Origin of the sequence: Specibacter cremeus, assembly GCF_003946885.1 — a bacterium.
GTDB classification, from domain to species: Bacteria; Actinomycetota; Actinomycetes; order Actinomycetales; family Micrococcaceae; genus Specibacter; species Specibacter cremeus.
The window spans coordinates 57672-113402 of sequence record NZ_RWKQ01000001.1 but is presented as its reverse complement, the minus strand read 5'-3'; the positions used below and the strand labels follow the sequence as shown (position 1 = coordinate 113402).

The following is a 55731-nucleotide window of genomic DNA, read 5'->3' as shown; positions in this document are numbered from 1 at the left end:
TGCCGGATGCCCGATTTCCTGCCGCGCAATTGGCTGCGGGAATACACGGCAATGCCGCGCACATTCAGCACCCCCACGCGATGCCCCGCCAGGAGGAACGCCTCGGCCTGTTCGCGAAAGAAGGTGCCGGCCAGGTCGGACTCATTCGCGGGATACCAGGATGGAAGGAAGAGGATGTGCATGCAGGGGTCCTTATGGTTCGGTTTCAGACATGACCGGTCCGTGGTTGGGGACGCTGTCGTAGCGGCGGGCGACCCTGAATGCCAGGGCCACGAAAATGAGCAGCATGGCCGCCATGGCAAGGCCCATCGTGAAGACGGCCTGGAGCATGTTCGCATTCATCGTAACAATGATCGCCAACGGCACCACCATGAAGACGGCCGAGAAAAGAAGCAGCACATGTTGCTTCTCGGTGATGACGAAGATGGTGGAAATAGGTGACGTCACCAGGTTCATGAACAGCCACGGCACTAGCGCCTGCGCGTAGGGTCCGGCCAAGTCCCAGTTGCTGCCGAAGAAGACCGGGAAGACCCACGGAGCAAGAACGTAGACCAGGACGAAGGGGACCGCGCCGAACGCGGCGGACCGGACGACGCTCTTCTTCGCCGCGTCGTACATGTGGCCGGGGCTCACCACCGAGAGTTTCTGGAAGAACACTTGGGCCAGTGCGCTGGAGATCAGGGCCGCCGGAACCTCCACCATCCGCCAGGCCATGGAGAACTGGCCCAGGCTGGCGATCGAGTAGAAGCCGATCAGGAGGTTGATGCCGTTGATGCGCACGGCGTCGATCAGCGCCGTCGGGGCATTCAACAAGGGCATGCGCCGGTACCTGTTCATGACGGACAGGCGTTCGTGCACGGTGGGCGCCGTCGAGGGTGCCAGGTCCGGTGTCTTGCGACGCAAGCCCACGATGGAAACGATCTGCCCCACGATGGTGCCGAGGATTAAGCCGCCGACCCCCAACGCCCGGGTGAGGCCAAGGAGGATCTGCACGACCGCCGTCGCACCACTCTGCAACACGCGGTTGGTGCTGATCTGCTTGTAACGGCTGTGCCGGTTGAGCCAGTAGACCAGCGCAGAGATTTCCCCCAACGTGAACGTGCTCAGGCCCACCAGGACAAGCCAAGGCCCCACCGCGGGTGCGTTCATCAGTGATGCCAGCTGCGGGGCCGCGACCAGACAGACCAGCGAGGCGAGCACCCCGGTGAGGAAGGCGATCCACGTGACGGTGCTCTTGAGCGTCCGTGCGGTGTCATCGTCCTTTGGCAGCATGATGGCCATATCGTAGCGCAGCGTTGCCACGGCACTGACCAGGGCCACGATGGATGAATACACGGCGAACAGGCCGTAGTCCGCCGGCGTGTAGATGCGGCTGAGGATCGGGGTGAGTGCCAGGACCACCAGCTGGGCCGTGGCCGTGCCCGTCATGAGGTGGAGCACGTGAACGAGCATCTCGTTCCGCCCGATGGCCTTGCGCGCGCGTGAGAACCACTGCGGCGAAGAAGCCATGGAAACCTCATGTCGTATCGGTGGGGGTGTGTCTGTGACATTCTACGCGTACGACACGTTGGCTTTTCGCGTCCGAGGCGGCGAGCGCGTGCGAGAGAATGGGCACATGTCTTTTGCCGCTCCCGTCCTCACCCGCAGCCAGTGGCGGGTCCACACGATCACCGAAACGCGGAGCCTGTGGGTGTTCGGTGATCCACGCTGCGACGAGGAGCTGCGGCGTGCGCTGGACGACGGCGGAATCACCGGGGACGTGTTGCGCGGCATCCCCGGCCACTATGCCGCCGTCGTCCACGGCCCGCAGGAACTTGTCCTGGTGGCGGACCCGTTGCGCAGTTTCCCGTTGTTCTACACGGTGGGTGACGGTGGTGTGCGCGTATCCGATGACGCCCTTGAATTGGCCGGAACCGGCGCGGACTATGTAGGCGACGCGGATTCGCGCCTGGAGTTCCTGCACGCCGGGTACGTCGCGGGGCGCAACACCCTCTATGCGGGGGTGCGCCAGGTCCAGGCCGGCGAGTTCGTCACGGTGGGTGCCGGTAATGCCGTCGCAGCCCACGTGTACCGCCGGCTGGAGTACACGGACTCGGCGATCAGGGACCAAGACGGGGTCGACGCAGTCTTTTCTGCGGCCCTCGAGACGACTATGTCCCGCTTCCTTGAGTATGCCGACGGCCGGCAGCTGGTGGTGCCCCTCAGCGGCGGCCTCGACTCGCGGCTGCTCAGCGTGTACCTGCGCGAGGTGGGCTACGAGAATGTGGTGAACTTCACGTACGGCACCGGCCGGACCAGGGAGGTGCTCATCAGCGAGGCCGTGGCGGCCGCGCTAGGCCAGCGCTGGCACTTCTGCGAGTACCGGGAAGATTCCATTCGTCGCGCCTGGGATTCCCCGGAGACCGCGGAATTCATTCGCTATGCGCACGCCGGCGCGTCGCTTCCCCATGTCCAGGACTGGTACGCCGTCCGCTGGCTCCGCCAAGAGGGCCTGGTCGACGACGACGCCATCTTCCTGCCAGGACACACGATCGTGGGCAACATGCACGACGAACCGGTTCTGGACGAGGACTCCACATCACGCGAGCGCATCCGCGACCTCATCTTGGGCTATCACTATGCACTCCAGCCCAACAATAGGGAAGTCACCTCAATTGTGCGGCTGCGCGCCGCCATTGATTCGTTCCTGGACGAGGTGGGCTATGACGGGTCCGTCACCGCACGCCTGGCGGCGCTCGAATACTGGAACGTGCGCGAACGCCAGACGAAATACATCAACAATTCCATGCGCAACTACGAGTTCTTCGGGTACGAGTGGGCGCTGCCTATGCTGGACCGGGAGGTATACCTGGCCTGGGGGGAGTTGCACCCCGATATCACCCGCAATCGGGACTGGTACCGCGGCTACGTCAATCGACGCTACGCCGCGGTGACGGGTGAGGAGCTGGGTACGTTCGCCGCCAGCACCGTCTCCGCCGGCAAGCGCCAGGCCGTGAAATCAGTCCTCCGACGCATCGGCCTCCTTGGCGCGGCCGAACGCACCATTACGGCGCGAACAGTCCAGAATCATCCCATGGGCTTCAATTGGTTTGTCACGGGCAAGTCTCCGGCCGAACTGTACCGATACGTCCTGCGCGGCGGAACGCCGCTGGGCGAATACGCCGACGAATTCCTGATGGACACCTGGAACAGTCATTGCCGGCTCTTTACCCCTGTCCGGTAGTCTGGGTGGACGTGGGGCCGTCACGCCCTTTCGCCCTGACCGCAATGTGTGCAGCGCCCCGCGAGGGCGTATGACATGCGACACCTTCTTCGACGTCACCAGGTAAACAAGTGCAGATATTCGTTCAAGTCGCCCTAGTCCTCGCCGTCATCGGGGTGTCCTTCGCCCTTATGCGCGGTGGTTCCAACGCCAGGCATCTGGCCATTCGACGCATGATGCTGATGCTGTTCGCTCTCTTGGCCGCGTTCTCCATCTTCTTCCCCACCATCTTGACGTTGATCGCCCGTTTCTTCGGTGTTGGTAGAGGCACCGATCTGGTGCTCTACGCTTTGATCGTCAGCGTCTTGGTGTTCATGGCCACCACCTACCAGCGGTTCCGCCAGATGGAGGAGACCGCGACCAAGCTGGCCCGGCGGCTGGCGCTCGACGAGTCAGACAAGAGTCCATTCCAAGCACCGCCGGCCACCAGTGATCAGATCACCGTCAGCGGACCGGAGGATGACGGGAATCCGCAGGCTTCTGGTGACCGCACCGGAAAGACTTCCTAGCACAAGACTCGGCTGGGAGCTGCGGCGCCACCAGAGCCCCGCCAAGGGCTAGGTGGTGGTGCTCGGCATCCCCCAGGTGCCTGCGGAAACCAGGGGGTAGTAGCGCAGCTCGCCGGTGTTCATCAGGGCTGTGACGCCCGAGCCGGAGGTGAACGACGTGGTCCCGCGGAATTGCCGGACCGCGCCCCACCCGTGGCCCACAACCGGCCGGTCTTCGGGGACGAAGCCTCCTCGCCCGGTTCCACGGTACAGCCTCATGTAGCCCGCCCGGTCGACGGCCAGCACGTCCTGGGTGCCATTGCGGTCGAAGTCGATCATGGCAAGCCGTAGTCCACCCCAGCCGTTGCCGATCTGTTGCGGACTGCCGATGCTGGCCCCGTCGGTGTTCGGCCAGTAGAAGAGGTTCCCGACGGCGTTGGTCCCCACGAGTCCTGGGAACCGTTGCCCCGACCACGGCCCGGTAACGAAGTCGACGCCGGACCACCCGCCAGCCGCCAAGGGGTGTTTGTCGGCGAAGCCGCCCGTAGCCCGCCCGTAGAAAACGGCCACGGCCCCGTTGTTCCACTGGGCCAAGACATCGGCCACGCCGTCGGCGTTGTAGTCAACGGCGTGGATTGACTTGATGCCCGTGAACCCGAAGCCGATCTGGTAGGGCGCACCGTACCGGCCGTTGCCTGTCGCCGGTCGGTCCCACAGCCCTCCGGACGCGTCGATGGTGAGGACGTCGGAGGTGGACGCGAGCGGCGCCGACCGGGTGAGCACCTTGCTGCCGGCGATCGTGAAGGCTGACCAGCCGGTCCCCACTTGGGTGGCCCGGCCCAGTCCGGCCGACGTCAAGGAGTAGTGGACCAGTTGGCCGCCCGCCGTCCTGGCCAGCAGGCCGGCCATCCCGACCGACGCGAACCCCGTGGCGGGGAGCAACTGCCCGGGTGAGACCGGGCCGCCGTCGAGCCTGCGGGGGGTCTCCGCGATGAAGGCACCGGCACCGTTCGAGCGGAACAGCGTGAGTCGGTTGACATAGTCCAGTGTGACGATGTCAACCCGGCCATCGCCGTCGGCGTCCACCATGATCGGGTGCATGCCGCCGAAACCGACACCGATTTGCGTGGCCGGACCCAGCCCAGTGCCCGTCGATGCGTACGAGCGCAACGTTCCGTCCGGTTCCCGGGACACGATGGACGGCAACCGGGTTGCCGTCGTCCATCGTCCGGCGGTGATGTCTCTGCCGGCCCACCCGGAGGCGTCCATCGTGATGGGCAGCTCGAAGCCGCCCCGTGCGGCTCCGCGGTAGACGCTCAGGCGCCCCGACGACCACTGGACGAGCAGATCGAGGGTCCCGTCCGCGTCCCAGTCAACCACATGGACCGAGATTGTACCGACAAACCCGGCACCGATCTGGACCGGCATGCCGATGTGACCAGTTGTCACCGGGTACCGCCAGAGGATGCCTCGGGAATCGACGGCGACGACGTCTGCCGCGGCCGGTATCGATGGTGCCGGCGTGGGCTTGGGCGCCGGCTTGGAAGGCGCCGGTGTAGGCGACGGTGACGGCGCCGGTTGTGCTGGGCCGGCATTGATCGTCTCGCCGCCGGCGATGAGGAACGAACCCCAACCGTTGCCGATCTGGCGCGCAGAACCGATGGTGGAGTTGCCCGGCACGGGGTAGTAGAGCAGGGCCCCCGCCTTGGTGCGTGCCACGATTCCGACGCTGCCCGCGCCGGCGAACCCGGTGCCGATGCTCAGGCTTGTCATGGTGTTCCAGCCGTTGCCGACCACCCGAGGCGTTTCCTGGGTGAAGTTGCCACGACCGTCCGACCGGTACAGCCACAGCGCGCCGGCGGAGTCCTGGGCCAGGACGTCCTGGTTCCCGTCGCCGTCGTAGTCGACCATGACCAGGTTCAGTCCGCCCCACCCGTTGCCAATGGTGCGCGGGGCGCCGAGCCCGGCACCGGACGGGTTGGGCCAGAGTGTCAGGGCACCGGTGGCCGAGCGGGCCAGGATTTGCGGGTAGTTGCTGCTGGAGAGCCAGTAGCCGATGGTCAATTGGCTGCCCGCCCAGCCCGATGTGGCCAGGGTGGGGCCGACATCGAACCCGCCCGACGGCGAGCCCAGGTAGACGTTGACCTTGCCATTGGTCCACTGGGCCACGAGGTCGAAAGTGCCGTCGGCGTTCCAGTCGATCACGTTGATCGAGCGCAGCCCGAGCCAGCCGTTGCCGATCTTCCGCCGATCGCCGAACCCGCCCGCCCCGTCGGATGGGTAGTCCCACAGCGTCCCGGACGTGTCGGCTGCCACCACGTCGCCCGGACTGGCGATCGACGGAGCGGGAAGGGAGGCCGACCCTGCGGTGGCGAATTTCTGCAACCCGGCCAGGGTTCCGTTCCAGACATTGGAGTCGCCGGCGAAGGGCCCGTTGTCGCTGTACTGCCACACGCTGTATGTGCTCCAGCCGCCCGGCATCAATGGATTCGTCGTCCCATAGGCGGCGATGTGCAGTGGCTGGTTGGTGAACGCCGTCGAGTTGCCCGTGCAGTCCTGCCACCAGTAGTAGTTCGTGTAGATCATCGGCAGCCGGCCGGTCCGGGCCAGGACCTGGTTGGAGAAGGACTTGATCCACGCGACCATCTGCGCCGCGCTGTACCCATAGCAATGCGGCAGGCCTGAGTAGTCTTCCATGTCAAGGAGGGGTGGCATCGTCTTGCCATCGGCGCTCCAGCCACCGCCGTTGTCGACGAAGAAGTTGGCCTGCGTGACTCCGCCGGATTGGTCGGGGCGGGCGAAATGGTAGGCACCCCGCAGCATGCCGACCTTTGAAGCTCCGGTGTAGTGGGATGAGAATGAGGCGTCTTTGAACGACGTGCCTTCGGTCGCCTTGATGTAGACGAATCGGGCGCCCAGGGCCCACTGACGGCTCCAGTCGACCTGGCTGACGGTGTGGGTCGTAGCGTCGGCCTGCCAGCCGCTCACATCCATTCCCAGGACACCGGCCGGAGTGCCGGAGGCGGACATGGGCTCGGCGGCGGATGACACCGATTTCAGCCGCTTTTCGTTGACGGTTCCGCGCAGGTGGCGTTCCCGGCTGGATATGCCCTTGGACAGGCTCATGCCCATGTAGGCCCCGTACTTCGCCACGTCAGCCGCGTCGGGGGACGCCTGCGGTGCCGCCGGAGCGGTGGCGGCAGGCGTGGACGACGGCGGGGTAGTCGCCAGGGTGCGTGGAGTCGGGCTCGGCGTGACGATGGAATCCGCGGCCGCCGTCGTCCCTGCCGACGCGCTTGGTTGCCCCGGCGGGGGCGGTGTCGTCGTTGCGAACACGGGGGAGATGCCCAAGGTCAAAGCCAGCGACGCCGCAATCAGGCCGGCTGAGGTCCGCGCGACGACGCGCCGTGGCGTATTGTCGCGAAGGGGCGTGGCCCGGTGGGGATGGTGTTGGCTCATGGCAGTGGCTCCGGGTCAGGGCGGCGAAGATGATCTTGCGTGGCGCCACTCCCGTGACATCACGAAATGTGGCCGCCATCGCCCTGCCAGACTACTAGTGTTGTGGCCCGTGCGCCTGATGTGACACGTGTGACTATTGATGTCTGCGGTGATGTTGGCCGCGGTCTGCCAGACCGGCGTAGATGGCTTCGAGTTTTTCCTCGAGAACCACGGCCGAGTGGTGTTCCAATGCCCACTGTCGGCCACGTTCGGCGATCCGTTCGGCCTCCACCGGATCGTCGAGGATGCGCTCCACGAGCGTGGCCGGATCGGCATCCACGGTGTTGAACAACGGCGCCTGGCTGCCATATTCGTGCTTAAGCGTGAAACGGGCCACGAGGGGGCGGGCCTGCGCCATGGCCTCGAGATCGGCCAGACCGAGCGCACCGAACGCGATCTGCCCCACCACGACGTCGGCGCCTGCGAGCTGGGCGCGGAACCGATCCTCGGGCATGTGCGGCAGCAAGGTCACGCCCGCGGCCCGTGCCTGGTCCTTGTGGATTCCCCAATCGAGACCCAGGAGTTCGAGCCCGGGCCGGTCGCGGCGCAGCGACTCCGCGGCGCGGACAAGCTCCACGGCGCCCTTGGAGTCATCCCAGCGGCTGGCGAAGAACACGCGTCGGCCGGTTCGCGGCTGCGTCGGCGCCACGATTGTTCCGGCCGCCGGCGGCAGCGGTGCCGGAAACCAGGTCGCGTCTGGCCGCAGTGCGTGGACGGCGTCCGCCATGTCGGGGGTCGAATACAGCACGGCGTCGGCCGTTGCGATTGAACGACGGACCACGGGACCCAGCACACGGGAGTTCAGGTCCTGTCTCACGTCCGTGCCGTGCAGGTGAAGCACAACGTGATTTCGACCCCAGCCGTAGTAACCGGACACACCGTAGTTGATGTGGAGGATGTCCGGGCGCGGCCGCAGCATGCGGACGGTCACCAAGTCGCACATCCGCCGACCGGCAATCAGAGCTGCGTTGGCCCCTCGCCCGGCGGGCACGCCGCGCAACGACCAGTCGAGTCCCTTGCCACGGGCGATTTCAATGACATTCCGCGAGGTACCAGATATGTCGCCCAGGTGTAGGACGCGCAGTTGCTTTTGATGTCCAGTCATGAGGTTTTCCCAATCTGCTCAGGTAGCACGCACGGTAAGGGACGGGCGCCTTGAAGTAATTGCGGCTAAGGTGTAAGTCGTCCACATCAACGAACCATTCGGCAAGCCGCCGGAGCCATCCGCGACACAACGTCAGAGTCTACTGTGCCGTTCCCTATAGGCTTGAGCCCATGAAGGTTTTGGTTACCGGCGGTGCCGGATACATCGGCTCGCACACCGTGCTTTGCCTGTTGGAGGCCGGGCACGACGTCGTCGTCCTTGACAACCTGGCCAATTCGTCGGCCGAATCGCTGCGCCGCATCGAGGAATTGACCGGCCGGGCCGCGGCGTTCATCGAGGCGGACCTGCTGGACGCCGCCGCCGTCGACCGAGCCTTTGCCGGTGCCGGCATCGACGCCGTCATCCATTTCGCCGGGCTGAAGGCCGTCGGCGAGTCCGTGGCAAAGCCGCTCATGTACTACCAGAACAATGTGGTCGGCACCCTGAACCTGCTGGCAGCCATGGACGCGCACGGCGTCAAGACGCTCGTCTTCAGCTCCTCCGCGACCGTGTACGGTGCCAGCGAGGAGGTGCCGCTGGTCGAGAAGATGCCGCTGGACGCCACGAACCCGTACGGCCGCACGAAGGAGCAGATCGAGGACATCCTCACGGATCTCGGTGCCGCGGACCCCACCTGGCGCATCGCGTTGCTGCGCTACTTCAACCCGGTCGGCGCGCACGAATCCGGCCGCATCGGGGAGGATCCGCGCGGCATCCCGAACAACCTGCTGCCGTTCGTCGCCCAGGTGGCCGTGGGCCGACGCGAGAAGGTCATGGTGTTCGGCAACGACTACCCGACCCCCGACGGCACCGGCGTGCGCGACTACATCCACGTGATGGATCTCGCCGCCGGCCACCTGGCCGCCCTGGACTACCTGCCCGGGCACGACGGCGTCTTCCGCTGGAACCTGGGCACCGGGCGCGGATCCTCCGTGCTGGAGGTCATCCACGCCTTCGGCGAGGCGGCCGGGGCGCCCGTGCCGTTCGAGTTCGCCGCCCGCCGGCCCGGCGACACCGCGGTCAGCTTCGCCGACCCGTCGGCCGCCCTGGCGGACCTGGGCTGGTCGGCACACCGGAACCTGGCCCAGATGTGCCAGGACCACTGGCGCTGGCAGCATGACAACCCGCAGGGGTACGAGGTCTAGCGGGACCGTCGGCCACAGGCGATTTCGACAGGTGATTTCGACAGGCTCAATCACCGGTGGTCGAGCCTGTCAGATCGGACTTGTCGCGGCCGGGGGTTACCCGCAGGCCGTGATGCGGTACAGCTTGGCCGCGCCCTCGTGGTCCACGAGCTCCAGTCCAGGGGTGGTCGCCAACTGTTCGGACGTGGGGAACGTGTGGTGCATGCCGTTGATTTCCCGGGGCCCGAAGTCCAGCACGTAGAACGATCCAAGCGCCTTCACGGCCGCGCACACGGCCGGGTCATGGTTCACGCTTGGCAGGTGCTGGATGAGGGTCTGGTCGTCCGGCCCCGGCGACGAGCTGACCGCCGGCAGGACCACCCGCCGGTTGGCCAGCGCATAGGCCAGCGCGCCCCCGGTCCCAGGGTTGTCGACGATGATCCCGTTGGTCGGTACGTGCTCGGGGACCCGCAACAGCAGCGTGTTCTCATCCGTCGTCAGGAGCGCCGAATCGGAAGTCAGCGCATACTGGGCGCGGGCCTTGCCCTGCGCCGACGCGACGGCATACCCCTGCGCCAGCACGATGACGGCAACCCATCCGACGGCGCCGACGGCCAGGGCCACCCTGCGCCGGCCCACCGGCTGCAGCGCCGTAATGGGCTTGGTCGCCATGGCCAGGCCGAACAGCCACTGGGCCCCGACAGCGGCCACAGGCAGCGCGAAAACGGGCAGCATGGCGGCCAGCCGGTAGCTGTCGTTGTACCAGACACCCGTGAAGAAATTGCGCAGGTCGTCCTTGGCGAAGGCGGAGACGACGATGAACAGGAAGCAGCTGATGGCGAACGCGCCCAGCAGCCAGTACCCGCGGCGCCGGCGGAACACTGCGTAGATGCCGACCAGGGTCAGGGCGGCCACCAGCCAGGGCGTCGGGCGCCCCAACGGGCCGTTGGTCAGGGCCTCGCCAAAGGCCTGTGAAATGGTCTGCACGGGCGGCCAGAAGGAGGCTGCCTTGCTGGGCCGCACCACCCCCCACATGTAGTTGAGCGTCACTACATACGCGGCCACCACCACCACGGCCCCCGCGGCCCAGGGCCACGCCAGCTGCCCGCGCACGGCGTCCCGCACCCGCAGCACCAGCCACGCCACCAGCGGCGCCAGCGCGAACACGCCGAAGGCCATCAGGACGCTGGGGTGTGCCAACGCCAGGCCGGGCAGGCCCGCGGCAATCAGCACGGCGGCGAGCACGGGCCCCGGGCGCGGCTCCACGGACACCTTCACCAGGTCCGCGGCGAGGGCCACGAAGACCGGAAGGACGGTGAGGGCCAGGAAATTCGGGTACAGCACGCCGAATTCCATCAGCAGGTACGGGAACGCGCCGAAGGCGGCCGCCAGGGCTCCGGTGGCCAGGAAGGTCGCCGGCCGCGTGCCGAGGACCCGGCTGGCCAGGTAGATGGACGACGTGGTCCACACCAGGGCCCCGAGCACCATGTTGACCGCATTGACCCCAACCGGGATGGGCACCGTGGTGGCGCCCACCACCAGTGCCACCAGGTCATGCCAGGCGGCCGGGTAGAACATGGACGGTGACACCGGGTCCAGGGTGCCGATGTTCAGCGAGGACCCATTGCCGGTGTTCAGGATGAACCTGATCGCGTTGAGATGGAAGACGTTGTCGTACGTCTGGGAGATGTTCGCCGGGTTGATGAAGATCTTCGCAAACCGGATGCCGAGGATGAGCACGGGCACGGCGAATCCGGCCGCAACGCTGAGCGCCAGGGGGAGTGGTGGCCACGTCCACGGGGCGCCGCCGCGCCCTTCGCGGCGCCGCCGCAGGATGAGCGGCAGCCGGGCGGCCACGGCGATGGCGCAGGCGACGATCGTGACGACCGCCAGGACGCCCAGGGACCAGCGGACGTGGACCTTCTGCGCGAGGATGGCCCCCACCGAGACGAGGGACACGGTCAGCGGTGCGGCGGTGGCCGCCCAGGCCAGCCCGCGCGTGCCCAGGCACCGGGCCAGCAGGGCGCCGGGCACAAAGATGATGAGCACCGCGACCAGGATCGTCGGAACAGTCTGCAACCAAGTCATGAAATTCTGTAATTCTCCTACGGCTCGCTCGCCGATCCCTCGAAGCGAGTTCCCCCGCAGGTCTTTGCCGATTCTAGCAATCGGCCGTCGAGGGTCTCGCTCCCCAGCCGCTCCCCGCCCTCGCAAGCTCGGTCGGGGCCCCTCGCGCCCGTGGGCCCAGGCTCGACCACCGACAACCCGGCCTACCTCACCAATTCCGTGAACGCCACGTCCATCAGCTCGGCGGCGCGCAGGTTCAGCCGGCGCGATTCGTCCAGGTCCCGGTTGAGCACGTCCACGGTGGCGCGCAGCTCGGCCAAGCCCCGCTCGGCCGCCTCCAGGCGCCCACGCAGTTCGGCGACCTCCTCCGGCAGCGTGGCGCCGGCCCGCAGGGCCGCCGCGGTGCCCGGACTGACCCGGTCGACGGCCTTGACGATGAAGCGCTTCGGCGCGCTGTGGTTGCTCATGGGGTTGCCTTTCGGATGATGTACGACAGGGCCGCACCGGCGGGCCCGGGCTCGTCGAGGAAGTTGGCGCGTTCCACGGTCAGGCCGTAGAACGCCAGCCGGCCGGTGAGGTCCCACGTGTCGAAGATCGTCTCCCCGACCGGCTCGAACGGGTCGCGCCGAAAACCGGACTTGGGGTTGCGCATCTGCAGGTAGGCCCGGCCGCCGCGGCCCAGCAGGTGCTTGAGGGCGTACAAGGTCACGTCCCGGCCCAGGTAGTACAGCCCGTCGACCACGTTGCGGGCCACGACCGTGATGGGCGCGTCCGGGCCGGCCAGTTCGGCGGCGCCGCGCACCACGGCGGCCATGTCGCGCACCGAATTCTGGTTGGCCACCGCGAACCGGACCGGCCCGCCGCCCCCGCGGGCGGCGTCGTGCTCCTCCGCCAGCTCCCGGGCGCGGGCGATCGCCGGACGGCTGAAGTCGGTGGCCAGCACCCGGTGCCCGTGCGCGGCCAGGTGGCGGGCGTCGGCACCGAGGCCGCAGCCGAACTCCAGCACCGTAGACCCGGCCGGCAGCTCGACCGCCAACCAGGTGGCCAGCACCGACGGTTCCCCGGTCACGGAGGCGCCAATCCGGGACCGGTGGAAGTCCTCCCAGTCCTCCCGGAACGCGTCGAAGTGGTTCAGCCACCAGAAGTAGCGCCGCCCGGCCGATTCCGGCGTCTCGAAGCGGAACGCCGGATCGGGCGTGCGCCACGTGGGGCCGTAGATGGCGGCCAGCATGGCGTCGGGGTCGGCCGGCGCCGGCAGCGCCCTGTCCCCGGCGGCCACGGTGCCCAGGGGCAGGATCGGCACGTCGGCGGCCCGTTCGCGGGCGTGGAACGTGCCGTGGAACCAGCCGTCGCACACGAAGTAGCTGAAGATGTCCACGTAGTAGCGGTCCGTGTAGGGGCCGGCTGGGGTGCCGCTGCCCGGGAACAGGTCGAACCAGCCTACCTGCGTGAAAGCTGGGAATTGGACAAAATTTTGGGGTGAACCAGCGTGTTGTCCACAATCCCGGCCGAGCTCTGGTGTTATGGCGCATCCCCGGCTAGGCTCGTGCACCACTCGCACTATTGCTTGACACTCAAGTTGCTCGACACTCAATTTGTTGCTTGGCACGCATTTGGCGGCCGCCGGATCACGGGCGGAGGGGAAACGTGGATGCAGTCTCGATGGTCGAGGATGAGGTACGCGAACTCATCCGGCGCCGCGGCCTTGATCCGTTGCGCGAAACGGACGCCGTCCGCGAGCTCGTGGCGGCCGCCGTCAACGACTATGACGAGCGGGCGCTGCTGGGTGCCGTGCCGCCGCTGGTGCACGCCGACGCGGTCCGGCGCAGCGTGTTCGACGCCGTCGCCGGGTTCGGCCCGCTGCAGCCACTGCTCGACGACCCGGCCGTGGAGGAGATCTGGCTCAACGCCCCGGACCGCGTGTTCGTGGCCCGCAACGGCGAATCGGAGCTGACCGACCTGGCCCTGACCGACGGGCAGGTGCGCGACCTCGTCGAGCGGATGCTCAAGAGCTCGGGCCGCCGGCTGGACCTGAGCTCCCCGTTCGTGGACGCCGCGCTGCCGGACGGCTCCCGGCTGCATGTGGCCATCCCCGACATCACGGCCCGGCACTGGTCGGTGAACATCCGCAAGTTCACGGTCCGGGCCAGCCGGTTGGAGCACCTGGTCGAGCTGGGCTCGCTCACCCCGCAGGCGGCCCGGTTCCTGGGCGCGGCCGTCAGCGCCGGGCTGAACATCCTGGTCTCCGGCGCCACCCAGGCCGGCAAGACGACGCTGCTGAACTGCCTGGCCGCCAGCATCGGCTCCCGCGAACGGGTCGTCACGGTCGAGGAGATCTTCGAGCTGCAATTACCGTTGCGTGACGTGGTCGGCATGCAGTGCCGCCAGCCGAACCTCGAGGGGAACGGCGCCATCCCGCTGCGCCGGCTGGTCAAGGAGGCGCTGCGCATGCGCCCGGACCGGTTGATCGTTGGCGAGGTGCGCGAGGCCGAGAGCCTGGACATGCTCATCGCCCTGAACGCGGGCCTGCCGGGGATGGCCAGCGTGCACGCGAACTCGGCGCACGACGCCGTCGTGAAGATCTGCACGCTGCCGCTGCTGGCCGGCGAGAACATCAACTCGGCGTTCGTGCTGCCCACCGTCGCGTCCTGCGTCGACCTGGTGGTGCACTGCGCCCGGCAGCCCACGGGCCGGCGCCGCGTCGAAGAGGTGCTGTCCCTGGGCCGGCGCGTGGAGAACGGCGTCATCGAGTCGTCCATGGTGTTCAACCTCCGCGACGGCCGCCTGGAGGTGGCCGGGTCGACGCTGCCGGCACAGGACAAGTTCGCCGCCGCCGGCTACGACGTGGCCGCGTTGCTGGGGCACCGCTGATGTCCGCCGTCCTGGGGTTGCTCGGCGGCGTCGGCCTGTTCCTCATCTGGGCGGCGTGCTGGCCGGCGCCGCCCGCCCGCCAGCCACCCCACCGTCCCGACCGGCTCACCGAGTTGCTGCTGCGCGCCGGCGTGGAGAAGGTGCGCGGCACGTCGCTGCTGGCCAGCTGCGCCGGGTTGGCGTTGTTCGCGGCACTGCTCGTGCTCGTGCTCACACGCTCGGCCCCCATCGCCGCCTGCTTCGGGCTGTTCGCCGGGTACGTGCCGATCGCGGCGTTGCGCTGGCGGGCACGACGCCGCTCGGCGCTGCTGCGCGAACTGTGGCCCGACGTCGTCGATCACCTGCGCTCGGCCATCCGAGCCGGCCTGTCCCTGCCGGAGGGGCTGATCCAGCTGGGCGAAAAGGGGCCGCCGGAACTGCGCGATGTGTTCACCGACTTCGGCGCCGACTACCGCGCCAGCGGCCGGTTCGACACCGCGCTGGAGCGGCTGAAGGCCCGGCTCGCCGATCCCGTGGCGGACAGGATCGTTGAGGCGCTGCGGCTCACCCGGGACGTCGGCGGGTCCGACCTGGGCCGCCTGCTGGGCACGCTGGCCGACTTCCTGCGCGAGGACGCCCGGACCCGCAGCGAACTGGAGGCGCGCCAGTCGTGGACGGTCAACGCGGCCCGGCTGGCCATTGCGGCGCCGTGGATCGTGCTCATGCTGCTAGCCACGCGGCCGGAGGCGATCGGCGCGTACAACTCCGTGGCCGGCTGGATCGTGCTGGGCGGGGGACTGGCCGTCTCGGTGCTCTGCTACCGGGTCATGCTGCGCATCGGGGCGCTGCCGGTCGAGGAACGGGTGCTGCGATGAGCGCGGCGCAGGCGCTGGCGTTGGGCACCGGGCTGGTGCTCGGACTGGGCCTGTGGCTGGTGTTCGTCCGGCTGCCGGTCATGCGCCGCACCACGTTCGCCCAGCGCGTGGAACCGCAGCTGCGCAGCGTGGCGTCGCAGTCGCGGCTGCTTGAGGCGGAGGCCGCGCGGGGCGCATTGTTCGGACCGTTGGAGCGGATCAGCAGGGTGGTGATGGGCGACGCCGTTCGCCGGCTTGCGCGGTTCAATGTGAGCACCGCCGGGCTCGCCGCCCGGCTGCAGCAGGCCGGGCGGGCGCAGTCGGCGCTGGAATTCCGGGCCGTGCAGCTGGTGTGGGCGGCCGGCGGCTTCGTGCTGGGCCTGTTGCTGGTGCTGTTCTCCGCCGCGGCCGGCCGGTTGAACGTGTTCGGCGCCATCGCCCTGGCCCTCGGGTTGACGCTGTGCGGGTTCCTGCTCCGCGACCACCTGCTCGGCGTCGAGATCAGGCGCCGGCAGGCCGCCATGCTGGCCGAGTTCCCGGCCCTGGCCGAACTGATGGCGCTCGCCGTCGCCGCGGGCGAATCCGCCACCGGCGCGCTGGAACGGGTCTGCCGCCAGTCGCACGGCGAATTGTCCCGCGAATTCACGATGGTCCTCGCGCAGACCCGCAGCGGCACGCCGCTGGTCGAGGCACTGACCGACTTCGCCCGGCGCGTGCGGGTCCCCGCGCTCGTGCGCTTCGTCGACGGGCTGGGCGTGGCCGTCAACCGGGGCACGCCGCTGGCCGACGTGCTCCGCGCCCAGGCGCAGGACGTGCGCGACGTCGGCAAGCGCGAACTCATGGAATCCGCGGGACGCAAGGAAATCGCCATGATGGTTCCGCTCGTGTTCGGCATCCTGCCGCTCACGGTGATCTTTGCCGTGTTCCCCGGCATCGCCGTCCTGGAGCTGGGGTTCTGAATGGCCGCCACCACCGATTTGTACACCGACACCGCAACCCATCCCAAAGGACCGGACAATGAAGTCTTCACCGAGAACACGTTTCACCGCGGCGACCCTGCTGTCGCTGGCCTGGCTGGCGAGCCTGCCCACCCCACCGTCGGCTCGGCGGGCAGGCTCGACAGCCAGACCGCCGGCGGGCAGGCACCGGGGCCGGGCAGGGGAGCGCGGCGACGTGCCCGGCTGGGTCATGATCACGTTGATGAGCGCCGTCCTGGTCGCCGGGCTGCTGGCCGTCGCGCTGCCGGCCCTGAAGGACCTGTTCAACCAGGCCATCTCACAGGTCAGCGTCGGCAAGTAGCCGGGCGCCCGGCCGGTCGCTTGGTTGGCCGCGCGTCCGGCACCTGTGAGCGCGGCGCGGCGGTCGTCGACTTCGTGCTGGTCGCCGGGCTGGTCACGGTCCTGTTCCTGGCCCTCGTCCAACTCGCCCTGCTCCTCCACGTGCGGAACACGGTGGCGGACGCGGCCTCCTCGGCCGCCCGTTACGGGGCGCTGGCGGACCGGACCGCCGCCGAGGCCCGGGAGCGGGCCGACTACCTGGTGCGCGGCGGGCTCGGCCCCGGCTACGCGCACGAGGTGAGCGCCGTCGTCGAACCCGGCGCCGGCGGCAATGTGCTGACCGTGACCATCACGGCGCCCATGCCGCTGATCGGCCTGCTCGGGCCCGCCCGGGCGCTGGAGGTGAGCGGACATGCCGTCATGGCCAAGTGACCGGCGCCGCGACGGGTCACCGGACGCCCAGGAGGGCAGCGCCGTCGTGGAATTCGTGTTCCTGGCCGTGCTGCTCATGGTCCCGGTGGCGTACCTGGTGCTCACGCTCGGCCAGCTGCAGGGCGGGGCCTTCGCCGTGGTGGGTGCCGCCGACCAGGCCGCGAAGGTGTATGTGCGGATGCCGTCCGCGGCGGCCGGGCAGGCGGCGGCCGAACAGGCCGTGGCGCTGGCCGTGGGCGACCTGGGATTCCGGCCGGGCGACGCGCGACTGGCCATCAGCTGCGACCGCGACTGCCAGGAACCCGGGGCGATCGTCACCGCGCACGTGAGCCTGCGCGTGCCGCTGCCGGTTGTGGCGGCGCTGCCCGGCATCGACCTGGCCGCCACGACCGTCGCGGCCGACGCCTCCCAGAAGGTGGGCCGGTTCCGGTGACGGGTTCCGCGAGGGCGACACCGCGTGCATCGGGCCCGGGGGAACCCGACCCGGGGGAACCCGACCCAGGTGAATACGGCCAGGTCATGGTGCTGCTGATCGGCTTCGTGCTGCTGGCGCTGCTGCTCGTGACCGTGGTCGCCGCCGCGTCCAGCCTGTACATCGGGCAGAAGCGGCTGCTGTCCCTGGCGGACGGCGCCGCGCTCGCCGCCGCGGACACGTTCAGGGTCGCCGGCTCCGCGGCCCGCGACCCCACCGCAGCCCTCACCCAGGCCGGCGTCGCCGCGGCCGCCGCCGGCTACCTGGCCACGAACACCGCCGGCCAGGGGCTGGACGGGGTGGCCCTTGCGCCGGGCACGGGCACGCCGGACGGCAGGACCGCCCGGGTGAGCCTGACCGCCGTCGTCCATCCCCTGTTCATCAACTTCCTGGTGCCCGCCGGCGTGACCATTGAAGTGACCGGCTCCGCCCGCTCGCAACTGGTCCAGTAGCCGGCCCGTCCAACGCATGCCGTAGGCTTGAACATCATGGCTGAGATCGACTTTTCCGCAGAGATCAAGGCGCTGCGCGCCACCTACGTGTCCATTGAGCAGGTGTCGGAGGTTGACAAGCTCCTGGAGGACATCGAGGACCTGTCCGACCAGGCCGGCGCCCCCGACCTGTGGGACGACCCCGCGCTGGCGCAGAAGGTGACCTCGCGGCTCAGCCACGCCCAGTCCAAGCTGGAGAAGCTGCGCGGGCTGGCCGCCCGCATCGACGACCTCGAGGTCCTCGTGGAGCTCGCCCAGGAGGAGGGGGACGCCGACACGCTGGCCGAGGCCGCCAAGGAACTGCCGACCCTGCAGAAGGCGCTGAAGGAGCTGGAGGTCGTGACGCTGCTGGCCGGCGAATACGACGAGCGCGAGGCCGTCGTCACCATCCGCTCCGGCGCCGGCGGCGTGGACGCGGCCGACTTCGCCGAGATGCTGCTGCGCATGTACCTGCGCTGGGCCGAACGGCACGGCTACCCGACCGCCGTGCTCGACACGTCCTACGCGGAGGAGGCCGGGCTGAAATCGGCCACGTTCGAGGTCAAGGCCCCCTTCGCCTACGGCACGCTCAGCGTCGAGGCCGGCACGCACCGGCTGGTGCGCATCAGCCCGTTCGACAACCAGGGCCGGCGCCAGACGTCGTTCGCGGCCGTGGAGGTCATCCCGCTGATCGAGCAGACCGACTCCATCGAGATCCCCGACAACGAGATCCGGGTGGACGTGTTCCGCTCCTCCGGCCCCGGCGGGCAGTCCGTGAACACCACCGACTCGGCCGTGCGCCTGACCCACCTCCCCACCGGCACGGTCGTGTCGATGCAGAACGAGAAGTCGCAGATCCAGAACCGGGCCGCCGCCATGCGCGTGCTGCAGTCCCGGCTGCTGCTGCTGAAGAAGCAGGAGGAGGACGCGGCGAAGAAGGCGCTGGCCGGGGACGTGAAGGCGTCCTGGGGCGACCAGATGCGCTCGTACGTGCTCAACCCGTACCAGATGGTCAAGGACCTGCGCACCGAGCACGAGGTCGGCAACACCTCGGCCGTGCTCGACGGGGACATCGACGACTTCATCGACGCCGGCATCCGCTGGCGCGCCGACAACCGCAACGCCGACTCCTGACCCCAGTGTGGGGGTGGGCAGGCCCTAGCCAGTTCGCTCCCGCCGCGACACACCCCGTTCGTCCCCTCGCGCTCAAGCCCCAGCCAATTCGGGAATTGGGTGGGGCTGCGTGGGTAGGGCCTCGGCGCCAGTGGCACGAGCTGGGTGGGGGTTCAGTGCCACGGCAGCGAATCGGGTAAGCGGCGTGCCGTTCTGCGCAGTGTTCGGGGTCGTAAGTCGCGCATGATGCCCCGCTGCGCAAGATAGGGGAGTCAACGCTGCGCAGAACGGTCTTTGCCCCACCTATTTCGCCCGGCACGAGGAACGGACGAAGGGGCGACACACCCCGCGAGTGCCCGGGAAAAGACGGCCCGGATGCCTATAGTCGATAAGCCGGTGGTTTCTTCCCCCAAACCAGCGCCCATGCACCGGCGTGCCGGGCTCCAACCCGTGTGGGCAGTCGAAGAGTCATGATCCGATTTGAAAATGTGACCAAGGCCTATGATCGCAAGAGCAGGCCGGCGCTCGAGCGCGTCACGCTGGAAGTAGACCGTGGCGAGTTCGCCTTCCTGGTCGGCTCGTCCGGTTCCGGAAAGTCCACGTTCCTGAAGCTGGTGCTCAAGGAGACCCGTGCCGATGCGGGCGCCGTGTACGTGGCCGGCCAGAACGTGGCCAATGTGCCCAGCTGGCGGGTGCCGAAGTTCCGCCGCGGCATCGGTGTCGTGTTCCAGGACTTCCGCCTGCTCAACAACAAGACCGTGTTCGCGAACGTCGCCTACGCCATGCAGGTGCTCGGCAAGAGCCGCAGCGCCATCCGCCGCGAGGTCCCGGACGTCCTCAAGCTCGTGGGTCTCGAGGACAAGGAGGGCCGCAAGCCGACCGAGCTCTCCGGCGGCGAGCAGCAGCGCGTGGCCATTGCCCGCGCCATCGTCAACAAGCCCGGCATCCTGCTGGCCGACGAGCCCACGGGAAACCTGGACCCGACCACCTCGGTCGGCATCATGAACATCCTGGACAGGATCAACCAGAACGGCACCACGGTCGTCATGGCCACGCACGACGACGACATCGTCAACACCATGCGCAAGCGCGTCATCGAGCTCGAAGGGGGGCACATCGTCCGTGACGAGGCCCGCGCCCAGTACACGTCGATGATCCCGATCGTGCCCGCCGCGGCGGCCGCCACGGACGACGACGGCGCTCCCCGCTCGCGGCGGGCCCGGCTGAGCCAGGGCGAACCCGACCCGGATGTCCTGCCGCCGCGGATCGAGCGGAAGACCGGGAACGAGGTGGCCCGATGAGGCTCGCGTTCATCCTGAGCGAGATCGGCGGCGGCCTGCGCCGCAACCTGTCCATGGTCATCTCGGTCGTCCTCGTCACGTGCGTGTCGTTGACGTTCGTGGGCACGGCCGCGCTGCTGCAGATGCAGATCACGCAGATGAAGGGCTTCTGGTACGACAAGGTCCAGGTGGCCATCTTCCTGTGCTCGGACACCTCGAACGCGCCGAATTGCGCGTCGGGCCCCGCCACCGCCGAGCAGAAGGCCGGCATCCAGACGCTGTTGAACTCGGCGGCCGTCAAGCCGTACATCAAGTCGTCGGTCTTCGAATCGCAGGCGGACGCGCTCAAGCACTTCAGGGAGCAGTTCGCCAACTCCCCGATCAAGGACACGGTCACGGCCGACCAGCTGCCGTCGTCGTTCCGGATCAGCCTGGTGGACCCGCAGAAATACCAGATCATCAACGAGACGTTCTCGGCGACGCCCGGCGTCGACTCCGTCATCGACCAGCGCAAGCTGCTCGAATCGCTGTTCACGTTCATGAACGCCGCCTCGGTGGTGGCCATCGGCATCGCCGCGCTCATGATCGTCTGCGCGGTGCTGCTCATCGCCACGACCATCAGGCTCTCGGCCCAATCGCGGCAACGCGAGATCGGCATCATGCGACTCGTGGGGGCGTCGAAGACGGTGATCCAGTTGCCCTTTGTGCTCGAGGGGGTCATCGCGGCCGCCGTCGGCGCCCTGCTGGCCTCGGCAGCGGTCTGGGCCATTGCCACGTTCTTCGTCCAGGGCTTCCTGGCCGGACAGTTCAAGGACACGCCGTTCATTGCGGCCAACCAGGCGCTGTACATTGGCCCGTTGCTCCTGATCCTGGGCGTGGCGTTGGCCGCCATCTCCTCGTCCGTGTCGCTGCGCCGCCACTTGAAGGTCTGACCCATCGCCACTCTCGAAGGAGCCTTCCACCCCATGAAGTCGTCATCCCGCTGGGCATCCGCCGCCTTGGCGGCCGTCCTGGCCGTCGGGTTGCTGGGCCTGGCCCCCGCCCACGCCGACAACCTCGACGACCAGGCCGCGGCCCTGCAGGACCAGGCCCACGACGTGGAGGCTTCGCTCGAGTTCGTCGACGCCGGCCTGGCCAAGGCGGCCCACGACCTGGTCATCTACCAGGGCCAGCTGCCGGCCGCGCAGCAGGCCCTGACGGCCGCGCAAGAGCGGGTGGGGGAGGCGACCGCGAAGGTCGACGCGCTGGCCGCCCGCACGGAGCTGGCCCAGCAGAACAAGGACAAGATCACCGCCCAGATCGCCGCCGACGCCAAGGTCGAGGCCAAGACCAAGGAACTGATCGGGCAGATTGCCGCCCAGTCGTACAAGGCCGGCGGCGTCCCCGGAAACCTGTCGCTGTTCCTGGGCATGGGCTCCACCAATGACCTGGCCGGGTCCATCAACCTGGCCGATGCGGCCATGCGCAGCCAGAACGCCGTGTTGGAGAAGCTGGCGACGCAAAAGGCGGGCAACAAGAACGCCCAGGCCCGGCTGGCCGCCGTCGAGGCGGAGATTAGGGCGTTGAAGGCCGAGGCCGACGCGGCGCTCGTCGCCGAGCAGGCCGCCCGCGATGCGGCGGCCGCGAAGAAGGCGTCCGTGGACAAGCTGGTTGCCGACACGAAATCGCTCAACGACCGGCTCGAGGCCCAGCGCCCCCAGATCCAGTCGAAGCTGGCCGCCGTGAAGAAGCAGCAGGACGCCGTGGCCGCCCAGATCGCCGAGCGCCAGCGCAAGGAACGCGAGGCCGCCGAGGCCGCCGCACGGGCCGCCGCGGCGGCCGCCGGCAACAACAACTATGTGCCGCCGCCGCCGGGCAACCCGTCCGCGTTCGGGCTCAGCCACCCGTTCGCGGCCGATATTCCCATCACCTCTGGCTTCGGCTGGCGGCAGACCCCGCCGGGAACCATGGATTTCAACGGCACTGGGTCCTACCTTCACAGCGGAATCGACTTCGGCGCCACCTGCGGGACGCCGGTCTACGCCCCGGCCGACGGCACAGTCGAATTGGCAGGCCAGACCACTCGCGTGATCGGGGGCGGCAACGTGCTGTGGATTTCCCACGGCGTGATCCAGGGCAATGCGCTGATGACCGTCTACTATCACAACAGCTCGGTGTTGGTCTCCGTGGGCCAGCACGTCACGCGCGGCCAGCTGCTGGCCTACACGGGCAGCACCGGGAACTCCACCGGCTGCCACGCCCACTTTGAGACGTGGCTCAACGGCACGCCCGTGGACCCGATGACCCTGCTGTGACCGGTGCCAGCCGCGCTTGCTAGACTGGATCGTCCGTCGATCGAATCATGAAGGAGCGCCGCCGTGCCCAAGGAAAGTGGCCTGAAGGTTGTGGCCACCAATCGCAAGGCCCGGCATGACTACCACATCATGGACACCTACGAGGCCGGGCTGGTCCTCATGGGCACCGAGGTCAAGTCGCTGCGCGAGGGCCGGGCGTCCCTGGTGGACGGGTTCGCCACGTTCTACAGCGACGAGTTGTGGCTTGAGGCCGTCTACATTCCCGAATACCTCAACGGCAGCTGGACGAATCACACGGCGCGTCGCCGGCGCAAACTGTTGCTGCACCGGGACGAGCTGAACAAGATCTCGCACAAGACCCGCGAATCCGGGTTCACGATCGTGCCGCTGCAACTGTACTTCCTGGACGGCCGGGCCAAGGTGGAGATTGCGATCGCCCGCGGCAAGAAGGACTACGACAAGCGGCAGGCGCTGCGCGAGAAGCAGGACAACCGCGAGGCGCTGCGCGTCATGCGTGAGAAGAACCGCGGCTAGATGCCACCGCTCGGCGAATTCCTCGGTTCCTGGTCCCTGGACCCGTGGGCCCTGGCGCTCATCGTCGCCGCCGGCGCCCTGTACGGGCTCGGCCTGGTGCGGGCGGCGCGGGCCGGCCAGTCCTGGCCGTGGTGGCGGGTGCTGGCGTTCTACGGCCTGGGCCTGGGCAGCTACGCGTTCGTGAACTTCGGCTTCCTGGGGACGTATTCGCCGCAATTGCGGTGGGCGTTCTCCATCCGGATCGTCATGATGCTGTTCGTCGTCCCGGCCGGGATGGCGCTGGGCCTGCCGCTCGGCCTGGCCCGGCTGACCATGCGGCCCGGCCGCCTGCGCACCGTGCTGGCCGCCATGGCCCGCCGGCCGATGAAGTTGTTCTCCAATTCGGCCGTGTCGCCCATCGTCGGGGTGGTCATCCTGTCGATGATGCTCACGCCGCTGGCCGGCATCACCCGCCTGGGCGCCGGGTTCGAGGGCATGCTGACGCTGGCCATCCCGCTGCTCGGGCTGCTCATGGTGCTGCCGCTGACCGAGGACAAGCTGCTCCTCGGCACCGCGTTCATCATGCTGGAGTTCGTGTTCGCGTTCATCGAGTTGCTGGCCGACGCGCTGCCCGGCATCCTGTTGCGCCTCAACGGGCACATCCTCGACGGCGCCGCGGCCATCGCCGGGCCGCACCCGGGCTGGTTCCCGTCGCCGCTGCGCGACCAGCAGATCGCCGGCGACTGGCTGTGGTTCGTCGCGGAAATCGTCGACCTGCCCGTGCTCATCCTGCTGTTCGTCCGCTTCTCCCGCACCGACAAGCGCGAGCGCACGGTGCTGGACGAGATGAGCGACGAGGAAATGGACGCCCTCAACGAGGCCCACCTGCACCTGCGCGACTAGGCTGGGCGCAGGGGCACCCGGCACGGGGAGGCGAGGGCATGCGGCGGCGGCACTGGTGGGTCATCGGGGCCATCGGGGCGGCGCTCGTCCTTGTCATCGCCCTGGCCGTCACCGGCTCGCTCGCCGCGCCCCGCGCCGGCACCGCCACGCCGACCAGCGGGGCGCCGGCCACGCCGTCGGCAACGCGAACGACGACGACGCCGCCTCCCAGCGCAACGCACGCGCCGCCGTCGTCCGCCCCGGCAACCACCCCACCGGGCACATCACAGGCCCCGCCCGATGCGGCGCACCGGACCTTGGCGCGGATGCCGCTCGAGCAGCGGGTGGGGCAGCTGTTCATGGTGGCGTCGCCGGTCACCGGGGCGGATGCGAACACGCTGTACGCGCTGGAGCGCCTGCACATCGGGAACGTGTTCCTGAAGGGGCGCAGCAGTGCCGGGACGGCCGGGATCGGGGGCGTCGTGGCCGACCTCACCGCCCATGTCGATGCCACCGCCGGCGCGCTGCCGTTCGTGGCCACCGACCAGGAGGGCGGGCTGGTGCAGGTCATGAGCGGGCCCGGGTTCTCCGTCATCCCGCAGGCCATCCAACAGGGGCAGCAGGACCCCGCCACGCTGCAGGCCGAGGCCACGGCCTGGGGGCAGCAGCTGGCCACCGCCGGCGTGAACGTGAACCTGGCGCCGGTCCTGGACACCGTGCCGGGCCCGGCCTTTGCGCCGAGCAACGCGCCGATCGGGCTGTACGGGCGCGAATACGGGTTCACGCCGACCGACGTGTCAGTGCACGGCCTGGCATTCGCGCGCGGCATGCTGGCCGCCGGCGTGCAACCCACGGCCAAGCATTTCCCCGGGTTGGGTCGTGTCACGGCCAACACGGACACCGCCGCCGGCGTCACCGACGACATCACCACCCGCACCGACCCGTACCTCCAGCCGTTCCGGGACGCCGTTGACGCCGGCGTGAACTGGCTCATGATCTCCAACGCCTACTATCCGCGCATCGACGCCCAACGCATCGCGCCGTTCTCCCCGGTGGTCATCACCGGCATGGTGCGCGGCGACCTGGGCTTCGGCGGGGTCGTCGTCAGCGACGACATCTGCGACGCCGTGCAGGTCTCCCCGGTGCCCGTGGCGCAGCGGGCCGTGCAGTTCATCGGCGCCGGCGGGACCATGGCGCTGTGCACGGACGAATTGCTCGTGGCCGCCATGTACCAGGGCGCTCTGGCCGCGGCCCGCGCCGACCCGGCGTTCGCGGCGAAGGTCGATGCTGCCGCGGTCGTCGTGCTCGAACAGAAGGCCGCCGGCGGGCTGCTGCGGGAACAAAAGTGAGCCCGGATGCGCTATGCTTGATAGTCCGGCGGGTACAACACCCGGCGGGCCTGTTTGACAAAAAAATAGGGGATGATCGGTTTCGACGGTGTTAGTCGAGACAGGGGAAGCGGGCCGAGGATACAGGGTTATCTCGTAAACGCTCTCTGTAAACCAATAAGTGCCAATTCTAAGCGCACTGACTTCGCTCTTGCTGCCTAAGCAGTAAGACAGTCCGTCAGCCCGGGGACGCCTTCGCCCCGGATCCTGGCGTCATCTAGAGGGCCACTGCTTCAAGTCTTCGTCATAACGGCTTGAGGGACTCTTTTATGGCTGAGCCCGGCAACCACATGTTTGCGTGATGGATGGGGCTGAGAAAAACCACAGCAAACTGCGCCCGGAGAAGACCTGGCAACACGACACCGGACGGGAGTTCAATTCTCCCCATCTCCACACCCCTATGGGGCCCGTTCCACGCTCAAGCGGCGTGGGGCGGGCCCTTTTGTGCGCCGTCCTGCGCAGGATAGGGGGACGTATCGTGCGCAGCAGGCCCTTCTGCGCGTCGTTGGGGGGCCTATGCTGCGCAGATCGGCCGGGGCTCAGCATTCGGGAATGGCCTTATGGGTCTCTTATGGATCCAGGGTGTCCACAATGCCGCGGAAACGGCTGCCGACGCCGTCGAACTCGCTCCGCCGCCAGCCAGCGGCCGGACCCGGCAGCGCGGACGTGTCGTGGAACTCACACACCACGAGGTCGAACTCGGGCCACCATTTCTTCGGCCGCGCGGTCTCGTGGAAGTCGCAGATGTAGCAGCGCAATTCAACCCAGACGGGGCGCTTGCCGGTGCGGTTCGCCCGGGACTGGGCCAGCCAGGCCGGCGGATTCCGTTCCAATTCGGCCAGTTCGGCCGCGCTGAGCCTGGCGGGCAGGCCGTGCCGGGTCGCCATCTCCAGTGGGATGTCCAGTGCCTGGGCGGCCTCGCGGCGGCTCAACGGGCGCCGGCCACTCCCGCCGCGTGGGGATCGCGCCCCTGTCCCGGCGGGCCGGCCCGTGTAGTCATTGCTTTCCATCGTCCTTCAAGGATACGTGCCGGGCGGGCCGTAGGATGGGCCGATGGTTGACACCGCATCCCCGCTCCTGGCCGCCTACGACGTCCAACTGCGCCGTCATGTTCCCGTCGCGCCCCCGCCCGGGGAGGTGCACGAGCTGCTCGGGCCCGTCCTGCGGGTGAGTGGCCGGCACGAGGGATTCATCGAGACCGGCCCCGACGTCGGCGTCCACGGGGACGCGCTGGACGCACTGATTGCCGAGCACCGAGACTTCTTCGCCGCGCGCGGCGAACCCGTGGAGTGGAAGACCCGCTCGCACGACGCGCCGGCGGACCTCCCGGACCGGCTGGTGGCGGCCGGCTTCGTCGCCGGCGCCCCCGAGACGGTCATGGTCGCGCCCGTGCAGGCCCTGGTCGGCGCCGACGGCACGGCGGCCGGCCTGCCCGACGGCGTGAGCATCCGGCAGGTGGTCGAGCTTGCCGATTTCGGGCGGATCACGGCCCTGCAGGCCGAGGTGTGGGGTGCCGACCACGGGCCGACCGCCCGGGAAATGCAGGCCGAGGCGGCCGCGGACCCCGCGCACGTCCTCGTGTTCACGGCCGAGGCCGGGGGCGAGGTGGTATCCGCTGCCCGCCTCGTCATCCTGCCGGGCACCGATTTTGCCGGCCTGTGGGGCGGCTCGACCCTGGCGGCGTGGCGCGGCCGGGGCCTCTACCGGGCGCTCGTCGCCGCCCGGGCCGAGGTCGCGGCGGCGCGCGGCGTGAAGTACCTGCAGGTCGACGCGTCCGCTGACAGCGCCCCCATCCTGGCGCGGCTCGGGTTCATCGCGCTGACCACAACGACGCCGTACCAGTGGAGCCCGCCCCGACGATAGCGTGAGCAGGGGTTCAGAATCCGATCCGGGCATGACAGGGTGGAAGATGAACCGTGTGGCAACGAGAGGGCATCATGGCCAAGGAATTCAGGATCGTCGCCGAGACCGAGGTCGACGGCACCCCGGAGCAGGTTTTCGATGCGGTCACACGGCGCAACGCCGGCTGGCTGTGGCCGATGGAGATCGAGCCGCGACGCGGCGGCACCGGCCCGTTCGGCAGCACCGTCACGGTGTGGGAACCGCCGCATAGGTTTGCCAACCACGTGGACGGCGAGGGCGGTTTCTTCAACGACCTCGACTACCAGCTGGACGAACGGGCCGGCGGCAAGACGGGTGTGCACTACGTCCACAGTGGCGTGTTCTTCGAGGACTGGGACCGCAACTACGATGGCGCCCGCCAGCACACGGACTTCTACCAGCACACGCTGGGCCAGTACGTGAAGTTCTTCGCCGGCGCGGACGCCGTCTTCGCCGACGTGCAGGGGCCGGACTCGTCGGGCGCGGCGGATGCGTTCGAGGCCGTCAAGCGGGAATTGGGCGTCGCGTCCGTGGGCCAGTCGCTGCACCTGGCCGTGGCCGGCGTGCCCGCCGAGGAGGCGATCGTGGACTACCTGGCGACGAGTTTCCTTGGACTCCGGACCCCCACGGCGATGTACCGGTTCTTCGGGCGCAACGCGTTCGGCTCCGTCGTCGGCATGACCGTCCACTTGTTTGCCCCGGGTGCCGACGGGGAGGCGGCGGGCGCCGCGTGGCGGGCCTGGCTGGACGGGTTGTACGCGACCTGAGTGCGGTGGGCCGCCCCCGGCGTTAGTCCAGTAAGTGGAGTTAAAGACTTGAGTGGTGGCCAGACAGGCATGGCCACCACTCACCCCCAATGAGCGTGCGTGACGGCTCCCCCCGCCGTCGTTCACACATTCATTAGTATTGCAGGAAATAATGCATTTGTGAACACCTGTCGCGATATGTCCGTAACGGGTGGCAGTTAGCGCGTCACAGGCCGCCGCAAATACGACACCCATACGAGGGCCAGGCCAACGGCGACGCACAGGATGGACAGGTACGAGACGACATAGGCCGGGGTGCCCGTGGCCAGCCGGAGCACCTGCATGGGCAGCAGCAGCGCCATGAGTAAGAAGCCGACCGACAGGCACAGCGCGGCCGCCCTGTCGACGGCCAGCCGGGACCGGAGTCCGCCCCGGAACGTCGGCACCACCAGGCAGGCCGCCACATAGGCCTGGTACACACGCCCCAGGGCGGCGTAGACCATGATCCCCGGTTCGTGAAGGTACATGTTCAGCCCGGTGCTTGACTCGGGCGTCGGCGTACTGAAGAACGCGACCAGGATGCCCGCCGCCAGCACGGCGACGACGGCCAGGCCCACGGGGCCGCGAATCATCCGGACGCCCACGGGCGACTTGTAGGCGGCGGCAATCTTTCCGGCCAGGATGAACAAGAGCACGAGCAGCACCAGCCGCAACAGCAGGTTGGCGATGTTAACCCCGCCCAGCAGCTTGTCCGCCGGCACGTAGATGTCGGGGATGCTCAGGCCCACGGCGACCGTCAGCAGCGCCATGCACCAGAACATGCTCACATTGCGGCCCTTGATCGCCGAGGGCAGCCGCCAGACCAGGGCGCCGAAACAGACGGCGAGTGCGGTCCACTGGAGCACGATGGTCATGCGAGGTTCTCCCAAACAGCTTGTTGCGTTTCGATGTCTTGTTCAACGCGTCGAAGGGTCTTGCCCAACATCTCGAGCCGTTCCACCGCAGTCTCTACAAGTGTACTGTTGGCCACCGACCCCAACGCCGCCTCCCGGGCGAGTGCCGGCCACCCGGCCTCCTCGAGCGTGAACAGGCCGGTGGCCGCGAGCCCATTGGCCAGGCCGACCCCGGCGATCCGTGCGGCCTGCAGGGCCAGCTCCGGTGTCAGCCGGTTGGCGCTGACTTGTGTTGACAGGTTTTGCGGGGCCACGCCGCTGTCCCGGGCCAGTCGCTGGCGCAGGTCGGCCGGACCGACGGCATCGAGCCAACACCGCACGGAGGACGGGTGCGGGGTGGGGGACAGCGGGAAATTCGGCCGCGCGACATGCCCCTCGGCGGCCGCCCGGCGGTTGATGATCTCCTGGAGCAGGTCCGAGTCGGCCACCTGGCTGAGCACCTCGGCCTCCGTCGGCATGGGCGGGACCAGGGCCAGATCGCCGAACTGGTCGAACCCGGACAGCGCGCGGCGCGGATCCACGCCGATCGCCCGGCTGGCGGCCACCACCGTCCCCACGGCGACACGCCCGCGCACCAGTTGCTGGGCGAGCGTCGACTTCTTGATGCCCGTCAACCGGGCGAGCTCGGCCGTGCCGATGTCGCCGCCCGCCTGGCGCAGCCAATGCTGGAACGCCTTCGTGGAGACAGTCATGCCGCGCGATCCGGCCAGACCGGGCAGGGCCTGCGACCGGGCCCCGGGCGGGGCCCCAGACGGGGCAAGAAGATTGTCTGCATGGTGACACCAGACTATAAGGCGTCCGTGCCCGGTGCGGGGGCCTGGGACGCCGGCGGCGTGCGGGCCGTCCCGCCGTCGAGCCTCACAAGAAGCCTTCCTGACGCCGGTGTGACGGGTGATTCCGCCCACACGCGGGTGCCGTCCCGGTCCCGAATTCGCGGGGGGACCGCCAGTCGGCGGCGTTTTACCGCCCGACGGGGACGGGTCGCAAAGATTGCGGGAATATTTGGGAGCAAAACCGGCTTTGACGGGCTAGGATGGGGCGCTGAAATACCCCGCCAAAACAACACGGCCAACGCCACAAGCATTTCAGGAGTTTGAGAACCCGCATGGCAACGGATTACGACGCACCGCGCAACAAAGACGAAGACCACGAGACAGAGTCGCTGAACGCGCTCCAGGTTCAGCGCGGCGGTGCCCAGACGGCGCATATTGACGTCGAGGACGCGGACACGGCCGAGGGCATGGACCTGCCCGGCGCGGACCTGTCCAACGAGGAGCTGGTGGTCCAGGTCATCCCGGCACAGGAGGACGAGTTCACCTGTGCGTCCTGTTTCCTGGTCCGGCACCGCAGCCAGGTCGCGCGCGAGAAGGACGGCCTGTTGTACTGCAAGGACTGCGAGGGCTGATCGGCCCCCACCCGGCGTCAAACGCAGCACCAAGGGAGCAACCATGAATGTCCAGGATCGTGTCCGGGAACTGGTGGACACCTTCGGCTCACGCACGGCGTGCGCCGCGGAGCTGCTGTGCGACCGGCACCCGGCCGAGGCGATCGCGTTCACGGTCATCGAGGCCGATCTGAGCCACGCCGACATCACGTTCGGGACGTTGCGGGACCGCTCGGAACGCCTCGCCGCGGCGCTGGTGGGGCTGGGGGTGAAGCCCGGCGACGCCGTCGCCACGCTCATGGGCAAGTCGGCGGACCTGGTCGTCGCGCTGCTGGGAATCTGGCGCGCGGGGGCCGTCGACGTGCCGCTGTTCACGGCGTTCGCCGCCGACGCCATCAGCTACCGGCTGGCCGCCAGCGGCGCCCGGCTGGTCATCTGCGACGCGGACCAGCGCCGCAAGCTGATGCCGGCCGGGGACGTGCCCACCGACGCCTCCCCGCTGGTCATCGTCGCCAACGGCGAGGCCACAGGCTACGACCTGTCGTTTGCGGATTTGCTGGCCGGTTCCGGTACGGACGACGGCGGCGCCCCCGCCCCGGTCGCGCCCGTCGCCGTCGGTGGTGACGGTGCCCTGGTGCAGTTGTTCACGTCCGGGACCACGGGCCTGCCGAAGGGTGTGCCGATCCCGTTGCGGGCGGTCGCGTCGTTCGTGGGCTACCAGGAATTCGCGCTCGACGTCCAGCCAACCGACGTGTTCTGGAATGCGGCCGACCCCGGCTGGGCCTACGGGCTGTACTTCGCCATCCTGGGCCCCCTGGCCTCGGGGACGCGGAGCCTTCTGCTGCGCGGCGGCTTCAGCCCGGACACCACGTGGGCGGTCATGGACAGGTTCGCCGTCACGAACTTCGCCGCCGCACCGACCGTGTACCGGTCGCTGCGGGCCGGAACCGCCGACGGCGTGGGCCACACGCTCCGCCGCGCCTCCAGCGCCGGGGAACCCCTGACCCCGGACGTCATCGACTGGAGCCGTTCGGCGCTGGGACTTGAGGTGCGCGACCACTACGGCCAGACCGAACACGGCATGGTGGCCGGCAATGCGTGGCGGGCCGACCTGCAGGCGCCGTTGCGCCACGGATCCATGGGCGTCTCGCTGCCCGGCTGGTCCGTTGACGTGCTCTCCGACAATGCCGACACGCCCGCCAACGCGGGCGAGGACGGCCGTGTCGCCATCAACGTGGCCGCCAGCCCATTCTTCTGGTTCCACGGCTACGCGGATGCACCCGAGAAAACCGCGCAGCGCTACACCCCCGACGGCACCTGGTACCTGACCGGCGACGCCGGACGCCGGGACGACGACGGGTTCATCTACTTCTCGTCCCGCGATGACGACGTCATCATCATGTCCGGGTACCGGATCGGGCCCTTCGACGTCGAGTCCGTGCTTGTCACGCACCCCGCCGTCATGGAGGCCGCGGTCATCGGTGCCCCGGACGCGATCCGCGGCGAGGTGCTGGAGGCGTATGTCGTGGTCAGCGAGGGCACGCCCGCCGGCGACGACCTCGTCGCCGAGCTGCAACAACTCGTCAAGACCCGGTTGGCCGCGCACGCCTACCCGCGCCGCGTCCACTTCGTGCCCGAATTGCCCAAGACGCCCAGTGGCAAGGTGCAACGCTACATCCTGCGCCAACGCCGGGCCGAATCGGCGGAAGCGTAGCGGGCATGGGGCGACGCAGCGCAGAGCCCGCCGTGGTGCCGCGTGCCGTCGGGGCGGCGACGTCCGGGGCGGTGCTGACCGTGGGATTCCTGCTCGAGGTGGCCATGCTGGCCGCGTTCTGCTTCTGGGGATTCAGCCGGGACGCGCCCTGGAACGTGGTGCTGGGCATCGGCGTCCCGGCGGTCGTCGTCGTGTTGTGGGGCCTGTTCCTGGCGCCCAAGGCATCGCGTCGCCTGTCCCGGGCCCTGGTGACGGTCACGTCGCTGGCCTTGTTCCTCGCGGCCGCCCTGGCGCTGGCCGTGGCCGGGCACCCCGTACTGGCCTTGATCCTGGCCGTCGCCTCCGTGGGTTATGCGGCGGCCGTGGTCGTGCTGCGTCTCGAGTCTCGAGGCTAGCGCTCGCGTCCTGAGGCTAGCGCTCGCTTCCTACGGCTGCCGCTCGCTTCCTACGGCTGCGCCGCCGGGTGCCCGGCCATGAGTGTGCCGCCGGCGCGGTCCGGTACGGTGCAGCCGTCGTGCGCCCCCGTGGAGGCGACCCACAGCGCGGCGACCACCTCGTCGCTCAGGTCGATGCCGGCGTCGTCGGCCCCCGACAAGACCTCGAGCGGGCCGCCGAACGGGCGCCGGCCCACCACCGTCACCGGTGTGCCGACGCCGATGCCGTGCGCGCCAAGGTAGCGCAGCAGGGCCGGGTCGTGGTCGGAGATGCGGCTGATGCGTCCGCGATGCCCCGGATCCAGGTCGCCGAGCGGGTGCGACGGCGGCATGGTGATGTGGCCCGACGCGTCGGGGATGGGGTCGCCGTGCGGGTCGCGGGTCGGGTTGCCGAGCTTGGTGGCCATGCGGTCGATGAACGTGGCGGACACCGCGTGTTCCAGTTGCTCGGCCTCGTCGTGCACCTGGTCCCACGCGTAACCGAGTTCCTGGACCAGGTAGGTCTCCAGCAGGCGGTGCCGGCGGACCATGGACAGGGCGAGGGCCAGACCCGCCTCGGTCAAGCGGATGGCGCTGTACGGCTGGTGGTCCACCAGGCCCAGGTCCTTGAGCTTGCGCACCATCTCGGAGACGGACGAGTTCGCCACGCCCAGCCGGGTGGCCAGCTGCGAGGACGTGATGGGCTTGTCCTGCCATTCGGTGTAGCCGTAGATGACCTTCACATAGTCTTCGACGCTGGACGAGGCCGGGATCTGCTTCACGGCGTCAACTCTATCGAATGCGGTGGGAACAGGAGGGTTGGTCCGCGAGCGGCAGCGCTACGCCGTGCCGGTGAATGTCAGCCATAGCAATACCGCGTTCAACGCGATGATGAGCACGACGCTGGCGAGGGCCGCGATGCGGAGCGGCAGGCCGTCGCGGTGGACGCCCATGAGGGCCTTGTCGGACGTCAGGCGCAGCAGCGGGACCAACGCCAGCGGGATGCCGAAGCTGAGCACGACCTGGCTGATGATCAGCGCCCACGTGGGGTCGACGCCGGCGCCGAGCAGGAGGAGCGCCGGGATGAGGCTGACCGCTCGGCGTGCCAGCAGTGGGATGCGGACCTTCAGCAGGCCGCTCATGATGGTGGCGCCCGCGTAGCAGCCCACGGAGGTGGAGGCCAGCCCGGAGGCCAGCAGTCCGACGGCGAAGACGACGCCGATGGTCGGGCCCAGCGCGGCGACGATGGCCGCGTGCGCGCCCTCGATGCTGCCGGTGCCCGCCGCGCCGGCCAGTGTCGAGGCGGCCAGCAGCAGCATGCCGAGGTTTACGACGCCGGCCACGGCCAGCGCGATCACCACGTCCCACCGGGTGGCCTTCACAATGTGGGCGAGGTATTGCGGCGTCGACCGCGCGGTGGTGTGCCTGTCGCGGGCCAGCGCCGAGTGCAGGTAGATGGCGTGCGGCATGACCGTCGCGCCGAGCATGCCGGCGGCCAGCAGGATGCTCTCGCCGCCCTGGAAGCGGGGTGCCAGGCCGCCGACGACGCCGGCCGGGTCGGGCGGGCTCAGGACCAGCCCGGCCAGGAACCCCACCGTGATGATGAGCAGCAGGAACATGATCAGGGATTCGAAGCGCCGCTGCCCCCGGGCGTTCTGCACGGCCAGCATGACCATGGACACCACGCCGACGATCAATCCGGCCACGGGAAGGGGCAGGCCGAACAGCAGGTTCAAGGCGATGGCGCCGCCGACCACCTCGGCCACGTCGGTGGCGATGGCCACGACTTCCGCCTGCGCCCAGAACAGCCGGCGCGACGAGGTGCCGAGGCGTTCGCCGAGCAGCTCCGGCAGCGACTTGCCCGTGACGACGCCGAGTTTCGCGGACTGGTATTGGACGACCATGGCCATGAGGTTGGCCGCGACGAGGACCCAGACGAGCAGGTAGCCGAACTTCGCGCCGGAGGTGAGGTTGGCCGCGACGTTGCCGGGATCAACGTACGCGATGGCGGCCACGAACGCCGGGCCGAGAAGGTAGAGCAGGCGTGACTTGTCGCCGCGGCGTCCCGTTGTCCGGGTGCTCGCAACGTCCAGCATCGGCCCACTCCTTCGTGATCCCTAAATCAGATATTTAGGCGTACCGAAATTCTAGCCGCGGGCAGGTGCCCTTGTCGATGGCCTTGTACATGATGGCAGTGTCCAGGTGGATTCATTGAGTCCTCGATAACGGCGGGTGTGGGGCTCCCACACCCGCACTTGGCGAAGAATCAACGCACGGAGCGGGCGCGCCAGGTGCTCGTGAAATACGGCAGGTCAAGCGACTCGCCCGGGGCGTGGCCCAGATGCTCGAACAGGTACCAGCCCAGGTTGCCCAGCACCTTCGCCCGGATCGCGTCCGGGGCGTGCAGGTAGTAGCTGCGCGACTTCACGAGCTCCAGCAGGTCCTCCGGCGTGACCGGCTGGGCCCAGTGCGTCTCATGGTTGACCAGGCCGGTGAACTCCGGCCCCACCGCCGGGCGGAATCCCGGGTTGTGCACGTCCCCGGCATGCATGATGCGCGCCAGCCGGTGCACCCACGGAACCGTGACGTCCAGCTGGTTCCAGACCAGGCCGAGTGTCCCGCCCGGACGCAGCACACGCGCCAGCTCGGTGCTGGCCCTGAGCGGGTCGCACCAATGCCAGGCCTGCGCCACCGTGGCCAGGTCCATGCAGCCATCGGGCAGCTCGATGGATTCGGTCGCGCCGACGATCACCTGCACGTCCGGATGGTTCGCGTGCAGCTGGGCGAGCATGTCGGCGGACGGGTCCAGCGCCGTCACGTCCCACCCCTGTTCCAGCAGCCGGGCGGTGAACTTGCCCGTGCCGGCACCGACGTCGAGCGCCGCCCCGCGGCGAACCAGGCCCTCCGTCAGCCAGGTGACGGAATCGGCCGGGTAGCCGGGACGGACGGCGTCGTAGTGTTCGCCGCCGGACAGGAACGCGGCGCCGAGCTCCCGCCGCTTGTCATCGTCCAGGCTGGGACCGCCCACCGGTAACATGCACGCTCCTCGAATGTCGGCCGCGACTTGGCGCCTCCACTCTACCGCGTGCGGCCCCGTCAGGGGGTCGTGCAGGGCGAGGCGCCGGCGGTGCCGGGCGTGTTCGGGGCCCAGGCGGGGAACTGGCGGGCGTCGTTGACGGGGACCCAGCGGCCGGCGTCGACCACGTAGTCCCACCGGGGACCGTCGGCCAGCAGGGCGGCGAGACCGTCGATCAGCCGCTGGGCGTCCTCCAGCCGGGACCCCACGCCGAAGCTGGCGCGCAGCGACCCGGACGGCAGGCCGAGCCGGCGTAGCAGCGGGTGGGCGCAGAACTTGCCGTCCCGCACGCCCACGCCGTGCTCGGCAGACAGGTAGGCGGCCACGAAGCCGGCGTCGTACCCGGCGACGGAGAAGCTCACCACGCCGATGGTGCCGGCGCCCGGGTAGTCGGCGGAGTCGCTGAACAGTTCGTGCACGCGCACCCCGTCCAGGGCGCGCAGCCCGCCGGCCAGGTGGGCGCGCAGGGCGGCCTCGTGCCCGTGCCAGGCGGCTTGGTCCAGTCCGGCCACGACCTGCACGGCGCGGGCCAGGGTGGCGGCGCCGAGCACGTTGGGGGAGCCGGCCTCGTGCCGGGCCGGGCCGGTGGTCCAGCGGACGGAGTCCAGCCGCGCCTCGGTCACGGCGCCGCCGCCGGCGAGGTGCGGTGTGCCGGCGTCGAGCCAGTCGGCGCGGCCCACGAGCACGCCGCTGCCGAACGGGGCGTACACCTTGTGCCCGGAGAAGGCCAGGTAGTCGATGCCGGCGGCGGCGATGTCGATGCGCCGGTGCGGGGCCAGCTGCGCGGCGTCCACGACGATCCGCGCACCGTGCCTGTGCGCCAGCGCGGCCAGCTCGGCCACGGGCAGCACCTCGCCGGTCACGTTGGACGCACCGGTGACGGCCACGAGCACCACGTTGCCCGCGCGCAGCTGCGTCTCCACGCGGGAGAGCGTCGCCGCGATGGAGCCGGCCGCCACGACGGACCGGTGCGGCAGCCGCTGCCACGGCAGCAGGTTCGCGTGGTGCTCGATGTCCAGGTACAGCACCTCGCCGTGGTCGTTCGACACGCCGCCCACGTGCCCGTTGGCCGCCAGCAGGGACTCGACGCAACCGGCCAGCAGGTTCAGCGAATCGGTCGTGTTGCGCGTGAAGATGACGGCGTCATCGGGGCGGGCGCCGACGAACCCGGCCACGATGCCGCGGGCGTTCTCGTACACGGACGTGCTCACCTGCGAGGCGAACCCGGCGCCGCGATGCACGCTGGCGTAGTACGGCAGGATCTCGGCCAGATGGTCGCCCACCTCGGCCAGCGCCGGCGCCGACGCCCCGTAGTCGAGGTTCGCGTACCGGACGCTGCCACCCTGGACCAGCGGGGCGGCCAACTCGCCGCCGACGACCGGCAGCAGCGGCGCCACCGCGCCGATGGCATCAACGGACGGCTTTTCGAGGATTGCGGAACTCATGACAACACTCCCGTGCAGGAAGGGGGACCGGGCGCACCGGGCCTCCGCGCTTGCCAAGACCGCTCCGGCCTGGCCAGGTCGTCACCCGGGGCACCCCGCCGCGAAAGGAGGGTTGCCGGCCAGCAAACCGGGGTTTTGCGCTGGCACTCGTGACCTATGCCCACCACGCTAACGCACGTCGGCGCGCCCGCCCATTTGTTACACGCCGTGACAGGGGCGCCAGCCGCGGTGGTCGAGTCCGTCGACACCCCGAAAGGAAAGGCACGACGGCGATGGTCGCCGTCGTGCCTTGGCTCACCTGGGTTGATTGTCAGCCGAGCAGGTCGTCCCAGCCCGGGTTGAGATGGCGCAGCACGTCGGCGTGCAGGATCGAGTTGGTGGCCAGCGCGTTGCCGCCGAACGGGCCGTCGACCCCGTCGAGCGACGTGAAGCGCCCGCCGGCCTCCTCGACGATCGGCACCAGCGCGGCCATGTCGTACAGGTTCAGTTCGGGTTCGCAGGCGATGTCGACGCTGCCCTCGGCGACCAGGCAGTACGACCAGAAGTCGCCGTAGGCGCGGGTGCGCCACACGGCGTCGGTCAGGCCGATGAACTCGTCACGGTTGCCGCGCTCGGCCCAGCCGCCCAGCGACGAGTAGGACAGCGAGGCGTCGGCCAGGCGGGCCACGTTGGACACATGCAACCGGGTCGCCGAGGCCAGCGACTTGCCCGTGTACGCGCCCGTGCCCTTCGCCGCCCACCACCGCTTGCCCAGCGCCGGGGCGCTGACGACGCCCATGACGGGCCGGCCCTCGTCGACCAGTGCGATCAGCGTGGCCCACACGGGCACGCCGCGCACGAAGTTCTTCGTCCCGTCGATGGGGTCGATGATCCACCGGCGCGTGCCGTGGCCGCTGCTGCCGAACTCCTCGCCCAGCACGGCGTCGCGGGGGCGCACGCGCGAAAGCTGGCTGCGGATCGACTCCTCGGCCGCCTTGTCGGCATCCGTGACCGGCGTCAGGTCCGGCTTCGTCTCGACCTTGAGGTCCAGGGCCTTGAACCGGGACATGGTCAGTGAGTCGACGGTGTCGGCCAGCACGTGGGCCAGGCGGAGGTCGTCGTTGTAGTTTTGCGCGGCAGTCATGGGATCCACGCTATCGGTTGATCGGCCCGCCGCCGGGCAGGCTGGGCCCTAGTCGACCGCGCCGAGTTCCTTCGCCTCGGCCCGGCCCTCGGTGCGGGTGCCCGTGCCGAGCAGCCGCCGCAGCGACGCCAGCCGGGCCGGCCCGGCCTCGCCCGCCCCGCCGCCTGCCACGAACGGGTCCAACCCGCAGTTCACGGCGTCCGCGTCGTGCTTGCAGCCGCGCTCGCATGCGTCCGTCCCCGGTTGCAGGTCCGGGAACGCGTTCAGGATGCGGTCCGGATCCACATGCGCCAGCCCGAACGACCTGATGCCGGGGGTGTCGATGATCCACGATCCGCGTTCGGCGTCGTGCAGCCGCAGCGCCAGCGCCGACGACGACGTGTGCCGTCCCCGGCCGGTCACGGCGTTGACGCCGCCGGTGGCCCGCTGCGCGCCGGTGAGCGCGTTGACCATCGTGGATTTGCCGACACCCGAGTGGCCGACGAGCACGGAGACCTTGCCGTCCAGGTGCGCCTTGAGAAGGGCGACGGCGCCCCCGGCCAGGTGCGCGGACGCGCCGTCGTCACTGCGTGCGTCGACCCCGGACGCGTCGGCGTCGGCCGTGCGGCTCACCACGACCGTCATCTCCAGATGCTCGTAGTTGGCCAGCAGCCCGGCCGGGTCCTTGATGTCCGCCTTGGTGACGAGCAGGACCGGGGCGATGCCGGCGTCGTACGCGGCGACCAGCGCCCGGTCGATGAAGCCGGTGCGCGGTTCCGGGTTGGCGGCGGCAACGACGATGACGAGCTGGTCGGCGTTGGCGACGACAACCCGCTCCACCGGGTCGGTGTCATCGGCGCTGCGCCGCAGCACGGTGCGCCGCTCCTCGACGCGCACGAGCCGGGCCAGCGTGTCCGGTTCGCCGCTCGTATCGCCGACCAGGGCGACGAAGTCGCCGGCGACGACGGGGGTGCGGCGCAGTTCGCGGGCCCGTGCCGCGATCAGTGTGCGCTCGGTGGCCAGGTCCTCGTCGACGATCGCCGTGTAGCGGCCGCGGTCCACCGTGATGATGCGGCCCACGACCGCGTCCCCATGCGCCGGACGGTCCTTCGTGCGCGGCCTGCTGCCGCGCTTGTTCGGCCGGACGCGCACATCCGACTCGTCCCACTTGCTGTAGTCCCGGGCCATGGTCACCCGGCGGTCTGGCGGGCGGCGGTCTGCGCCACCATGTCCGCCCACAACTGCGGGAACTGTGGCATGGTCTTGGCCGTTGTGGCGATGTCCTCGACCTGCACGCCCGGCACGGCCAGCCCGATCACGGCGCCCGCCGTGGCCATCCGGTGGTCCTCGTAGCTGTGGAACAGCCCGCCGTGCAGTGGAGCGGGGGTGATGATGAGCCCGTCCGCGGTCTCCTCGGCCCGGCCGCCCAACGCGTTGATCTCGGCGACGAGCGCGGCCAGCCGGTCCGTCTCGTGGCCGCGCAGGTGCGCGATGCCGCGCAGCCGCGAGGGTGAATCGGCCAGCGCGCACAGGGCCGCGACCGTCGGGGCCAGCTCGCTCGTGTCGGCCAGGTCCACGCCGTGGATGGCGTCCCCGCCGGTGACGGCCAGGACGCCGTCCTCAAGGGTGACCGTGGCGCCGAACGCGGGCAGGATGGTCCGCCACCTGTCGCCCACCTGGGTGGTGCCGGCCGGCCAATTCGGGATGCGCACGGTGCCGTGGCCGGCCAGCGCGGCGGCCAGGAACGGCCCGGCGTTGGACAGGTCCTGTTCCATGGCCCGGTCGAACGCGGCGATCGGCCCGGGGGAGACGATCCACTCGTTCGGGGTGGCGTCGTCGACCGTGACACCGAGGGAGCGCAGCACCTCGACCGTCATGGCGATGTGGTCGAGGCTGGGCACCGGCCCGCCCTCGTGCACCAGGTGCAGGCCGTCGTCGAAACGCGCCCCGGCGAGCAGCAGGGCGGACACGAACTGCGAGGACCCGCCGGCGTCCACCGTCAGGCGCCCGCCCCGCACGCGGCCTTGCGCATGCATGGTGAAGGGCAGCAATCCGCCGTCGCCGCCGTCCACGCGCACGCCCAGGCCCGCCAGCGCGTCGATGACCGGGCCCATCGGCCGCACGCGGGCGGCCGGGTCGCCGTCGAACGTGACGGGTCCGGCCGCGAGGGCCGCCAGCGGCGGGACGAAGCGCATGACCGTGCCGGCGAGCCCGCAGTTGACGAGGGTGCCGTCGGGACCGGCGCCGGACGGCAGGACGTGGCCTGCCGGGATGGGCGTGACGACCAAATCGGGACCAAAGGGGGAGCCGGCGTCGTGCTCCTCGATCACCGCGCCCAGGGCGCGTAACGCCTCGACCATGAGCGCCGAGTCGCGCGAATGCAGCGGCCCGCGCAGCCGGGACGGGCCGTCGGCCAACGCGGCCAGGACCAGGTACCTGTTGGTCAGCGACTTCGACGCCGGGATGGCGACGGTGGCGTCCAGCGGCGTCGTGGCGAACGGGGCGGGCCAGGGGGCGGCGGTCATCGGCGGCTAGTTTCCCGTCACGTCGTGGGCGAATTCACGGACAACCCTGCCGGCCTTCCCGGCCTTCTTGCCGCCCTGCTTTCCGGCCTGCTTTCCGGCTTTCATGCCGGCATCGACCAGGTGTCCGGCCCGCCAGGCCAGCCCCGGCCGGCCGGCCGTGTCGACGGCCGCGAGCAGGGCGCCGCCGGCCAGCCCGATGTTCTTGGCCAGCTGGCTGCGCCTATGCGCCTTGGCCTCGCGCGTGTCGGTGCCGGCCGACCGGTATTCCACGTACGCGTTCAGTGCCGCCGTCGCCGAGAGCACGACGGCGGCGAGCCGGGAGAACTTGCCGGCCGCCAGCAGCGCACCGGCCCCGATCTGGGCGCCGCCGAGGGCGCGGGCAAGCGTCTGCTCGGATGCCTGCACGGGCAGCGCGGCCGATACACGGCCGAGGACCGGGGCCAGCTGGCGGGCCGTGTCCTCGGCATGGCGCAGCTGGGTCACGCCGGAGAGAATGAACGACGAGGCGAGCATCGGGCGGGCAAGGGCGCGGATCAGAATCATGTCGGTGGCCTCCGTAGGTGTAGAGCCGGCGCGGAAACTGCCAGGGCGCGCGGCCGTGACTTGGTTCAAGTCTCGCACCTCCCGCCGCGGAATGCGGAATAACGGGCGGCGCACGGCCGTTGTGCAGAAGTACGCGAGGAACTTTGGTTGGCGGAAGGATGCCATGGCGACGATGACACTAGACTCGGTCGTAATGAATACTTCAGAGCCTGCCGATGCATTGGGATCTACTGCATTGGGATCTACTGCTTTGGGATCCGTGGCGCCTGAGTCTGCGGAGTTGCCGGTGGACGTTGCGACGGAGACCACGGAGGAGCGCCGGGCCCGTTTTGAGCGGGACGCCATGCAATACGTGGACCAGCTGTATTCGGCCGCCATGCGCATGGCCCGGAACCCCTCGGATGCCGAGGACCTGGTCCAGGAGGCCTACACCAAGGCCTTTTCGGCGTTCCACCAGTACAAGCCCGGCACGAACTTGAAGGCCTGGCTGTACCGGATCCTGACGAACACGTACATCAACCTCTACCGGAAACGGCAGCGCGAGCCGCTGCAGTCCAGCTCGGATGTGATCGAGGACTGGCAGCTGGCCCGGGCGGAGTCGCACACCTCCAGCGGGTTGCGTTCGGCCGAGGCGGTGGCATTGGACCACCTGCCCGATTCCGACGTGAAGAGCGCGCTGCAGGCCATCCCGGAGGAATTCCGGTTGGCCGTGTACTTCGCCGACGTGGAGGGCTTCGCATACAAGGAAATATCAGACATCATGAACACGCCCATCGGCACTGTCATGTCGCGGTTGCACCGCGGACGGAAAATGCTGCGCGACATGCTGGCCGACTATGCGGCCGAGCGTGGATTCGCGAAGGCTGACTCGCAGGGCGCGTCGGGGCGTACGGAAGGTAAGAAGTGACCATGGGCGACTGCCAGAGCCTGGGCGATTGCGACGACTCGCGGATTGCCCGCATCTACGAGTACCTGGACGGGGCGCTGTCACGCGCCGACCTGGCCGACATCAAGGCGCACCTGGACGGCTGCCCCGACTGCTCCCACGAGTATGACCTGGAATGCGTCATCCGCTCGGTCGTGAAGCGCTCCTGCAAGGAGGCCGCACCGGAGAACTTGAAGGCCGCCATCCTGGCCCGCATCCATGAAAGCCGGCCGGCCGAGGTCTAGCGCCCGGGGGTGCACGGGTAGTGGCTGCCACGGCAGAAGAACGACGCGCCCGGGTCCATCGGAATCCCGGCGAACAGCTGCGGAATGGTCACCAGCTGGTAGCCGCGGTCTTGCAGGGCGGTGATCAATTCGTCTTGCCCGTCCACCGTGGCCGCATGGACGTCATGCTGCAGGATCACGGCACCGGGGCGAACCAGGTCAAGCACCCGCGGGACGAAGACGCGCTTGTCCCGGGAGAGCCAGTCCTGCGAGTCCACCGACCAGTTCACGATCGGCATCCCCGCCACGGCCAGGACGGTCCCGTTGCTGGCGCCGTACGGCGGGCGCAGGTAGCCGGGGGTGACCCCTGTTGCGGACTTGATGGCCGCCGTCGCGCCCTGTATCTGCCCGCTGATGCCGGCGGCGGACAGGCTGGTCAGGTAGGGGTGGTTGAAGGTGTGGTTGCCGATCACGTGCCCGGCCGCGGCGACCGCCTTGGCAATCGCCGGATAGCTCAAGACGTTGATGCCCTGTTCGAAGAACGTCGCCAAGACGTCGTGGCGGGCCAGGATGCCCAGCAAGCGGGTGGTCTGCGGGTTGGGCCCGTCGTCGTACGTCAGTGCAACGCAGGGAACCAGATCGCAATTGACATGCCGGGCCGTGGTGCCAACGCCAGGCTTGGGCGGCGTGAACGGGGCGGCCGACGACGAGGCGGCTTGCACTGCGCGCCCTACCGGTGAGAGCAGGGACCCGGTAAGGACGGCCGGCACATGCACCGACGTGGCGGCCGGCAGGGCGATGCCCGTTCGTGGGTCGGCGGACAACGGCACCACCAAGTCTCCGCCGTCGCCAAAAGCCGCTCCCGCGAGCAGTTCCGCCCGATCCGGGCTCCGGTGCGTTGGGGTGGCCGAGCCGGTCGCCGTTTCGGACGGGGCGGCGGTGGACGGGATTGTGGTGGACGGGACGGCCGTGGCCGGGGTCCTTGGTGATCTCGTCGGCGCGGCCGGGACGCCCGCATCGTCCAACGCATCACCGAGCAGCGTCCGCAAGGCGTCGACGCTTCCGGCGGCGACAAGGTCGGGCCCGTGGTGGACGGCCCCGTTCGCCAGGTCGGTGAAGGTCGTCGATGTGGTGATGCCCGTGGCGTTCCCCCGCACCATCCGGGACTCCACCAGACGGGTGCCGAACAGGTTGCCACGGGCCAGGATGGCCTGCTGGTCCAGCTTCAGCCCGTCCTCCAGCGGACCGCGGGCGGTGCCCGGCACGGATGGCTCATACCGGCCGCCGGCAACGCCGTCCAGGATGTGCAGCAGCCCCGCGTCGAGGGCGGCATTATATTTTGTCGCTCCGTCGACATACGTCCAGCGGGCGTCCACCGGGACCTTGCCGGTGGAGCGCAGCGTCACGGTGCGCAGAGCCGTCGCGCCCGCAGAGACCACAGACACGGGCTGTCCCACCACGGCCTTCGGTTTCGCGACGGCCGTTGCCGACGGGCTCGTGCCGCCTTCCACCGGGAGGACGGTGCAGGCGGCGAGTGCCAGCGCGGCGAGGGCGGCCGGAATCAACCGGAGGTGGTGGCCTTTGGTGTACACGCTTGTCCTTCGGACGCCGGGCATCTTGCGAGGTGGGGAGCGAGACCGGCTCCCCTGCCAAGGATACAGCCCGGGGTGGTCCGTCCCGGCAACGCCGAGCCCGGTCAGCCGGCGACGCCGATGACCGTCAGGATGCCGGCGACGGGAAGCGCCACGACCTTCACGAACTCGGCGCCGATGTACGCGATGTGCGTCAGCGTGCCGGTGTTGCCCTGCGCGGGCGCCGCCGTGGCCGGCTGCAACGCCGTCTCGGACAGGGCCCTGGTGCGCTTGCCCATGGCCGGGCGGAGCACGATCATCTGTGCGGCCAGGGCCGCCATGGGCACGACCAGCAGGGTTCCGGCAAGCCCCGAGACGTCCCGTCCGTCAGCAATCCAGGCGACGATGAGGGTGGCGGCCAACACCGCCTCCACCCAGTTGAGCGCCTTGAACACCAGCCGGCCGATGCCCACGCCCAGTGCGTGGGTCATACCCGGGGCACGGAACTTCAGCGGCGTCTCGATGAACGAGATGGCGGCAATCATGCCGAACCACACGAACGGCAGGGCGGTGAGCAGGACGATGGATGTCACGGTGGGGCGGTCGCTTTCGATTGGACGGCAGGGGCTGGGACACGTGGGCGAACCCGGTTCCAGTCTAGCTTTATGACGGATTAATCCGTACTTAATGGCGCGTCCGCCCGGTCCGGGGTCTGAGGAGGATCGGTACGGAAATTCATGCCAGGCGGTCAAGCAGCGGTTGAATGTAGCGTTTGTCCTCCCTTCACCGGCATTTTCGCGGGCGGGTCCTACGGGAATCGGCTGACCGCGAAAACCAAGCGATCGCGATCCGACGTTCTTCAACGGTGCTTGTCCCGTTGGCGAACCGTCCAGCCCGGAACGCAACGAAAAAAGTCTTCGGCTTGTGTCGATCTGGCCTCGCGCCGTTCGACCTGTGGATGAGAAGGTCGAAGGGCGACCTTCCAGAACCAAGGAGTATGCGATGGCCAAGTACATGCTGATCATGCGCGCAACGGACGAGTCGTTGGCGAAGTTTCAAGACGTCGACTTCACGGAGATCATGAACGCGATGGGCAAGTTCAACGACGAGCTGATCCGCGCCGGAGTGTTGCTGGCGGCCGAGGGGCTGGACGATCCCAAGGAGGGCGTCGTTGTCGACTTCACCGGCGAGACGCCGGTGGTCACCGACGGCCCGTACGGGGAGACGAAGGAACTGTTCAGCGGCTACTACATCCTCGACGTCGCCTCGCAGCAGGAAGCCGTCGAATGGGCCAAGCGGGCGCCGTTCATGGCGGGCAGCAAGACCGAGATCCGCCGCGTTCCGACGATCGATGAGTTCCCGCAGGACAACCAGTGGATCCAGAAGGAACGCGCCTGGCGCGAGCAGACCGGGCAGCTATGATGCCGCGGTGAACAGTGCCGGGGCGCGGGGCGCCGTCGAAGCGGTGTGGCGGATGGAGTCCGCCCGCATCGTCGGCGCCCTCGCCCGCTACACGGGCGACTTCTCGCTCGCCGAGGATCTCGCGCAGGAGGCTCTCGCCGAGGCGCTCGTTGCCTGGTCCGTCGACGGGGTGCCCGCCCAGCCGACCGGATGGCTGCTCACCACCGGCCGCCGCCGGGCCATCGACGCCTTCCGGCGGCGGGCCGCGCGCGACGAACGGTATGCCGTCCTCGCCCGCGATCTCGACGCGGAGGAGCCCGGAGCGGACGCCCTGTTCGACCCCGATGCGATCGACGACGACGTGCTCGCGTTGATGTTCATCTCGTGCCATCCCGTGCTGTCGAAGGAGGCGAGGATCGCGTTGACGCTGCGTGTCGTCGGCGGACTGACCAGCGCCGAGATCGCCAAGGCGTTCCTCGTGCCGGGGACGACGATCCAGGCACGCATCACACGTGCCAAGAAGACGCTGGCCGCCGCGCACGTGCCGTTCGCCGTGCCCGAACCGAACGAGCTGGCCGGGCGGCTCGGCTCGGTGCTTCAGGTCGTCTACCTGATCTTCACCGAGGGCTCGTTCGCGTCCGGTGGAGAGGAATGGATTCGCACGGATCTGGCCGACGAGGCGCGCCGGCTGGCTCGCGTGCTGGTGCGGCTCACGCCGGAGCCCGAGGCATTCGGGCTGCTCGCACTGTTGGAACTCACCGCCGCCCGGTTTCCAGCACGGCTCGACGCGTCCGGACGCCCGGTGCTTCTTGAGGACCAGGACCGACGGCTGTGGGACCAGTCGGCGATCCGGCGCGGACGTGCGGCACTCGCACGGGCGGTGGGGGCCGGACGTGGACTGGGCGCGTACGGTCTGCAGGCGTCCATCGCTGAGTGTCATGCGGTGGCGCGCTCGGTTGCCGAGACCGACTGGGCGCGGATCGTCGTCCTTTACGAAGCCCTCGGACGGCTGACGCCGTCGCCCATCATTGAACTCAATCGTGCGGTCGCGGTCGCGATGGCCTCCGGTCCGGCGGGCGGACTGGCACTCGTCGACGCGATCGCGTCACGGGGCGAACTGGCCGGCTCGCACCTGCTCCCCGCGGTCCGCGGCGAGTTGCTCACCCGGCTCGGCCGTCGTGACGAGGCGCGGTCCGCGCTGCTGCAGGCCATTGAGCTGTGCGGGAACGCCGCTGAACGCGTGGCGCTTGAGCGCAAGGTCGACGACGTCAGCCGGCCGTAGGGGTGCCCGCAGCCGGATGACCGCTGACGCTGGCGAGGCGGTTGGCGGCCGGCCGGAGCCCTCAGCCGAGCTGCTCCGTAAGCATGACGATGATCCCCTCCGGGCCGCGGACGTAGCAGAGCCGATAGCTGTCGTCGTAGCGCTCCACCCCACCAACGAGCTCCGCACCACGGGCCTGCAGCCCGGCAACGGCGGCGTCGATGTCATCGACTGCAAACGCGACACGGCGGATGCCCAGGGTGTTCGCCGGCGCGTACCGGTCGCCGCCCCGGGCCGTTGGGCGTGGAACTTCATCAGCTCGAGCCGTTCCTGGCCGTCCAAAGTCTCCACCATCGCGACGTCCACGCGGACGCCTCGAGCCCCACCACACGGTCCACCCAATCGCCCTCGACCGGCCCCTCACCCAGCACCTTGAGCCCGAGCTCGACGAAGAACGCCGTCGCGGCCGCGAGGTCCTCGACCACGATGCCCACGTTCTCCATGCGTTGGATCGTCATGCGCTCGAGGGTAGCAACACGACGACCCCGGCCACACCGTCCCTCGGTCGCCGATCCTTGCGGGACGTCGCATAAGCCGTTCCCTCACTGAATCACGCGACGATGCCCCGCGAGATTGGGGGAATACGCTTTGCTTCGACTCACAGGAAGCGAGGCGAAGACGGCCAAGGCCAGTTTGGAGGCAGCCGGTGGGCCATTCCGTCGAGAGAAGCTCGCCCTAAATCTGAATCCCGGGGAACGGGTGGCCCTCCGCGCGCCGGATGGTCGCAATGCCGTCTACCAGCACTCAGGAGCGCATGCCGCCGGCAGCGACGCGATTCCCTCCACTTTGTCGGATAAGACCCAACCCAAGATTAGTGCCCGTCGAGCGGCCTGCACTGCGGGCTCGTTCCGAACTGCTCCTGGGACGTCATCATCGGCAGGGTTGTCGCAACACTTGTTGCATGGATGCGAGTGAGGCGCGTCGTCGCCGCGGACGGACAAGGCCGATCGAGAAGATTCATGGCGGGCGGGAGTCCGTGCCGCGCATCGCAGTTAGTAACATCAGGTGACGGCGTGCATGGGCACACCGGTTCTCGAAAGGGCGATCGACATGGCGAAGTTCATCTACCTCTACCGTGGCCCGGCCACTCCGATGTCCGACCTCACCCCGGAGCAGGGCGCCGAGCGGATGGCCGCGTTTGGCGCCTGGATGGAGAAGGCCGGCGCGGCGCTCGTCGACGGCGGCAGCCCGTTCGGGTCGAGCGCGTCCGTTCGCGATGACGGCACCGAGGGAACAGCCGGCGACCTGACCGGCTACACGATCGTCGAGGCCGACGATCTCGCTGCGGCGAAGGCGCTCACCGACGGCCTCCCGTTCCTGTCCAACAGTGACGGGAAGTGTGCGGTGGAGATCTTCGAGCTGCTGCCGATGTAGCAGGGACGTGGCGGCATCTTCCTTCCGGCCGTCACACGCAACGGGAGGAATCGGCGGCATTCGTGGCCAGCACAATACGAAGCCGGGAACGTTCCGGCCTGGGACATTGGGCCGTGCGAGTCCGTCATGCGGTGCGGGACCTGCCAGCACATGCGCTCATCGGGACCGGCGGCGTCACAATGACCGACGTCGGTGTCTGGAACCTGGGTTACGCAACGACCGCGGTCACTGCCAGGCGACGATGAGACCGGTGAAAATCGTCCCGCAGCCGGTTCCTCCTACGGGCACCCGGGTAACCTCGGATTCACCTTCACCGGGTTCGGGCCGGTCGGGGCGTTGCGGATCGCGGCGGAACGACTGGCCGATCTCGACGCCGGTCGCACCACGGCCGTCCCGTCGGATGAGGTGGCACGGACACTCGGGCTGTGAGCACTGCTGGACCGTACGCCGTCGAATATGATCCAAGGGCGCTCAAGGAGTTGGCCAAGCTCGACAAGCCAGTCGCTCGCCGCGTCTTCAAGGCCATCGAAGAGTTGGGCACCGACCCGCGACCGAGCGGCACCCGTCCCCTCGTCGGGTATTCAAATCTGTGGCGCATCCGGGTCGGCGAGTACCGCGTCGTGTACACGATCAAGGACGCCGACCTCGTGGTTCTAGCCTTGCGGGTGGCGCACCGAAGCAGCGTCTATCGCAGTCCCTGACCGCGGCCGAGTGCGGGCATTCTTCGCCGATGCGGACTCCGCATCGACGAAGAATGTGAGATGACGCCAAATCCTCCTCAGTGCTGCACCGACTATGCAGTGGTCGGCCCCGGTTGGGTGTCCGGCTGATCCCGGCGCGGGTGCCACGACTCCCGCCACAGTGGCAGGGGGACCACGCCGCAGCTTCGCCCGGACTCGTCCAACAGGTGGCCGAGCCGCTTGTAGGTGCGCACCACCGCCTCCCGGGAGATCACGGTGCTTCCCGGGGCTCGTGCTGCCAGCTCGCGTTCATAACCTTGGACCTCCAGATAGTCGCGGACCCACAGTGTCACCAACAGGTTCTGCGCGCCCAGGACCTGTGCGCTCAACCGGCAACTCGGCAGGCCTGCGAAGTACCGGCCGATGGCGTCAACCTGGGTCGCGGGAACGTTGAGACTTAGACTCACCTCCCGCAGGCCCTGCTGGGCGGCGACCGATGTATCGCACCTCATCGTCATGTAGCCGGCCGCGAGGAACCGCTCCACCCGCCTCCTTGCCGTCTGGGGGGACACACCGCAGGCGGCGCCCAGCTCTGCCCAACTGGCGCGCCCATCGCGGGCCAACTCCTCGAGCAGAGTGGCATCCAGCCGGTCCGGCGCGTAGGCAGCCGGGGTGGGCAGCGACTCCTTTGCCATGAGTCGCGCCAGCGCCGGTTCCAGGGTTCCGCTGCGCCATTCCGAAGCCTGCCGGTAGAGCTCCGTGACAAAGACAACCTCCCTGCGCGTCACCCCCGGCAGGTCCGCGAACCCCCCGGTGACGATCCCCATGAGTTCCTCGTGGCTCGACGCGAAGCAGTCCACGAACAGATCGTGCGGACCCGAAACCAGGGACACTGTACCGAAGGCGGGCTCGGCGCAGAGCCGCCGGATGAGCGCCTCATGCTCGCCCGGCAGGGACGACAGATGAACGAATGCGGACCAGCCGGCGTTGAGATAGCGCGGCCCCGGGGCGGGGGTGATCCACGCAAGGCCTTGGTCGGCGAGGGCGTTCCAGCGGCGGGCGATGGTGGGCCCGGAAAGGCCGAGCACGTCTGCCACCCGGGACCAGTCCGCCCGGGGATTGATCTGCAGGGCGTTCACGATTTCAAGGTCAAATTCGGAGATCATGGCCGATTCTTTCAGATTATTTACTCCTGCGGTGATTTTTCATCAATATATCGGGAGATCGTGGATGAGGAACTAGCGTGGTGACTCGCATCACTCCAGGCGCACGGCGCCCCCAACCACAAGGAAGCACATGGCAAGCAGGACAGCGGCACCGGCGACGGCGGCCGTCACGCGCCGGACGATCACCGGCATGATCGTGGCAATGGCCCTAATCGAATCCCTCAGCGGGGTCACCCAGGGCTACCTGAACCCCATCCTGCCCGCGCTCGGGCCCGTCTTCTCGATCGATGATCCGACCATCAACGGCATCTTCCTGATCTCGAACGTCAGCTTTGCCGTGCTCACGCCGATCATCTCCCGGCCCGGCGACAGCTACGGATACAGACTTGTGCTTCGCTGGTCAACAGCCGTCGTCGCACTGGCGGTACTCATGATGGCGCTGTGGCCGTCGCTGTGGACAGTGACCGTCGGCATTGTCCTGCTCACCTGCGTTGTGGGCTTCATTCCGCTGATGATGGGAATCCTGCGGGTGAGCAGCCCCGCGCACACCCGCACGGGCGTCAGCGTGATGATCGGCATGCTCATGATCATGGTCGGCGCAGGTGGGCTGCTGGCAGGGATTGTCGGCGTCAACGACCCCACGCTCGGTTTCTGGGTGGCTGTGCCCTTTGCCGTGGTTGCCCTTGTCTGTTCCTTCCTGTTGCCCGACGCCGGCACCCCGACGCGGGAGGGAATCGCCCTCGTGCCCCTGCTGGCCTGTTCCCTCGGCCTGATCGGCTTCGTCGTGGCCCTTTCGATGGGCCCGGACTGGGGCTGGCTGGATGCTCGGACGCTCGGATCCGGACTTGTGGGACTCGCGCTGCTGGCCTTCTGGGCTGTGCTCGACGCCCGGAGCCCGGAGAGCGGGAAGAGGTTCATGGACCTGCGCATGCTCGCCAATCCGCGTATCCGCACAGTCTCATTGGCCACGTTCTTCTTCGGCTTCGCATCCATCAGCTACTTCGGTACGAACGGGATCTTTCTGCACGCCAGCCCCGCCAAAACAGGCTACGGATTTGGTCTCAGCCCCCTCATGATCGCCATCGTCCTCGCCGCGGCGTCCGTGTTCTCGCTGGTATCTTCGCTGTTGACCGCGCGGGTGCTCAGAGTGTTCGGCGAACGCGCCACCCTTGTCTTCGCGGGCCTTCTGCTGGCCGGCGGCTTCGCGGTCATGGCCGTCGCCCACGGCTCCCTGGCCGGGTACTGCGCCGGGTTCGCAATGCTCAACCTGAGCCTTGGCATCTACCAGGCAGGGACCCGGGCGTTGTCCGTGGAGGGCGTGCCGCTGGAGGAGACCTCGACGGCGGCCGGACTCAACGAACTGGCCTTGACAGCCGGCATCGCCGTGGGCGCCGCCGTCGTGAAACTCATCTCCTCATCCTCCGCCGAGTCCGGGCACATCAGCAACGGCGGCCTCATCTTCATCTGGGGTGTATTGGCCGTGGCAGCGCTGATCGCAGCGGTAGCTTCTGCCCGCTATCCCAAGCGGCAGGCAACGGAGGTCCCCGCATGAACACGGCGGGTCTGAAAACTACTGTTCCGAAGCCTGTCGGGCTGGCCCCGGCCTCCGAGACCGGAATCGAACGCAGCGTCTCTTCGGCCCTGGAGCGCTGGAAGTCCGAAATCCTTGGGCTGAGCCACGCGATTCACGCCGATCCCGAACTCGGCGGCCGAGAGTTCAGGGCCGCCCAACGAGTCAGTACGTTGCTCCGGTCCGCCGGCTTCAGCTTTGACGGCTCCCAGCCCGAGCTTCCCACTGCCTTCAGCGCCCGGTTCGGATCCGGTGAGCTCGTAGTCGCGCTCTGTGTTGAATACGACGCCCTGCCGGATATTGGCCACGCCTGCGGACACAACGTGAACGCGGCTTCCACCGTGGGCGCGGCGCTCGCGCTGGCAACCGTAGCCGGGGAACTCGGCATCACCGTCAAGGTGCTGGGCACCCCCGCGGAGGAGACCACCGGCGGCAAGGTCGACCTGATCAAGGAAGGCCATTTCGAGGACGTTTCACTCGCCATGATGGCCCACGCCGGTGCCGAAGACATGGTTGGCGGCTCGTCCTTGGCCATGTGCATGTGGAACGTGCTCTACGAGGGCCGGCCGGCGCACGCCGCTGCGGCGCCAGAGGAAGGGATCAATGCCCTGGACGCCCTCGTAATCGCGCAAACCGCCATTGCCCTGGCACGGCAACAGCTTCCGTCTGGCTCCATAGTTTCGCTGATCGTCACAGAAGGCGGGAGCGCCGCCAACGTCATCCCTGAGCGCACTCGGGCCAGCGTGGAAATGCGTTCGCCCAGCCTCGCGAAGCTGCGCGTTATCGAGGATCGCGTGCGGCGCTGCCTTGAGGCTGGCGCACATGCCACCGGCAGTACACTCACCGCCACACCTACGGGTAACGCCTATGCGGAACTGCGGCAGGACCGGTTCCTCTCCGAGGCGTACCGGAAGGCGATGGCAGCCCGGGGGAGGGAGGTCGTCTTCAACGAGGAGCCGGTGGCATCCACGGACATGGGCAACGTCTCCCAGCTGGTGCCGAGCATCCATCCGCTGCTCGGTTACAACGTGGGCGGCGCCGTTCACCACACGGCCGAGTTTGCCGCCCACGGTTCCTCCGCGTCCGCGGACCGGGCGGTGTTGGACGGCGCCTTCGGCTTGGCCATGGCCGCCAGTCTGGCTGCGGTAGATCCACAGCAACGGGCACGGTTGCTCCGCGGCAGCGCCACCTGAACCGAGTGTTGAATGGCAGTCTGAGCATTCGCCACGAGCTCTGGCCCCGGAGGTCCAGGCTCTGGCGGATGGGCAGCGCGACAGCGACCCACCTTAGTTTCGGCAGCACGGGCCGCTGCGGTTCCGATAGATGTCGTCTGGATCGATGGTGCTGGGACCCCGGTCCGGCCCCGATCGGTTTGGCAACGACACGGCCCCCGGCACCATGAGGGTGCCGGGGGCCGGGATCGCTTCTGCGCAAGACTCAGGTGTTGGGGCGCTTACTGTGGTTAGCGCCGCCACGCTTCCGGTCACGACGCTTGCGTGCTCGCTTCGACATAGCTGCCTCCAATCTTCAACAAAGATCTGAACAAGTCCCCACTTGCCGGTCCAATAAATCGCTAAGGCGATTTCTTGGGAACCTGGCAAGCGTGGGCCCTCCCCAGTCTCCCATAAGCGGCACCGCCCCACCTAACCAGGGACGTGCCGCTCACCGGCGCAGCGTGGCCGTGATGGAGATCCGGGCCTGGTCGAGCACGGTGCGGATCGTTTCCACCGTCAGCGGTTCGATCCCGTTGTGGGCCGAGTGGAGGCGCAGTTCGACGCGCAGGTCGTCCCGGAAGGCCTGCAGCAACCGCTCCGCCTCCTTGAGGCGAGCGGTACCGTCGGCCACGGCGGTCGGTGCGGGCCGGCGTCGCGCATTGTTCTTGGCGGTCTCCGCGCTGGCGGCCAGCTCTGCCCGCAATCCTCGCATGTTCTCGCGGATATCGGTGCGCAGGTCGTCGGCGAGCCGGCGCACCGAGGCGGCGATGTCCGTCTCGATGCCCGCCAGTTCGTCGCGCCGCCGCTCCAGCTCGGCCAGGCCGGCTTCGGTGATCGTGTAGATGGTGCGCCGGCCATCCAGGGTGGTGGCCACCAGGCCCTCCTCCTGGAGTTTGGCCAGGCGCGGGTACACGGTCCCGGCGCTGGGGGAGTAGGTCCCGCCGAACCTGTCACTGAGCGCGCGGATGACCTCGTAGCCGTGCTTGGGCCCCTCCTCCAGCAGGGCCAGCAGGTACAGGCGCAGGGCGCCGTGGGCAAAGACGGACGGCATTACGGCTGCACCCCCCCGGCATCGCCGGCGGCGTCGTGGACCGGCTCGGCGTGCACGATCGTCACGTTTCCCGAGACCGACGTCGTGCGCGTGATCATGCGCGGACTGCCGGGTCCGCTGTTCACACGGACGCTCTGGGCGGTTCCGGTGTAGTGCTCGTTGTCGACGACGATGGTGCCCGAGGCCGACTTCGACGACACATCCAGGCCGACGTGGGCCGGCACGCGGACAGTGACATCGCCGGAGACACTGTTGGAGGAAAAGCTGCGCGGGCTGCCCTGGATGTCGAAATTCAGGTTGCCGGAAACGGTGTTGGCGCGCACGTCGTCGAGGGCGCCCGACGCCGTGATCTCGCCGGAGACACTCTTGGCCACGAAGTGCCCGGCGTGGTCGCGGGCGATGATTTCGCCGCTGACCGTGTCCGCGGTCAGCATGCCCTCGGTCGCGTCCGCCATCAACGAGCCGGAGACGGTCTTCAGGCTCGTTGAGGCCGTGCTGCCGCTGACCATGCCGTCGCCGCTGACCGTCGCCGCCGTGACGGCCGTGCCGGTGGGCACCATGACGCTGACGACGGCGCGGGCGGACGAGTTGAAGTTGACGATGCGTTGGAGCCAGTTCGTGGAGTCGAGGTGCTCGATCTTCAGCGTCCCGTCCTTGAACGAGATGTTCAGCGGTGGACCGGTCACCTCGCTGACCTCGACCGTGGCCGTGCGGCTGTCCGTGGCGATGACGTCGACGCGCCCCTTCACCAGGTAGGCCTTGACCTCCGTGACACCGTCGAGTTCCAACGTTTCCGCGTCGGTGACGGTCCAGCTTTCAGCATTCATGATCCCTCCTACAGAATCGCGTTATATCGTGTCGATGAAAGACACGATATAACGCGAAATGCGGGAAGACAAGCTATATCGCGAAGGGCCCCTCGGGCGTGGGGACTAGTTCGCCTCGGGGATGTTCAACCACTGGTGCCAGCCGCGGTGCAACACCAGCCAGGCCATCAGACCGTAGCCGGCCTGTCCGGGGGAGCCGGCGTTCGCGGCCAGGTCGGTGCGCCACTGCTCGTGGTTCTGCAGCGGCGCGAACGTGTCGACATAGGAGTGCTTGCGTCGCGTGGTGACATCCGCGAACGCCGCGTTCAGGTCCGCCAGCTTGCGGTTGAGCGCCGGGTCCAGGCTCGGCGGCGGGCCGACCACGAACACGGGGATGTTCAGCTGCGACGCTCCGTCGAGGATGTTGGCCAGGTTCAACCGGCTGCGCGCCGTCGTGAGCCCGAACTCGATGTCCCGGCCGGAGAGGCCGACGACGAGGCGGTTCTCATGGAAATCGTCGAAGCGGCGCCCGGCCTCCTGCAGCCACCGGGCGGCCAGGGCCTCCGTGCCTTCCTGCGGACTGGCCAGCACGAACGACTCCACGGAGACGTCGTCCTGGGGGGTGCGCGCGAGCACGCGGCCCAACCACCCGAGCGCGCGGGGATCGCCAACGCCCGCCACCAGTTCGTCGCCGACCGCGGCGATCCGCAGTTTCCGATGCTCCACGGTAAACCTTTCGTAGATGCCATTCATGACGGATGCCNCGGCCCGGGGGACCAGGCCGGGCATCCGGATGGGCCCACGGCGGCGAGGGTCCCGCTGCGAGCCTGCGAGCAGTGGGGGCCGCTGGGNTGGGCCCACGGCGGCGAGGGTCCCGCTGCGAGCCTGCGAGCAGTGGGGGCCGCCGGGGACTAGTTGCGCTCGAAGGCCTGCCGGATCAGCAGGGTCTCCTCGACCGCATGGTGCTTCGCGGAGCCGGACGCCGTGGACGCCGAGGCCGGCCGGGAGACGCGGTGCAGCTTCCGGTCCAGCTCGGGCGCCAGGTTCAGGCCCATGAACGGCCACGGGCCCTGGTTGGCGGGCTCGTCCTGGGTCCACACGACGTCGGCGTTCGGGTACTTGGCCAGTTCCGCCTTGATCTCCTCCAGCGGCAGCGGGTACAGCTGCTCGACGCGGACGATCGCGATCCTCGTGTCCTGCGCCTTCTCGCGCGCGGCGATCAGGTCGTAGTACATGCG

58 protein-coding genes, 1 other RNA gene and 1 riboswitch (2 of these 60 running past the window's edge) are annotated in these 55731 nt (G+C 68.8%); of the genes, 31 read left to right on the top strand and 28 right to left on the bottom strand.

Features of this window, described 5'->3' with window-relative positions; translation table 11 throughout:
- Window positions 1–182: the 5' portion of a glycosyltransferase gene (locus tag EJC77_RS00505; protein WP_164520263.1), read on the bottom strand. The gene continues 976 nt to the left of window position 1, outside the view; the window shows 182 of its 1158 coding nt (coding positions 1–182); its start codon is at window positions 180–182; its stop codon lies off the left edge, out of view.
- Window positions 183–192: 10 nt separating this feature from the next.
- The gene (locus EJC77_RS00500) at window positions 193–1509 is read right to left on the bottom strand and encodes an oligosaccharide flippase family protein (RefSeq protein ID WP_125609607.1); all 1317 of its coding nucleotides are present in this window, start codon (window positions 1507–1509) and stop codon (window positions 193–195) included.
- A 106-nt stretch (window positions 1510–1615) separates the two neighbouring features.
- On the opposite strand from EJC77_RS00500, the gene EJC77_RS00495 reads away from it, so the two are divergent.
- Both EJC77_RS00495 and EJC77_RS00490 read left to right on the top strand, forming a co-directional pair.
- On the top strand, window positions 1616–3223 hold the full coding sequence (locus EJC77_RS00495) for an asparagine synthetase B family protein (RefSeq protein ID WP_125609606.1): 1608 nt from the start codon (window positions 1616–1618) through the stop codon (window positions 3221–3223).
- A 110-nt stretch (window positions 3224–3333) separates the two neighbouring features.
- Window positions 3334–3771: a DUF2304 domain-containing protein gene (locus EJC77_RS00490; protein ID WP_125609605.1), complete on the top strand. Its 438-nt coding sequence runs from the start codon at window positions 3334–3336 to the stop codon at window positions 3769–3771.
- Window positions 3772–3819: 48 nt separating this feature from the next.
- Here EJC77_RS00490 and EJC77_RS00485 read toward each other — a convergent pair whose 3' ends face one another.
- Window positions 3820–7209, bottom strand: coding sequence for a GH25 family lysozyme (locus EJC77_RS00485; protein ID WP_125609604.1), 3390 nt, complete (start codon window positions 7207–7209; stop codon window positions 3820–3822).
- Window positions 7210–7342: 133 nt separating this feature from the next.
- Window positions 7343–8239, bottom strand: a complete 897-nt coding sequence (locus tag EJC77_RS00480; RefSeq protein WP_240629602.1) for a glycosyltransferase — start codon at window positions 8237–8239, stop codon at window positions 7343–7345.
- A 284-nt stretch (window positions 8240–8523) separates the two neighbouring features.
- Here EJC77_RS00480 and galE point away from each other — a divergent pair, with 284 nt between their 5' ends.
- Complete coding sequence (gene galE / locus EJC77_RS00475) at window positions 8524–9537, top strand: UDP-glucose 4-epimerase GalE (RefSeq protein WP_125609602.1); 1014 nt, start codon at window positions 8524–8526, stop codon at window positions 9535–9537.
- 96 nt (window positions 9538–9633) lie between these two features.
- Here galE and EJC77_RS00470 read toward each other — a convergent pair whose 3' ends face one another.
- The 3 genes from EJC77_RS00470 to EJC77_RS20235 all read right to left on the bottom strand — a co-directional run bounded on the left by EJC77_RS00470 (window position 9634) and on the right by EJC77_RS20235 (window position 12961).
- Window positions 9634–11604 (bottom strand): DUF6541 family protein, encoded by a 1971-nt coding sequence (locus tag EJC77_RS00470; protein ID WP_125609601.1) that lies wholly within the window; start codon window positions 11602–11604, stop codon window positions 9634–9636.
- Window positions 11605–11786: 182 nt separating this feature from the next.
- A complete protein-coding gene (locus tag EJC77_RS00465; RefSeq protein WP_125609600.1) occupies window positions 11787–12050 on the bottom strand; it encodes a hypothetical protein in 264 nt (87 codons plus the stop codon).
- Window positions 12047–12961, bottom strand: a complete 915-nt coding sequence (locus tag EJC77_RS20235; RefSeq protein ID WP_164520261.1) for a class I SAM-dependent methyltransferase — start codon at window positions 12959–12961, stop codon at window positions 12047–12049. Before EJC77_RS20235 ends, EJC77_RS00465 begins: the two co-directional genes overlap by 4 nt.
- A gap of 269 nt (window positions 12962–13230) precedes the next feature.
- On the opposite strand from EJC77_RS20235, the gene EJC77_RS00455 reads away from it, so the two are divergent.
- The 15 genes from EJC77_RS00455 (at window position 13231) to ssrA (ending at window position 25804) form a co-directional block, all read left to right on the top strand.
- Window positions 13231–14454 carry a TadA family conjugal transfer-associated ATPase gene (locus EJC77_RS00455; RefSeq protein ID WP_125609599.1) on the top strand — a complete coding sequence of 408 codons (1224 nt, stop codon included), beginning with the start codon at window positions 13231–13233 and terminating at the stop codon, window positions 14452–14454.
- A complete protein-coding gene (locus EJC77_RS00450; protein ID WP_125609598.1) occupies window positions 14454–15308 on the top strand; it encodes a type II secretion system F family protein in 855 nt (284 codons plus the stop codon). The genes EJC77_RS00455 and EJC77_RS00450 overlap by 1 nt, the downstream gene beginning before the upstream one ends.
- Window positions 15305–16246, top strand: a complete 942-nt coding sequence (locus EJC77_RS00445) for a type II secretion system F family protein (protein ID WP_125609597.1) — start codon at window positions 15305–15307, stop codon at window positions 16244–16246. The genes EJC77_RS00450 and EJC77_RS00445 overlap by 4 nt, the downstream gene beginning before the upstream one ends.
- A 58-nt stretch (window positions 16247–16304) precedes the next feature.
- The gene (locus EJC77_RS00440) at window positions 16305–16586 is read left to right on the top strand and encodes a hypothetical protein (RefSeq protein ID WP_125609596.1); all 282 of its coding nucleotides are present in this window, start codon (window positions 16305–16307) and stop codon (window positions 16584–16586) included.
- A 20-nt stretch (window positions 16587–16606) separates the two neighbouring features.
- Window positions 16607–16996, top strand: coding sequence for a TadE/TadG family type IV pilus assembly protein (locus tag EJC77_RS00435; protein WP_125609595.1), 390 nt, complete (start codon window positions 16607–16609; stop codon window positions 16994–16996).
- Window positions 16977–17429, top strand: coding sequence for a hypothetical protein (locus EJC77_RS00430; RefSeq protein ID WP_164520260.1), 453 nt, complete (start codon window positions 16977–16979; stop codon window positions 17427–17429). Before EJC77_RS00435 ends, EJC77_RS00430 begins: the two co-directional genes overlap by 20 nt.
- Before the next feature lie 86 nt (window positions 17430–17515).
- A complete protein-coding gene (locus EJC77_RS00425; protein WP_125609594.1) occupies window positions 17516–17920 on the top strand; it encodes a pilus assembly protein TadG-related protein in 405 nt (134 codons plus the stop codon).
- Between the two features lie 36 nt (window positions 17921–17956).
- The gene (gene prfB, locus EJC77_RS00420; RefSeq protein WP_125609593.1) at window positions 17957–19072 is read left to right on the top strand and encodes a peptide chain release factor 2; all 1116 of its coding nucleotides are present in this window, start codon (window positions 17957–17959) and stop codon (window positions 19070–19072) included.
- A gap of 449 nt (window positions 19073–19521) precedes the next feature.
- Window positions 19522–20352, top strand: a complete 831-nt coding sequence (ftsE, locus tag EJC77_RS00415; RefSeq protein WP_125609592.1) for a cell division ATP-binding protein FtsE — start codon at window positions 19522–19524, stop codon at window positions 20350–20352.
- Window positions 20349–21263, top strand: a complete 915-nt coding sequence (gene ftsX, locus EJC77_RS00410; RefSeq protein WP_125609591.1) for a permease-like cell division protein FtsX — start codon at window positions 20349–20351, stop codon at window positions 21261–21263. Before ftsE ends, ftsX begins: the two co-directional genes overlap by 4 nt.
- Before the next feature lie 33 nt (window positions 21264–21296).
- Window positions 21297–22625: a peptidoglycan DD-metalloendopeptidase family protein gene (locus EJC77_RS00405; RefSeq protein ID WP_125609590.1), complete on the top strand. Its 1329-nt coding sequence runs from the start codon at window positions 21297–21299 to the stop codon at window positions 22623–22625.
- A 63-nt stretch (window positions 22626–22688) separates the two neighbouring features.
- Window positions 22689–23159, top strand: a complete 471-nt coding sequence (smpB, locus tag EJC77_RS00400) for an SsrA-binding protein SmpB (RefSeq protein ID WP_125609589.1) — start codon at window positions 22689–22691, stop codon at window positions 23157–23159.
- Window positions 23160–24041: a cytochrome c oxidase assembly protein gene (locus EJC77_RS00395; protein ID WP_125609588.1), complete on the top strand. Its 882-nt coding sequence runs from the start codon at window positions 23160–23162 to the stop codon at window positions 24039–24041.
- Between the two features lie 38 nt (window positions 24042–24079).
- Entirely contained in the window at window positions 24080–25369 is a 1290-nt protein-coding gene (locus EJC77_RS00390; protein ID WP_125609587.1) for a glycoside hydrolase family 3 N-terminal domain-containing protein, read from the top strand.
- 68 nt (window positions 25370–25437) lie between these two features.
- Window positions 25438–25804: a transfer-messenger RNA gene (gene ssrA / locus EJC77_RS00385) on the top strand.
- Between the two features lie 173 nt (window positions 25805–25977).
- Here the strand turns inward: ssrA and EJC77_RS00380 are convergent.
- Window positions 25978–26295: a hypothetical protein gene (locus EJC77_RS00380; protein ID WP_125609648.1), complete on the bottom strand. Its 318-nt coding sequence runs from the start codon at window positions 26293–26295 to the stop codon at window positions 25978–25980.
- A gap of 166 nt (window positions 26296–26461) precedes the next feature.
- Between EJC77_RS00380 and EJC77_RS00375 the strand changes: the two genes are divergently transcribed.
- Both EJC77_RS00375 and EJC77_RS00370 read left to right on the top strand, forming a co-directional pair.
- The gene (locus EJC77_RS00375) at window positions 26462–27271 is read left to right on the top strand and encodes a GNAT family N-acetyltransferase (protein WP_125609586.1); all 810 of its coding nucleotides are present in this window, start codon (window positions 26462–26464) and stop codon (window positions 27269–27271) included.
- Between the two features lie 74 nt (window positions 27272–27345).
- Window positions 27346–28056: an SRPBCC family protein gene (locus EJC77_RS00370; RefSeq protein WP_125609647.1), complete on the top strand. Its 711-nt coding sequence runs from the start codon at window positions 27346–27348 to the stop codon at window positions 28054–28056.
- Window positions 28057–28253: 197 nt separating this feature from the next.
- Here the strand turns inward: EJC77_RS00370 and EJC77_RS00365 are convergent, their stop codons facing one another.
- The gene (locus EJC77_RS00365) at window positions 28254–28949 is read right to left on the bottom strand and encodes a hypothetical protein (RefSeq protein WP_125609585.1); all 696 of its coding nucleotides are present in this window, start codon (window positions 28947–28949) and stop codon (window positions 28254–28256) included.
- Complete coding sequence (locus EJC77_RS00360) at window positions 28946–29680, bottom strand: hypothetical protein (protein ID WP_125609584.1); 735 nt, start codon at window positions 29678–29680, stop codon at window positions 28946–28948. Before EJC77_RS00360 ends, EJC77_RS00365 begins: the two co-directional genes overlap by 4 nt.
- Window positions 29681–30093: 413 nt before the next feature.
- Between EJC77_RS00360 and EJC77_RS00355 the strand changes: the two genes are divergently transcribed.
- Genes EJC77_RS00355 through EJC77_RS00345 form a run of 3 tightly spaced genes read left to right on the top strand, consistent with a single transcriptional unit; the run spans window position 30094 to window position 32481 of the window.
- Window positions 30094–30393: a DUF4193 domain-containing protein gene (locus EJC77_RS00355; RefSeq protein ID WP_125609583.1), complete on the top strand. Its 300-nt coding sequence runs from the start codon at window positions 30094–30096 to the stop codon at window positions 30391–30393.
- A gap of 43 nt (window positions 30394–30436) precedes the next feature.
- Window positions 30437–32086, top strand: a complete 1650-nt coding sequence (locus EJC77_RS00350) for an AMP-binding protein (RefSeq protein ID WP_125609582.1) — start codon at window positions 30437–30439, stop codon at window positions 32084–32086.
- Window positions 32087–32091: 5 nt separating this feature from the next.
- Window positions 32092–32481, top strand: coding sequence for a YrdB family protein (locus EJC77_RS00345; protein WP_125609581.1), 390 nt, complete (start codon window positions 32092–32094; stop codon window positions 32479–32481).
- A 50-nt stretch (window positions 32482–32531) separates the two neighbouring features.
- Here EJC77_RS00345 and EJC77_RS00340 read toward each other — a convergent pair whose 3' ends face one another.
- From EJC77_RS00340 to EJC77_RS00305, 8 genes are all read right to left on the bottom strand, one after another.
- Window positions 32532–33281, bottom strand: a complete 750-nt coding sequence (locus tag EJC77_RS00340; protein WP_125609580.1) for a metal-dependent transcriptional regulator — start codon at window positions 33279–33281, stop codon at window positions 32532–32534.
- Window positions 33282–33338: 57 nt separating this feature from the next.
- Entirely contained in the window at window positions 33339–34595 is a 1257-nt protein-coding gene (locus tag EJC77_RS00335; RefSeq protein WP_125609579.1) for an Nramp family divalent metal transporter, read from the bottom strand.
- 170 nt (window positions 34596–34765) lie between these two features.
- The gene (locus EJC77_RS00330; RefSeq protein WP_125609578.1) at window positions 34766–35536 is read right to left on the bottom strand and encodes a class I SAM-dependent methyltransferase; all 771 of its coding nucleotides are present in this window, start codon (window positions 35534–35536) and stop codon (window positions 34766–34768) included.
- Between the two features lie 59 nt (window positions 35537–35595).
- Window positions 35596–37020, bottom strand: a complete 1425-nt coding sequence (locus tag EJC77_RS00325) for an aminotransferase class V-fold PLP-dependent enzyme (RefSeq protein WP_125609577.1) — start codon at window positions 37018–37020, stop codon at window positions 35596–35598.
- Between the two features lie 41 nt (window positions 37021–37061).
- Window positions 37062–37175: riboswitch (SAM riboswitch) on the bottom strand.
- Window positions 37176–37330: 155 nt separating this feature from the next.
- Window positions 37331–38143 (bottom strand): histidinol-phosphatase, encoded by an 813-nt coding sequence (hisN, locus tag EJC77_RS00320; RefSeq protein WP_125609576.1) that lies wholly within the window; start codon window positions 38141–38143, stop codon window positions 37331–37333.
- A gap of 48 nt (window positions 38144–38191) precedes the next feature.
- Entirely contained in the window at window positions 38192–39310 is a 1119-nt protein-coding gene (gene rsgA, locus EJC77_RS00315; RefSeq protein WP_125609646.1) for a ribosome small subunit-dependent GTPase A, read from the bottom strand.
- 2 nt (window positions 39311–39312) lie between these two features.
- Window positions 39313–40647, bottom strand: coding sequence for a 3-phosphoshikimate 1-carboxyvinyltransferase (aroA, locus tag EJC77_RS00310; RefSeq protein ID WP_125609575.1), 1335 nt, complete (start codon window positions 40645–40647; stop codon window positions 39313–39315).
- 6 nt (window positions 40648–40653) lie between these two features.
- The gene (locus EJC77_RS00305; RefSeq protein ID WP_125609574.1) at window positions 40654–41190 is read right to left on the bottom strand and encodes a DoxX family protein; all 537 of its coding nucleotides are present in this window, start codon (window positions 41188–41190) and stop codon (window positions 40654–40656) included.
- A 163-nt stretch (window positions 41191–41353) separates the two neighbouring features.
- Between EJC77_RS00305 and EJC77_RS00300 the strand changes: the two genes are divergently transcribed.
- Both EJC77_RS00300 and rsrA read left to right on the top strand, forming a co-directional pair.
- Window positions 41354–42097 (top strand): sigma-70 family RNA polymerase sigma factor, encoded by a 744-nt coding sequence (locus tag EJC77_RS00300; protein WP_240629594.1) that lies wholly within the window; start codon window positions 41354–41356, stop codon window positions 42095–42097.
- Between the two features lie 2 nt (window positions 42098–42099).
- Window positions 42100–42360 (top strand): mycothiol system anti-sigma-R factor, encoded by a 261-nt coding sequence (rsrA, locus tag EJC77_RS00295; protein ID WP_125609572.1) that lies wholly within the window; start codon window positions 42100–42102, stop codon window positions 42358–42360.
- On the opposite strand, the gene EJC77_RS00290 is transcribed toward rsrA, so the two are convergent.
- Both EJC77_RS00290 and EJC77_RS00285 read right to left on the bottom strand, forming a co-directional pair.
- On the bottom strand, window positions 42357–43931 hold the full coding sequence (locus EJC77_RS00290) for a polysaccharide deacetylase family protein (protein WP_240629592.1): 1575 nt from the start codon (window positions 43929–43931) through the stop codon (window positions 42357–42359). The two genes, rsrA and EJC77_RS00290, sit on opposite strands and share 4 nt — an antisense overlap.
- A gap of 104 nt (window positions 43932–44035) precedes the next feature.
- Window positions 44036–44503 carry a hypothetical protein gene (locus EJC77_RS00285; protein WP_205786733.1) on the bottom strand — a complete coding sequence of 156 codons (468 nt, stop codon included), beginning with the start codon at window positions 44501–44503 and terminating at the stop codon, window positions 44036–44038.
- A gap of 409 nt (window positions 44504–44912) precedes the next feature.
- Here EJC77_RS00285 and EJC77_RS00280 point away from each other — a divergent pair, with 409 nt between their 5' ends.
- A complete protein-coding gene (locus EJC77_RS00280; RefSeq protein WP_125609571.1) occupies window positions 44913–45332 on the top strand; it encodes a YciI family protein in 420 nt (139 codons plus the stop codon).
- Between the two features lie 7 nt (window positions 45333–45339).
- A complete protein-coding gene (locus EJC77_RS00275; RefSeq protein WP_125609570.1) occupies window positions 45340–46593 on the top strand; it encodes an RNA polymerase sigma factor in 1254 nt (417 codons plus the stop codon).
- Between the two features lie 61 nt (window positions 46594–46654).
- Here EJC77_RS00275 and EJC77_RS00270 read toward each other — a convergent pair whose 3' ends face one another.
- Both EJC77_RS00270 and EJC77_RS21410 read right to left on the bottom strand, forming a co-directional pair.
- The gene (locus EJC77_RS00270) at window positions 46655–46963 is read right to left on the bottom strand and encodes a VOC family protein (RefSeq protein WP_338069445.1); all 309 of its coding nucleotides are present in this window, start codon (window positions 46961–46963) and stop codon (window positions 46655–46657) included.
- Complete coding sequence (locus EJC77_RS21410) at window positions 46887–47090, bottom strand: VOC family protein (protein WP_338069444.1); 204 nt, start codon at window positions 47088–47090, stop codon at window positions 46887–46889. Before EJC77_RS21410 ends, EJC77_RS00270 begins: the two co-directional genes overlap by 77 nt.
- A 559-nt stretch (window positions 47091–47649) precedes the next feature.
- Here EJC77_RS21410 and EJC77_RS00265 point away from each other — a divergent pair.
- Window positions 47650–48006, top strand: coding sequence for a YciI family protein (locus EJC77_RS00265; protein WP_125609569.1), 357 nt, complete (start codon window positions 47650–47652; stop codon window positions 48004–48006).
- 425 nt (window positions 48007–48431) lie between these two features.
- Complete coding sequence (locus EJC77_RS00260) at window positions 48432–48707, top strand: type II toxin-antitoxin system RelE family toxin (protein ID WP_125609568.1); 276 nt, start codon at window positions 48432–48434, stop codon at window positions 48705–48707.
- Between the two features lie 92 nt (window positions 48708–48799).
- Here the strand turns inward: EJC77_RS00260 and EJC77_RS00255 are convergent, their stop codons facing one another.
- Complete coding sequence (locus EJC77_RS00255) at window positions 48800–49852, bottom strand: Lrp/AsnC family transcriptional regulator (protein WP_125609567.1); 1053 nt, start codon at window positions 49850–49852, stop codon at window positions 48800–48802.
- A 130-nt stretch (window positions 49853–49982) separates the two neighbouring features.
- Between EJC77_RS00255 and EJC77_RS00250 the strand changes: the two genes are divergently transcribed.
- Both EJC77_RS00250 and EJC77_RS00245 read left to right on the top strand, forming a co-directional pair.
- A complete protein-coding gene (locus tag EJC77_RS00250; protein ID WP_125609566.1) occupies window positions 49983–51404 on the top strand; it encodes an MFS transporter in 1422 nt (473 codons plus the stop codon).
- On the top strand, window positions 51401–52615 hold the full coding sequence (locus EJC77_RS00245) for a M20 family metallopeptidase (RefSeq protein ID WP_125609565.1): 1215 nt from the start codon (window positions 51401–51403) through the stop codon (window positions 52613–52615). The genes EJC77_RS00250 and EJC77_RS00245 overlap by 4 nt, the downstream gene beginning before the upstream one ends.
- 244 nt (window positions 52616–52859) lie before the next feature.
- Here the strand turns inward: EJC77_RS00245 and EJC77_RS21485 are convergent, their stop codons facing one another.
- The 5 genes from EJC77_RS21485 to EJC77_RS00225 all read right to left on the bottom strand — a co-directional run.
- A complete protein-coding gene (locus EJC77_RS21485; RefSeq protein WP_394940783.1) occupies window positions 52860–52934 on the bottom strand; it encodes a 50S ribosomal protein bL37 in 75 nt (24 codons plus the stop codon).
- 150 nt (window positions 52935–53084) lie between these two features.
- Window positions 53085–53687, bottom strand: coding sequence for a PadR family transcriptional regulator (locus tag EJC77_RS00240; RefSeq protein WP_125609564.1), 603 nt, complete (start codon window positions 53685–53687; stop codon window positions 53085–53087).
- Complete coding sequence (locus EJC77_RS00235) at window positions 53687–54514, bottom strand: DUF4097 family beta strand repeat-containing protein (protein WP_125609563.1); 828 nt, start codon at window positions 54512–54514, stop codon at window positions 53687–53689. The genes EJC77_RS00240 and EJC77_RS00235 overlap by 1 nt, the downstream gene beginning before the upstream one ends.
- A 105-nt stretch (window positions 54515–54619) precedes the next feature.
- Entirely contained in the window at window positions 54620–55219 is a 600-nt protein-coding gene (locus EJC77_RS00230; RefSeq protein WP_205786731.1) for a GDSL-type esterase/lipase family protein, read from the bottom strand.
- Window positions 55220–55404: 185 nt separating this feature from the next.
- Window positions 55405–55731, bottom strand: the 3' end of a protein-coding gene (locus tag EJC77_RS00225) for a multifunctional oxoglutarate decarboxylase/oxoglutarate dehydrogenase thiamine pyrophosphate-binding subunit/dihydrolipoyllysine-residue succinyltransferase subunit (RefSeq protein ID WP_125609561.1). Its footprint extends 3447 nt past the window's final position; only the last 327 of its 3774 coding nucleotides appear in the window; the start codon falls outside the window, past its right edge; its stop codon occupies window positions 55405–55407.

Bases quoted from the DNA above. Each gene is read 5' to 3' on its own strand.
- EJC77_RS00370 (WP_125609647.1), top strand. From the start codon at position 27,346: ATGGCCAAGGAATTCAGGATCGTCGCCGAGACCGAGGTCGACGGCACC.
- EJC77_RS00430 (WP_164520260.1), top strand. From the start codon at position 16,977: ATGCCGTCATGGCCAAGTGACCGGCGCCGCGACGGGTCACCGGACGCC.
- rsgA (WP_125609646.1), bottom strand. From the start codon at position 39,310: ATGGCCCGGGACTACAGCAAGTGGGACGAGTCGGATGTGCGCGTCCGG.
- EJC77_RS00485 (WP_125609604.1), bottom strand. From the start codon at position 7,209: ATGAGCCAACACCATCCCCACCGGGCCACGCCCCTTCGCGACAATACG.
- EJC77_RS00405 (WP_125609590.1), top strand. From the start codon at position 21,297: ATGAAGTCGTCATCCCGCTGGGCATCCGCCGCCTTGGCGGCCGTCCTG.
- EJC77_RS00235 (WP_125609563.1), bottom strand. From the start codon at position 54,514: ATGAATGCTGAAAGCTGGACCGTCACCGACGCGGAAACGTTGGAACTC.
- EJC77_RS00465 (WP_125609600.1), bottom strand. From the start codon at position 12,050: ATGAGCAACCACAGCGCGCCGAAGCGCTTCATCGTCAAGGCCGTCGAC.
- EJC77_RS00360 (WP_125609584.1), bottom strand. From the start codon at position 29,680: ATGACTGTCTCCACGAAGGCGTTCCAGCATTGGCTGCGCCAGGCGGGC.
- EJC77_RS00305 (WP_125609574.1), bottom strand. From the start codon at position 41,190: ATGATTCTGATCCGCGCCCTTGCCCGCCCGATGCTCGCCTCGTCGTTC.
- ftsE (WP_125609592.1), top strand. From the start codon at position 19,522: ATGATCCGATTTGAAAATGTGACCAAGGCCTATGATCGCAAGAGCAGG.
- EJC77_RS00445 (WP_125609597.1), top strand. From the start codon at position 15,305: ATGAGCGCGGCGCAGGCGCTGGCGTTGGGCACCGGGCTGGTGCTCGGA.
- EJC77_RS00365 (WP_125609585.1), bottom strand. From the start codon at position 28,949: ATGACCATCGTGCTCCAGTGGACCGCACTCGCCGTCTGTTTCGGCGCC.
- ftsX (WP_125609591.1), top strand. From the start codon at position 20,349: ATGAGGCTCGCGTTCATCCTGAGCGAGATCGGCGGCGGCCTGCGCCGC.
- rsrA (WP_125609572.1), top strand. From the start codon at position 42,100: ATGGGCGACTGCCAGAGCCTGGGCGATTGCGACGACTCGCGGATTGCC.
- EJC77_RS00330 (WP_125609578.1), bottom strand. From the start codon at position 35,536: ATGTTACCGGTGGGCGGTCCCAGCCTGGACGATGACAAGCGGCGGGAG.
- prfB (WP_125609593.1), top strand. From the start codon at position 17,957: ATGGCTGAGATCGACTTTTCCGCAGAGATCAAGGCGCTGCGCGCCACC.
- EJC77_RS00395 (WP_125609588.1), top strand. From the start codon at position 23,160: ATGCCACCGCTCGGCGAATTCCTCGGTTCCTGGTCCCTGGACCCGTGG.
- EJC77_RS00470 (WP_125609601.1), bottom strand. From the start codon at position 11,604: ATGACTTGGTTGCAGACTGTTCCGACGATCCTGGTCGCGGTGCTCATC.
- EJC77_RS00335 (WP_125609579.1), bottom strand. From the start codon at position 34,595: ATGCTGGACGTTGCGAGCACCCGGACAACGGGACGCCGCGGCGACAAG.
- EJC77_RS00380 (WP_125609648.1), bottom strand. From the start codon at position 26,295: ATGGCGACCCGGCACGGCCTGCCCGCCAGGCTCAGCGCGGCCGAACTG.
- EJC77_RS00325 (WP_125609577.1), bottom strand. From the start codon at position 37,020: ATGAGTTCCGCAATCCTCGAAAAGCCGTCCGTTGATGCCATCGGCGCG.
- EJC77_RS00280 (WP_125609571.1), top strand. From the start codon at position 44,913: ATGGCCAAGTACATGCTGATCATGCGCGCAACGGACGAGTCGTTGGCG.
- EJC77_RS00440 (WP_125609596.1), top strand. From the start codon at position 16,305: ATGAAGTCTTCACCGAGAACACGTTTCACCGCGGCGACCCTGCTGTCG.
- EJC77_RS00495 (WP_125609606.1), top strand. From the start codon at position 1,616: ATGTCTTTTGCCGCTCCCGTCCTCACCCGCAGCCAGTGGCGGGTCCAC.
- EJC77_RS00500 (WP_125609607.1), bottom strand. From the start codon at position 1,509: ATGGCTTCTTCGCCGCAGTGGTTCTCACGCGCGCGCAAGGCCATCGGG.
- EJC77_RS00375 (WP_125609586.1), top strand. From the start codon at position 26,462: ATGGTTGACACCGCATCCCCGCTCCTGGCCGCCTACGACGTCCAACTG.
- EJC77_RS00425 (WP_125609594.1), top strand. From the start codon at position 17,516: ATGGTGCTGCTGATCGGCTTCGTGCTGCTGGCGCTGCTGCTCGTGACC.
- EJC77_RS00390 (WP_125609587.1), top strand. From the start codon at position 24,080: ATGCGGCGGCGGCACTGGTGGGTCATCGGGGCCATCGGGGCGGCGCTC.
- EJC77_RS00250 (WP_125609566.1), top strand. From the start codon at position 49,983: ATGGCAAGCAGGACAGCGGCACCGGCGACGGCGGCCGTCACGCGCCGG.
- EJC77_RS00245 (WP_125609565.1), top strand. From the start codon at position 51,401: ATGAACACGGCGGGTCTGAAAACTACTGTTCCGAAGCCTGTCGGGCTG.
- EJC77_RS00240 (WP_125609564.1), bottom strand. From the start codon at position 53,687: ATGCCGTCCGTCTTTGCCCACGGCGCCCTGCGCCTGTACCTGCTGGCC.
- EJC77_RS00345 (WP_125609581.1), top strand. From the start codon at position 32,092: ATGGGGCGACGCAGCGCAGAGCCCGCCGTGGTGCCGCGTGCCGTCGGG.
- EJC77_RS00350 (WP_125609582.1), top strand. From the start codon at position 30,437: ATGAATGTCCAGGATCGTGTCCGGGAACTGGTGGACACCTTCGGCTCA.
- EJC77_RS00355 (WP_125609583.1), top strand. From the start codon at position 30,094: ATGGCAACGGATTACGACGCACCGCGCAACAAAGACGAAGACCACGAG.
- EJC77_RS00450 (WP_125609598.1), top strand. From the start codon at position 14,454: ATGTCCGCCGTCCTGGGGTTGCTCGGCGGCGTCGGCCTGTTCCTCATC.
- EJC77_RS00255 (WP_125609567.1), bottom strand. From the start codon at position 49,852: ATGATCTCCGAATTTGACCTTGAAATCGTGAACGCCCTGCAGATCAAT.
- EJC77_RS00265 (WP_125609569.1), top strand. From the start codon at position 47,650: ATGGGCACACCGGTTCTCGAAAGGGCGATCGACATGGCGAAGTTCATC.
- aroA (WP_125609575.1), bottom strand. From the start codon at position 40,647: ATGACCGCCGCCCCCTGGCCCGCCCCGTTCGCCACGACGCCGCTGGAC.
- EJC77_RS21410 (WP_338069444.1), bottom strand. From the start codon at position 47,090: ATGACGATCCAACGCATGGAGAACGTGGGCATCGTGGTCGAGGACCTC.
- EJC77_RS00300 (WP_240629594.1), top strand. From the start codon at position 41,354: ATGGCGACGATGACACTAGACTCGGTCGTAATGAATACTTCAGAGCCT.
- galE (WP_125609602.1), top strand. From the start codon at position 8,524: ATGAAGGTTTTGGTTACCGGCGGTGCCGGATACATCGGCTCGCACACC.
- hisN (WP_125609576.1), bottom strand. From the start codon at position 38,143: ATGACTGCCGCGCAAAACTACAACGACGACCTCCGCCTGGCCCACGTG.